The organism is Terriglobales bacterium, from assembly GCA_035651655.1.
Classification (GTDB): domain Bacteria; phylum Acidobacteriota; class Terriglobia; order Terriglobales; family Acidobacteriaceae; genus DASRFG01.
Genome location: DASRFG010000023.1, coordinates 346,030 through 403,700, shown reverse-complemented (window position 1 = coordinate 403,700; position 57,671 = coordinate 346,030). Strand labels below are relative to the sequence as shown.

53 protein-coding genes, 1 tRNA gene and 1 other RNA gene (2 of these 55 only partly in view) are annotated in these 57,671 nt (G+C 56.2%); 32 read left to right on the top strand and 23 right to left on the bottom strand.

Annotation, left to right across the window (positions count from 1 at the left end):
- From lon to lysS, 5 genes are all read right to left on the bottom strand, one after another.
- Positions 1 to 71: the beginning of an endopeptidase La gene (gene lon / locus VFA76_10210; protein ID HZR32208.1), read on the bottom strand. It extends 2,356 nt beyond the left edge of the window; only the first 71 of its 2,427 coding nucleotides appear in the window; the start codon lies at positions 69 to 71; the stop codon falls past the left edge of the window.
- Between the two features lie 24 nt (positions 72 to 95).
- A complete protein-coding gene (gene clpX, locus VFA76_10205; GenBank protein HZR32207.1) occupies positions 96 to 1,367 on the bottom strand; it encodes an ATP-dependent Clp protease ATP-binding subunit ClpX in 1,272 nt (423 codons plus the stop codon).
- Positions 1,368 to 1,481: 114 nt separating this feature from the next.
- Positions 1,482 to 2,069 (bottom strand): ATP-dependent Clp endopeptidase proteolytic subunit ClpP, encoded by a 588-nt coding sequence (clpP, locus tag VFA76_10200; protein HZR32206.1) that lies wholly within the window; start codon positions 2,067 to 2,069, stop codon positions 1,482 to 1,484.
- An 85-nt stretch (positions 2,070 to 2,154) separates the two neighbouring features.
- Positions 2,155 to 3,426, bottom strand: coding sequence for a trigger factor (gene tig / locus VFA76_10195; protein HZR32205.1), 1,272 nt, complete (start codon positions 3,424 to 3,426; stop codon positions 2,155 to 2,157).
- A gap of 288 nt (positions 3,427 to 3,714) precedes the next feature.
- Positions 3,715 to 5,280: a lysine--tRNA ligase gene (gene lysS, locus VFA76_10190; protein ID HZR32204.1), complete on the bottom strand. Its 1,566-nt coding sequence runs from the start codon at positions 5,278 to 5,280 to the stop codon at positions 3,715 to 3,717.
- 168 nt (positions 5,281 to 5,448) lie between these two features.
- Here lysS and ndhC point away from each other — a divergent pair, with 168 nt between their 5' ends.
- The 13 genes from ndhC to VFA76_10125 all read left to right on the top strand — a co-directional run bounded on the left by ndhC (position 5,449) and on the right by VFA76_10125 (position 17,496).
- The gene (ndhC, locus tag VFA76_10185; protein HZR32203.1) at positions 5,449 to 5,805 is read left to right on the top strand and encodes an NADH-quinone oxidoreductase subunit A; all 357 of its coding nucleotides are present in this window, start codon (positions 5,449 to 5,451) and stop codon (positions 5,803 to 5,805) included.
- Between the two features lie 204 nt (positions 5,806 to 6,009).
- Positions 6,010 to 6,486, top strand: coding sequence for an NADH-quinone oxidoreductase subunit C (locus VFA76_10180; protein ID HZR32202.1), 477 nt, complete (start codon positions 6,010 to 6,012; stop codon positions 6,484 to 6,486).
- On the top strand, positions 6,483 to 7,646 hold the full coding sequence (locus tag VFA76_10175; protein HZR32201.1) for an NADH-quinone oxidoreductase subunit D: 1,164 nt from the start codon (positions 6,483 to 6,485) through the stop codon (positions 7,644 to 7,646). The genes VFA76_10180 and VFA76_10175 overlap by 4 nt, the downstream gene beginning before the upstream one ends.
- On the top strand, positions 7,646 to 8,971 hold the full coding sequence (locus VFA76_10170; protein HZR32200.1) for a complex I subunit 1 family protein: 1,326 nt from the start codon (positions 7,646 to 7,648) through the stop codon (positions 8,969 to 8,971). Before VFA76_10175 ends, VFA76_10170 begins: the two co-directional genes overlap by 1 nt.
- Positions 8,968 to 9,477 carry an NADH-quinone oxidoreductase subunit J gene (locus tag VFA76_10165; protein HZR32199.1) on the top strand — a complete coding sequence of 170 codons (510 nt, stop codon included), beginning with the start codon at positions 8,968 to 8,970 and terminating at the stop codon, positions 9,475 to 9,477. Before VFA76_10170 ends, VFA76_10165 begins: the two co-directional genes overlap by 4 nt.
- 26 nt (positions 9,478 to 9,503) lie before the next feature.
- Positions 9,504 to 9,809, top strand: coding sequence for an NADH-quinone oxidoreductase subunit NuoK (nuoK, locus tag VFA76_10160; protein HZR32198.1), 306 nt, complete (start codon positions 9,504 to 9,506; stop codon positions 9,807 to 9,809).
- A 150-nt stretch (positions 9,810 to 9,959) separates the two neighbouring features.
- Positions 9,960 to 12,089, top strand: coding sequence for an NADH-quinone oxidoreductase subunit L (gene nuoL / locus VFA76_10155; protein ID HZR32197.1), 2,130 nt, complete (start codon positions 9,960 to 9,962; stop codon positions 12,087 to 12,089).
- Positions 12,090 to 12,188: 99 nt separating this feature from the next.
- Positions 12,189 to 13,904: an NADH-quinone oxidoreductase subunit M gene (locus tag VFA76_10150; GenBank protein ID HZR32196.1), complete on the top strand. Its 1,716-nt coding sequence runs from the start codon at positions 12,189 to 12,191 to the stop codon at positions 13,902 to 13,904.
- Complete coding sequence (locus VFA76_10145) at positions 13,904 to 15,436, top strand: NADH-quinone oxidoreductase subunit N (protein HZR32195.1); 1,533 nt, start codon at positions 13,904 to 13,906, stop codon at positions 15,434 to 15,436. Before VFA76_10150 ends, VFA76_10145 begins: the two co-directional genes overlap by 1 nt.
- Before the next feature lie 25 nt (positions 15,437 to 15,461).
- Entirely contained in the window at positions 15,462 to 15,710 is a 249-nt protein-coding gene (locus tag VFA76_10140) for an AtpZ/AtpI family protein (GenBank protein HZR32194.1), read from the top strand.
- 110 nt (positions 15,711 to 15,820) lie between these two features.
- Positions 15,821 to 16,243 (top strand): ATP synthase subunit I, encoded by a 423-nt coding sequence (locus VFA76_10135; protein ID HZR32193.1) that lies wholly within the window; start codon positions 15,821 to 15,823, stop codon positions 16,241 to 16,243.
- A gap of 45 nt (positions 16,244 to 16,288) precedes the next feature.
- Positions 16,289 to 17,020, top strand: coding sequence for a F0F1 ATP synthase subunit A (gene atpB, locus VFA76_10130; protein ID HZR32192.1), 732 nt, complete (start codon positions 16,289 to 16,291; stop codon positions 17,018 to 17,020).
- Positions 17,021 to 17,193: 173 nt separating this feature from the next.
- Positions 17,194 to 17,496: an ATP synthase F0 subunit C gene (locus VFA76_10125; protein ID HZR32191.1), complete on the top strand. Its 303-nt coding sequence runs from the start codon at positions 17,194 to 17,196 to the stop codon at positions 17,494 to 17,496.
- A 44-nt stretch (positions 17,497 to 17,540) separates the two neighbouring features.
- On the opposite strand, the gene VFA76_10120 is transcribed toward VFA76_10125, so the two are convergent.
- Positions 17,541 to 20,120, bottom strand: coding sequence for a HEAT repeat domain-containing protein (locus tag VFA76_10120; GenBank protein HZR32190.1), 2,580 nt, complete (start codon positions 20,118 to 20,120; stop codon positions 17,541 to 17,543).
- 251 nt (positions 20,121 to 20,371) lie between these two features.
- Here VFA76_10120 and VFA76_10115 point away from each other — a divergent pair, with 251 nt between their 5' ends.
- Entirely contained in the window at positions 20,372 to 20,746 is a 375-nt protein-coding gene (locus tag VFA76_10115; protein ID HZR32189.1) for a response regulator, read from the top strand.
- Positions 20,747 to 21,017: 271 nt separating this feature from the next.
- Here the strand turns inward: VFA76_10115 and recR are convergent, their stop codons facing one another.
- The 3 genes from recR to dnaX all read right to left on the bottom strand — a co-directional run bounded on the left by recR (position 21,018) and on the right by dnaX (position 23,875).
- Positions 21,018 to 21,617: a recombination mediator RecR gene (gene recR / locus VFA76_10110; protein HZR32188.1), complete on the bottom strand. Its 600-nt coding sequence runs from the start codon at positions 21,615 to 21,617 to the stop codon at positions 21,018 to 21,020.
- A 61-nt stretch (positions 21,618 to 21,678) separates the two neighbouring features.
- On the bottom strand, positions 21,679 to 21,990 hold the full coding sequence (locus VFA76_10105) for a YbaB/EbfC family nucleoid-associated protein (protein ID HZR32187.1): 312 nt from the start codon (positions 21,988 to 21,990) through the stop codon (positions 21,679 to 21,681).
- Between the two features lie 55 nt (positions 21,991 to 22,045).
- A complete protein-coding gene (dnaX, locus tag VFA76_10100; protein ID HZR32186.1) occupies positions 22,046 to 23,875 on the bottom strand; it encodes a DNA polymerase III subunit gamma/tau in 1,830 nt (609 codons plus the stop codon).
- Between the two features lie 194 nt (positions 23,876 to 24,069).
- Here dnaX and VFA76_10095 point away from each other — a divergent pair, with 194 nt between their 5' ends.
- The 3 genes from VFA76_10095 (at position 24,070) to VFA76_10085 (ending at position 25,366) form a co-directional block, all read left to right on the top strand.
- Positions 24,070 to 24,414, top strand: coding sequence for an STAS domain-containing protein (locus tag VFA76_10095; GenBank protein HZR32185.1), 345 nt, complete (start codon positions 24,070 to 24,072; stop codon positions 24,412 to 24,414).
- 171 nt (positions 24,415 to 24,585) lie between these two features.
- The gene (locus VFA76_10090; GenBank protein HZR32184.1) at positions 24,586 to 25,014 is read left to right on the top strand and encodes a hypothetical protein; all 429 of its coding nucleotides are present in this window, start codon (positions 24,586 to 24,588) and stop codon (positions 25,012 to 25,014) included.
- A gap of 16 nt (positions 25,015 to 25,030) precedes the next feature.
- The gene (locus VFA76_10085) at positions 25,031 to 25,366 is read left to right on the top strand and encodes an MGMT family protein (protein ID HZR32183.1); all 336 of its coding nucleotides are present in this window, start codon (positions 25,031 to 25,033) and stop codon (positions 25,364 to 25,366) included.
- A gap of 36 nt (positions 25,367 to 25,402) precedes the next feature.
- Here the strand turns inward: VFA76_10085 and hemQ are convergent, their stop codons facing one another.
- The gene (gene hemQ, locus VFA76_10080) at positions 25,403 to 26,296 is read right to left on the bottom strand and encodes a hydrogen peroxide-dependent heme synthase (GenBank protein ID HZR32182.1); all 894 of its coding nucleotides are present in this window, start codon (positions 26,294 to 26,296) and stop codon (positions 25,403 to 25,405) included.
- Positions 26,297 to 26,825: 529 nt separating this feature from the next.
- Here hemQ and VFA76_10075 point away from each other — a divergent pair.
- Both VFA76_10075 and VFA76_10070 read left to right on the top strand, forming a co-directional pair.
- Positions 26,826 to 27,422: a cytochrome c gene (locus VFA76_10075; protein HZR32181.1), complete on the top strand. Its 597-nt coding sequence runs from the start codon at positions 26,826 to 26,828 to the stop codon at positions 27,420 to 27,422.
- Between the two features lie 125 nt (positions 27,423 to 27,547).
- Positions 27,548 to 28,054, top strand: coding sequence for a nuclear transport factor 2 family protein (locus VFA76_10070; protein HZR32180.1), 507 nt, complete (start codon positions 27,548 to 27,550; stop codon positions 28,052 to 28,054).
- Between the two features lie 10 nt (positions 28,055 to 28,064).
- On the opposite strand, the gene VFA76_10065 is transcribed toward VFA76_10070, so the two are convergent.
- The 5 genes from VFA76_10065 to VFA76_10045 form a co-directional block, all read right to left on the bottom strand.
- A complete protein-coding gene (locus VFA76_10065) occupies positions 28,065 to 29,321 on the bottom strand; it encodes a DUF711 family protein (GenBank protein HZR32179.1) in 1,257 nt (418 codons plus the stop codon).
- 415 nt (positions 29,322 to 29,736) lie between these two features.
- Positions 29,737 to 30,723 (bottom strand): glycoside hydrolase family 130 protein, encoded by a 987-nt coding sequence (locus VFA76_10060; protein ID HZR32178.1) that lies wholly within the window; start codon positions 30,721 to 30,723, stop codon positions 29,737 to 29,739.
- A 91-nt stretch (positions 30,724 to 30,814) separates the two neighbouring features.
- Positions 30,815 to 31,168, bottom strand: a complete 354-nt coding sequence (locus VFA76_10055) for a hypothetical protein (GenBank protein HZR32177.1) — start codon at positions 31,166 to 31,168, stop codon at positions 30,815 to 30,817.
- A 744-nt stretch (positions 31,169 to 31,912) separates the two neighbouring features.
- Positions 31,913 to 32,938 carry a hypothetical protein gene (locus VFA76_10050; protein ID HZR32176.1) on the bottom strand — a complete coding sequence of 342 codons (1,026 nt, stop codon included), beginning with the start codon at positions 32,936 to 32,938 and terminating at the stop codon, positions 31,913 to 31,915.
- 287 nt (positions 32,939 to 33,225) lie between these two features.
- The gene (locus tag VFA76_10045) at positions 33,226 to 35,376 is read right to left on the bottom strand and encodes a hypothetical protein (protein ID HZR32175.1); all 2,151 of its coding nucleotides are present in this window, start codon (positions 35,374 to 35,376) and stop codon (positions 33,226 to 33,228) included.
- Positions 35,377 to 35,750: 374 nt separating this feature from the next.
- Here VFA76_10045 and VFA76_10040 point away from each other — a divergent pair, with 374 nt between their 5' ends.
- A complete protein-coding gene (locus VFA76_10040; protein ID HZR32174.1) occupies positions 35,751 to 36,764 on the top strand; it encodes an alcohol dehydrogenase in 1,014 nt (337 codons plus the stop codon).
- Positions 36,765 to 36,974: 210 nt separating this feature from the next.
- Entirely contained in the window at positions 36,975 to 38,672 is a 1,698-nt protein-coding gene (locus VFA76_10035; protein HZR32173.1) for a VWA domain-containing protein, read from the top strand.
- A 166-nt stretch (positions 38,673 to 38,838) separates the two neighbouring features.
- Here VFA76_10035 and VFA76_10030 read toward each other — a convergent pair whose 3' ends face one another.
- Positions 38,839 to 39,399 (bottom strand): DUF308 domain-containing protein, encoded by a 561-nt coding sequence (locus VFA76_10030; protein ID HZR32172.1) that lies wholly within the window; start codon positions 39,397 to 39,399, stop codon positions 38,839 to 38,841.
- A gap of 210 nt (positions 39,400 to 39,609) precedes the next feature.
- On the opposite strand from VFA76_10030, the gene VFA76_10025 reads away from it, so the two are divergent.
- From VFA76_10025 to VFA76_10010, 4 genes are all read left to right on the top strand, one after another.
- Complete coding sequence (locus VFA76_10025; GenBank protein ID HZR32171.1) at positions 39,610 to 40,263, top strand: MarC family protein; 654 nt, start codon at positions 39,610 to 39,612, stop codon at positions 40,261 to 40,263.
- 151 nt (positions 40,264 to 40,414) lie between these two features.
- Positions 40,415 to 42,133 carry a hypothetical protein gene (locus VFA76_10020; GenBank protein ID HZR32170.1) on the top strand — a complete coding sequence of 573 codons (1,719 nt, stop codon included), beginning with the start codon at positions 40,415 to 40,417 and terminating at the stop codon, positions 42,131 to 42,133.
- A 205-nt stretch (positions 42,134 to 42,338) separates the two neighbouring features.
- Positions 42,339 to 44,594: a DUF5916 domain-containing protein gene (locus VFA76_10015; GenBank protein HZR32169.1), complete on the top strand. Its 2,256-nt coding sequence runs from the start codon at positions 42,339 to 42,341 to the stop codon at positions 44,592 to 44,594.
- A 1,079-nt stretch (positions 44,595 to 45,673) separates the two neighbouring features.
- Positions 45,674 to 45,934 carry a hypothetical protein gene (locus tag VFA76_10010; protein HZR32168.1) on the top strand — a complete coding sequence of 87 codons (261 nt, stop codon included), beginning with the start codon at positions 45,674 to 45,676 and terminating at the stop codon, positions 45,932 to 45,934.
- A gap of 971 nt (positions 45,935 to 46,905) precedes the next feature.
- On the opposite strand, the gene ssrA is transcribed toward VFA76_10010, so the two are convergent.
- Positions 46,906 to 47,274, bottom strand: a transfer-messenger RNA (tmRNA) gene (gene ssrA, locus VFA76_10005).
- Positions 47,275 to 47,564: 290 nt separating this feature from the next.
- Positions 47,565 to 48,290, bottom strand: a complete 726-nt coding sequence (locus tag VFA76_10000) for a TonB family protein (GenBank protein HZR32167.1) — start codon at positions 48,288 to 48,290, stop codon at positions 47,565 to 47,567.
- Between the two features lie 387 nt (positions 48,291 to 48,677).
- On the opposite strand from VFA76_10000, the gene VFA76_09995 reads away from it, so the two are divergent.
- The gene (locus tag VFA76_09995) at positions 48,678 to 49,274 is read left to right on the top strand and encodes a hydrolase (GenBank protein ID HZR32166.1); all 597 of its coding nucleotides are present in this window, start codon (positions 48,678 to 48,680) and stop codon (positions 49,272 to 49,274) included.
- 4 nt (positions 49,275 to 49,278) lie between these two features.
- On the opposite strand, the gene VFA76_09990 is transcribed toward VFA76_09995, so the two are convergent.
- Positions 49,279 to 50,229, bottom strand: coding sequence for an AAA family ATPase (locus VFA76_09990; protein ID HZR32165.1), 951 nt, complete (start codon positions 50,227 to 50,229; stop codon positions 49,279 to 49,281).
- A gap of 105 nt (positions 50,230 to 50,334) precedes the next feature.
- On the bottom strand, positions 50,335 to 50,682 hold the full coding sequence (locus VFA76_09985) for a hypothetical protein (GenBank protein HZR32164.1): 348 nt from the start codon (positions 50,680 to 50,682) through the stop codon (positions 50,335 to 50,337).
- 219 nt (positions 50,683 to 50,901) lie between these two features.
- Here VFA76_09985 and gap point away from each other — a divergent pair, with 219 nt between their 5' ends.
- The 5 genes from gap (at position 50,902) to secG (ending at position 54,567) form a co-directional block, all read left to right on the top strand.
- Complete coding sequence (gene gap / locus VFA76_09980; protein ID HZR32163.1) at positions 50,902 to 51,912, top strand: type I glyceraldehyde-3-phosphate dehydrogenase; 1,011 nt, start codon at positions 50,902 to 50,904, stop codon at positions 51,910 to 51,912.
- Positions 51,913 to 51,967: 55 nt separating this feature from the next.
- Complete coding sequence (locus VFA76_09975) at positions 51,968 to 53,230, top strand: phosphoglycerate kinase (protein ID HZR32162.1); 1,263 nt, start codon at positions 51,968 to 51,970, stop codon at positions 53,228 to 53,230.
- Positions 53,230 to 53,982 carry a triose-phosphate isomerase gene (gene tpiA, locus VFA76_09970; protein ID HZR32161.1) on the top strand — a complete coding sequence of 251 codons (753 nt, stop codon included), beginning with the start codon at positions 53,230 to 53,232 and terminating at the stop codon, positions 53,980 to 53,982. Before VFA76_09975 ends, tpiA begins: the two co-directional genes overlap by 1 nt.
- A gap of 77 nt (positions 53,983 to 54,059) precedes the next feature.
- Positions 54,060 to 54,144, top strand: a tRNA-Leu gene (locus VFA76_09965).
- 78 nt (positions 54,145 to 54,222) lie between these two features.
- Positions 54,223 to 54,567 carry a preprotein translocase subunit SecG gene (gene secG, locus VFA76_09960; GenBank protein ID HZR32160.1) on the top strand — a complete coding sequence of 115 codons (345 nt, stop codon included), beginning with the start codon at positions 54,223 to 54,225 and terminating at the stop codon, positions 54,565 to 54,567.
- A gap of 102 nt (positions 54,568 to 54,669) precedes the next feature.
- Here secG and VFA76_09955 read toward each other — a convergent pair whose 3' ends face one another.
- Positions 54,670 to 55,389 (bottom strand): hypothetical protein, encoded by a 720-nt coding sequence (locus tag VFA76_09955; GenBank protein ID HZR32159.1) that lies wholly within the window; start codon positions 55,387 to 55,389, stop codon positions 54,670 to 54,672.
- A 173-nt stretch (positions 55,390 to 55,562) separates the two neighbouring features.
- Between VFA76_09955 and VFA76_09950 the strand changes: the two genes are divergently transcribed.
- Positions 55,563 to 56,195: an MBL fold metallo-hydrolase gene (locus VFA76_09950; protein ID HZR32158.1), complete on the top strand. Its 633-nt coding sequence runs from the start codon at positions 55,563 to 55,565 to the stop codon at positions 56,193 to 56,195.
- Positions 56,196 to 56,198: 3 nt separating this feature from the next.
- Here VFA76_09950 and VFA76_09945 read toward each other — a convergent pair whose 3' ends face one another.
- Entirely contained in the window at positions 56,199 to 57,377 is a 1,179-nt protein-coding gene (locus VFA76_09945; protein ID HZR32157.1) for a pyridoxal phosphate-dependent aminotransferase, read from the bottom strand.
- A gap of 169 nt (positions 57,378 to 57,546) precedes the next feature.
- Positions 57,547 to 57,671, bottom strand: the final stretch of a protein-coding gene (locus VFA76_09940) for a response regulator (GenBank protein HZR32156.1). Its footprint extends 307 nt past the window's final position; only the last 125 of its 432 coding nucleotides appear in the window; its start codon lies off the right edge, out of view — the gene reads right to left on this strand; the stop codon is at positions 57,547 to 57,549.

Sequence of the window (57,671 nt, the reverse complement as noted above, 5' to 3'; positions counted from 1 at the left end):
GGCATCATGGGTAGCTTTCTGCTCTCAAACTTCTCGCGGCTGGTCGTCACCTTGGGTTCGGATCCTTTCATTCTAGGGTCTTAGATGCTGCTCAGCTACCCTGCCTTTTCCATCATGGCAATGGAGACATCGCGTTTCTCCACCATCTCACGTGTAACTTCGAAATCCTTCACTCGTTTCTGACCGGGCAGATGGTACATCAACTCCAACATTAATTCTTCTAATATCATACGCAAGCCACGGGCCCCGACTTTGCGGTTCATGGCTTCCCGAGAGATGGCCCGCAAAGCGTCGTCACTGAACCGGAGTCGCACATTCTCGAACTCGAACAGCCGCTGATACTGCTTCACGATCGCGTTCTTGGGCTTGGTAAGAATTTCGATTAGAGCTTCCTCATCCAGGTTGTCGAGTACGCCCACAACAGGCATGCGGCCCACAAATTCGGGAATCAGGCCGAACTTGATCAGGTCCTGTGGCTGGGTCTGGGTGAGTAACTCGGTATCCCGTTTGGCTGGCGCTATCTCGGGCTCAGGCTCCTGGTCACTCTTGAATCCCATAGCCTTCTTGCCGGCCCTTCGGCCGATAATCTTTTCCAGGCCCACGAAAGCCCCGCCGCAGATAAACAGAATATTCGTGGTATCCACCGGTGTGAATTCCTGATGGGGGTGCTTGCGGCCACCCTGAGGAGGAACATTGGCTATGGTTCCTTCCAAGATCTTGAGCAGGGCCTGTTGCACACCCTCTCCAGACACATCGCGGGTTATCGAGGGGTTCTCGTCCTTGCGCCCAATCTTGTCCACCTCATCTATGTAGATGATTCCTGTCTGGGCACGGCCTACATCGCCATCTGCCGCCTGCAGCAACTTAAGGATGATGTTTTCCACATCCTCGCCCACGTACCCGGCTTCGGTCAGGGTAGTGGCGTCCACGATGGCGAACGGCACGTCCAACATCTTGGCTAATGTTTGAGCGAGCAGGGTCTTACCGGTACCGGTGGGCCCTATCAGCAGGATATTCGACTTGGCCAGCTCAACTTCACTGTTGCGCTGGCGATTCATATAGATGCGTTTGTAGTGGTTGTAAACCGCGACCGCCAGCTTCTTCTTGGTCTGTTCCTGGCCAATCACGTACTGATCCAGAAACGCCTTCACCTCTTGCGGCTTGGGCAGGTGATTGGGGCTGGCAGCAGCCGCATGGGTCTCAGTGCGGTCGTCTTCCAGGATGGAGTTGCACACCGCCACACACTCGTCGCATATATACGCCCGGGGATAGTCACTGGGCGATGAAATCAGCTTGGCCACAGCATCCTGCGACTTGTGGCAGAACGAGCAGCGCAAAATCTCGTCGGAACCCGACCTGGTTTTCACGTACTTCTTGCCTCCCTGGCAGCTCTCCGGTTAACGATATCAGCCAGTCCGGAAAGTGCTTGGTTCGCCTTGAGACCTCAACCGAGAAGCCCCTCGGAGAACCGATCTTAACTCTTATCTGGTCTTGTAAATGATATCGTCTATGATTCCATACTCTTTACCCTGCTGCGCATTCATGATGAAGTCGCGCTCAACATCCTTCTCCACCTTGTCCAGCTTCTGACCAGTGTGTTTTGCCAGCAACTGGTTGGTAATCTCACGCATACGCAGGATCTCGCGAGCGTGAATATCAATATCGGTTGCCTGCCCTGAGAGACCCCCCATCGACGGCTGATGGATCAGAATGCGTGAGTTGGGTAGTGCGAGGCGTTTCTTGGGCGATCCGGCAGAGAGCAACAGGGCTGCCATACTCGCTGCCTGCCCCACACACAAGGTCATCACGTCATTCTTGATGTACTGCATAGTGTCGTAAATAGCCATGCCCGCGGTGATCGAGCCTCCCGGGGAGTTGATGTAGAGTTGCACGTCCTTTTCCGGGTCCTCCTGCGCCAAAAACAGCATCTGCGCGATCACCAGGTTCGCGACATTGTCATCAATCGGCGTGCCAATAAAAATAATATTGTCCCGCAGCAGGCGGGAATAGATGTCATAAGCGCGCTCGCCTCGCCCGGTCTGCTCGATGACCATGGGCACTAACATCATTTGTGGGTCTTTCACTTGCACCTTCCACACTTCTGCCCAGCACATCCGGGCAAGTTGGGGGAAAATTCAAAAGCCCGCCCCTTTTTCAGGCGGACTGACGATATAGAAATTCGAGGGTCTTCTCGTTGCGGAGTCTAATTCGGATTCTATCGAGGGCCCCATCACGTGTCAAACGTGCTCGCACGCTCTCTACCGGTTGTTTTGCCTGACGTGCGATGGCCTCTAGTTCCGCGTCAACTTCCGCATCGATGACCTCTATGTGCTCGGCCTCCGCGATCCTCTCCAGCAACAAAGACGCCTTTACCTCGCTGAGCGCCCGATCCCTTTGACCGGCCCGCAGCCGGGCAAAATCCATCTTCTTCATGTCCTCGGTGCGCATCCCCTGCGCCGCCAGGGCCCGCAGCCCGCGATCGAGCCTCACGTCAATCTGCCGTTCCACTAAGGCTTCTGGAACTTGAAATTCGTGGCGGCGGACCAGCTCATCAACCAGCTTTTCCTTGGCCTCGTGCTCGGCGCTATGTTTCTTGTCGGCCTCCAGGCGCTCCCGAATCTTCTGCCTGAGCTCATCAACGCTGGCGAACTCGCCTACTTGCTTAGCGAACTCGTCGTTCAGCTCGGGAAGGTTCTTCTTCTTTATTCCTTGTACCGTGACGTTGTAGGTAAAAGTTTTGCCGGCCAGGCGCTCGTCCCCAAAATCCTGTGGATATGAGACCTCGAAGGAACGTTGTTCACCCGCAGAAGCACCGCGCAGATTCTCTGAAAACTCTTTCACCGTGCTACCGCCACCGATTTCCACCAGCACATCATCTACATGCATGGGTTTAGCGTCGGATTCTTTAGGCACGCCGTCGAACGACACCTGAGCAAAGTCGCCTTCCTCCAGCGGACGACCCTCAACCGGAGTAAAACTGGCCTGCTGCTCGCGAACATTGTTCAGCGCGGTTTCAACTTCTTCGTCGGAAACCGCCACATCCGGTTTTTCGACCCTCATCTCCTTGTAGCCGGAGACTTCTAGTTCGGGCAGCACTTCAAAGCTTGCTTTGAAACGCAGCGGCTCGCCCTCCTGGATATGAAGGTCCGTCACCCGAGGCTGAGATACCGGATGCAGTCCCTGCTTCTGTGTCTCCTGGCGGAAGTATTGCGGCACAAGGGCCTCAACCACTTCGCTCTTCAGGTCTTCAGCAAAACGCTGGCGGATGATGGTGGCAGGCACGTGGCCACGACGGAAACCGGGAAGGCGAGCCAATTTCTGATATTTCTGGATCAGGGTCTCAGTCTGTCGAGTGACAACATCGGCCGGAACTTCAACTTCAATTTCCCGTTTGCAGCTGTCGTTTGCTTCGGTTGAACTGGCCAAAATGTTCGCTCCACTTTGAATATTAAGAGCTTGAGGATGGCGGGGTCAAACCAGCAGGCTGTGAAAACCAGCCATTGGTAATCATTCTAAGGAGTTACTCGGGGACTAGTCCTGGGGTCATTCAACCCGAAGTCACTTACGACCAATGGATTTGCCTGGATAGGCCCATTTGGGGGGCGAGATTTACGGTCGAGCTGCGCTCGCCAGCACGGGCGAGGGCGCCTGTGCCTACGCAATTTATAGACGCCAGGAGTGCGTACCACTCTTCCCAAACTTCAGTTCTGGAATCTACCCACTCTTCTCTGTCTTGGACGACACCGCCTGCTCTGCCTCTTCCTGCTGCTCCGGGCGGAGCAGAGGGAACAAAATCACATCTCGGATGGTTGGCGAGTTCGTCAGCAACATGGTCAGGCGGTCAACGCCGAGTCCAACGCCACCCGTGGGAGGAAGTCCGAAGGAGAGGGCGCGTATGTAATCCTCGTCCATGCGGTGAGCTTCCTCGTCGCCGCGCTCTCGCTCCCGCAGTTGTTGGTCAAAGCGGCGGCGCTGCTCCTCGGGATCGTTCAGCTCGCTGAAGCCATTGGCGATCTCCATGCCGCCGGCGAAAATCTCGAAACGTTCCACCCACTCCGGTTCATCGGCTTTGTTCTTGGAGAGGGGCGATATGGCGGCAGGGAATTCGTAAATCGTGGTCGGCTGGACGAGGTGCTCCTCTGCCACCGCTTCAAAAAGGTCGGCAATAGTTCTGCCGAGTGGCGCAGCGGGATCATAGGCCATGTGAGTGTGGACTGAATTAAAACGCTGTACCATAGCAGCGACGTTTTCGGACTTTGCAAAATCCGCAACCTGAGGCTTGGCCCCGGCCGCTTCCGGCCAATACTTGATAATCGCCTCGCGCATGGTAAGCCGCTGCCAGCGCGAGCGGTCGAAATCCAGTTCCGAATCGCCGAAATTGACCTTGGTCCCGCCGGTCACATCGCGCGCCGCTTGCTCGATCAACTCTTCGGTGAACTGCATCACCACACGGTAGTCGGCGTAAGCTTCATAGAATTCCAGCATGGTGAACTCGGGATTCCAGCGCCAGCCCAGGCCCTCATTGCGAAAATTGCGGTTGATCTCGTAGACCCGATCCAGGCCGCCGACAGTCAGCCGCTTCAGGTAGAGCTCGGGCGCGATGCGCAGGTACAGGTCCAGATCGAGCGTGTTGTGATGAGTGACGAAGGGCTTGGCCACCGCGCCGCCCGCAATGGGCTGCATCATCGGTGTTTCCACTTCTACGTAGCCGCGCGACTCAAGCGTTCGTCGCAAAGATTGCACCAGCTTGCTACGCTTCAGGAATACCTCACGCACCTCCGAGTTCATGATCAGATCGAGGTAGCGCTGGCGATAGCGCAACTCGACATCCGTGAGTCCGTGCCATTTCTCCGGCAGGGGCAACAGGTCCTTCGCCAAGAATGTAATTTCGTCCACATGGATGCTGAGCTCGCCCGTACGGGTTCGGAACAGGTATCCCCGCACCCCGATGTGGTCGCCGAGATCGAGCAGCTTGTATAGCTCGAAACCCTTCTCGCCTACCGCATCTTTCTTGACGTAGATCTGCAGCCGCTCTCCGCCTTGCTGCAAGTGGGCGAAGCCTGCCTTGCCCATCAGACGTATCGCCATGATGCGGCCAGCAACACTTGCATCCACGCGTTGTTTTTCAAGTTCCTCTGCGGTGGTTGTCCCGTATTGCTTCAGGATTTGTGGAATGGTCTGCGTGAACTCGAACTTGCGCGGATAAGCTTCCTGCCCCAGGGCTTCGATCTGTTGCAGCTTCTGCCTGCGCAGTTCGTAGATTTTTTCGTCGAGTGCCACGGGAGGGGATTATAAATGGATTGCATTTGTAGGGCGGACACTCTTGTCTGCCAGATGTTCGCGGGCAGGAGTGCGCGCGCTACACCATTTTGGCGCGCACGTTGAATCTCGCGCCCGATAGGCGGTATAGTGGGCTGCTCTGAATTAAGCGGCAGAGACCCGTAACCTATGCCCTCGAATTACGTTCCGATCTTCATATTTATTGTGGTTGCCTTCGCCATACCCGCGGTGACTCTGGTCATCGCCAAGCTTGTCCGGCCGGAGAATCCGGAGAAAGCCAAGCTCATGCCTTACGAGTGTGGCATTGATCCGGTGGACAACGCCCGTGGCCGTTATACCGTTCGTTTTTATATTGTGGCCATCCTGTTCGTGATCTTCGACGTGGAAACCATCTTCTTGCTGCCTTGGGCAGTGCTGAACAAAGCTCTAGGCAAGTTCGGCCTCCTGGAGATGGGCATCTTCATCGGCATCCTGGTGGTCGGTTATATCTGGATTTGGAAGAAGGGCGCGCTCGAGTGGGTGTAAGCCGATCAGTCTGTCCGTTGACACTTGGCCACTTACGCTGCTAAAAGTTAGGGTACTTTTCGTCGAGTCTCAGCCGCTTGAACCCAGCAAATCGGCACCGGTATGCCTGACGAACCTAAGGGCAATGTCCCTTCCCCGCCGCCTGCGGCTGCTGCGCCTCCCAAGCCCACTGGGCCAGTCCCAGTGCCGTGGAATTCAGAACTTGTGACGAGGCTGAAGCAGCGCCACGTGTCGGGTATTCACGAGGCAAGCACCTACCTCGGACAAGATTACATAGTCGTCGAGCGGACTATCGCTTATGACGTCCTGCTCGCCCTGCGAGACGAAGATGAGTTTGATTATCTGGTGGACGTCACTGCAGTTCACTACCCGCAGCGCGAGCAGCAATTCGACGTGGTATGGATTCTTTATTCTTTCGCGCGCAACCAGCGCATTCGGGTAAAAACCCAAATCACCGAAAGCGAGAGCGCGCCCAGTGTGGTCACCATCTGGAGTGCGGCCAACTGGCTGGAGAGGGAAGTGTTCGACATGTTCGGAATCACCTTCGATGGCCACCCCGATCTGCGTCGCATTCTGCTGCCGGAGGGCTGGAAAGGATATCCGCTCCGCAAAGATTACGGAATCATCCAGCAGGACCAGGAATGGGTAAAGATCAACTTGGGTATCGAGAGCGGGCAATGAGCGACTCCCCCTCCACCACACCTCCTTCCCACCTGGAACTCGGCGAAGCCGCCGAGCATACTTTTCTCGACGCCAACGAGCTTATTTTGAACATGGGGCCGCAGCACCCTTCCACCCATGGTGTGCTGCGCGTCATCCTCAAGCTGGATGGTGAAAAAGTTCGCGGTACCGAGTGCGTGATTGGCTACCTGCATCGCGGGGTGGAGAAGATTGCCGAGCACCGCACCTACACCATGTTCAACCCCTACGTGGACCGGATGGACTACGTGGCCGCGGTCTCGAACGGGCTGGGATATTGCGAAGCCGTCGAAAAGCTGCTGAACGTAGAAGCGCCGCCGCGGGCGCGGTACATTCGCGTCATCCTCACCGAGCTCAACCGGCTTGCGAGCCACATGCTCTGGCTGGGAACCCATGCCCTTGATATCGGTGCCATCACGCCATTGTTTTACACATTTCGTGACCGCGAAGAGATCCTGAAGATTTTTGAGAAATACTGTGGCGCCAGGCTGACGACGCACGCCTTCCGCATCGGCGGCTGCCTCTACGAAACATACGAGGGTTTTGAGCGCGAGGTGAAAAAGTTTGTTGATTTCGTAACTCCAAAGATTGACGAGTACGAGGAACTGCTTACTACGAATCGTATTTGGCTGGAGCGCACTCGCGGCGTGGGTGTAATTTCGGGCAAAGATTGCATTGACTTGGGCGTCACCGGGCCGGTGCTGCGTGCCAGCGGCATTCAGTGGGACATCCGCAAAGCCATGCCTTACGCCGCCTACAGTGAGCTTGAGTTCGATATTCCCATTGGCACGAATGGCGATACCTACGACCGGTACCTGGTGCGGATCGCCGAGATGCGACAGTCATTGCGCATAGTCAGCCAAGCTGTGGACAGGATTCCAGAAGGGCCGATCATGGCCAAGATTCCCAAGGTGATGAAGCCCCCGGTGGGAGAGATTTACCACTCTATTGAGTCACCCAAAGGCGAGCTCGGCTACTTTATCGTGAGTGACGGTTCCACGCAGCCTTATCGGGTGCGGGTTCGGCCGCCTTCATTTGTGAACCTGCAGGCGCTGGAGAAGATGGTACAAGGACAGATGGTCGCCGACGTCGTCGCTGTGATCGGCACCATCGACATTGTCCTGGGCGAGGTGGATCGCTGATGCTGGAGTACATCACCAGCTACCTCAACTCGAATGTCACACCTGGGCAAGCAGGGAACTACATTTGGGCCCTGATCTACATCCTGCTCATCTTTCTCGGGATCTCTGTTGCCGTCATCGCCATGAACTGGCTGGAGCGCAAGGTGCTGGCGCACATGCAAGTGCGCCTCGGTCCCATGCGGGTGGGCCCCCATGGATTGTTGCAGCCGATCGCTGACGCGTTGAAGCTCCTTATTAAAGAAGACATCATGCCCGACCAGGCCGACAAGATTGTGTTCTGGCTGGCGCCGGTGACGGTGGTGATCACCGCGTTCACCGTCTTTATTGTGATCCCCTTCGGGCCGACGCACGCCGTCACGGACATGAACATCGGCGTGCTGTTCATGCTGGGAGTGTCATCTCTCGGCGTGCTCGGGATCATCATGGCGGGCTGGGCGTCCAACTCGCATTACCCGCTGATGGGTTCGCTGCGTTCCAGTGCGCAAATGGTTTCCTACGAAATTGCCATGGGACTAGCCGTGGTATCGGCGATCCTGATGACCTCGTTCAACGGCTGGGGACTGTATAACGCTGGCACCAGTGCGAATGGCGTAGGCACGTTGAGCATGATCGGAATTGTGCAGGCGCAGCAGGCCCAAGGCGCATGGTTCGTCTTTAAGTTTTTTCCCTTGGGGCTGATCGCCCTCTTCGTCTTTGCGGTGGCGATGGTTGCGGAGACGAACCGTGCTCCGTTTGACCTGCCCGAGGCCGAGTCTGAGCTGGTCGCCGGATTCCACACCGAGTACAGTGGTTTCCGCTGGTCGCTCTTCTTTCTTGCGGAGTACGCGGCCATGATTGCGGTCTCATCAATTGCGGTCACACTATGGCTGGGAGGATGGTTGAGGCCGTTCTCTAGTTGGCACGGGCCGCAGGTGACGATCCCGGGATTTTGGGAGCAGCCCAAACCGCTCGGCGGCGCATTGGATCTCGCATTTTCGCTAGTGCCGGCGCTTACATTTTTTGCCCTTGCTCTGTTCGCATTTATCGGTACCAAGCGCATGCCCAAACACCCGCTGTTCAAAATCCAGACAGCAGGCCTGGCTGCCTTTGGCGCGCTGCTGGGCGCGATCGGACTGTTGCTGCTGGCCCCGCCGGTGCGCGATCGCGTTCAGGATATTTACTGGTTTGTCGCCAAGGTGTCCGTCTTCATGTACCTCTATATCTGGTATCGCGGCACTTTTCCTCGCTATCGCTTTGACCAGCTCATGAAGCTGGGGTGGAAGGTCATGCTGCCTCTCGGGTTGGGCGTGCTGGTCCTGACCGCCATTGTGGGGGTGCTGGCATGACGCCGGTGGCCACTACTTTCTTTTTTTATTTTCTTTCCGGCCTGGCGATCATCAGCGGGATTCTGGTGATTACGCGCAAGAATCCGGTGCACTCCGCCCTGGCGCTGATTTTTACCTTGCTGGCGCTGGCGGGACTCTACCTGATGCTTTATGCCCCCTTTGTTGCTGGCGTGCAGGTGATCCTTTATGCCGGCGGCATTATGGTGCTGTTCCTGTTCGTGATCATGCTGGTCAGCATCGAGAAATCGCAACGAGAGGCGCAATTTAATAAGCAGTGGCTGGTGGGAATTGTGGCGACTACCGCGCTGGGGGTGTTGTTTGTGTTTGCCTTCACTCGTAGCCAGTCGGTTTTTCCGGACCGCATGATGGAGCTGCCGGAACAATTGAATACACAGCAAGTTGCGGTATGGCTGTACGGCAATTACATGCTGCCGTTTGAGATTGCATCGCTGCTGCTGCTGGTGGCAATTATCGGCGCGGTGGTGATGGCCAAAAAGAGAATCTGAGAGCACCGGCCACTGGCAACTGATTTATGGTACCGATCACAACATTGCACTACTTGATCACCGCTGCAGCGCTCTTCGTGCTGGGCACGATTGGTGTGCTCACGCGGCGCAACGTGGTGATCGTGTTGATGTCCATTGAGCTGATCTTGAATGCGGTAAACCTGAACCTGGTGGCATTCTCCCGGTTGTATGGTCTGCACGGGCAGGTGTTTGCAATTTTCGTAATTACTGACGCCGCGGCAGAGGCGGCGGTCGGCCTGGGCATTTTGATTGCTTTCTTCCGCAACAAAGAAACGGTAAATGTGGACCAGGTGAATTTGCTCAAGTGGTAGAAGGCAGGTTCAAGTTTCCGGTTCAGGGTTTTAGTTGCAAGTTTCGAGCAGGCTCTGAATGGCCGTTTGCAGCTCAGAACTAGAAACTAAGAACTTGAAGCTGGCGGCTAAGAACTAACAATCGAACTAGAAACTGAAAACTGGGTCTAAATGTTCTTTCTGGAACACATCTGGATCATTCCGCTGGTGCCGGCGCTCGGCGCCGCGCTGATGTTTTTCTTCGGCTGGAAACTGCCCAAGCCAGTGGTCAGCACTATCTGCGTGGGCGCGGTAGTGATCGCGTTCCTTCTGGCTTGCGGTGCCGTCTGGCAATACACCAGCTTTGCGCAGAACCACAACGGTGCTCCCTTCGAAAAAGTGATGTACACCTGGCTGGGCAGCGACACCGGCCACCTCACGTACGCGATGCGCGACGGCCGCCCGGCCGAGTTTAAGGCCGAAGCTGGATTCCTGCTCGACCAGCTCTCTTCTATTTGGCTGCTGTTTGTGACCGGCGTTGGAATGCTGATCCATATTTATTCGGTCGGCTACATGACGCATGAAGGCGGCTATTATCGCTTCTTCGGCTACCTGAATCTATTCATGTTCTCCATGCTCACTCTCATTCTGGGGAACAACTACGCCGTCCTGTTCGTTGGCTGGGAAGGTGTGGGTCTCTGCTCTTACTTGCTGATTGGATTTTTCTTTCACCGCCATTCCGCCAGCACAGCCGCCAACAAAGCCTTTATCGTTAACCGCATCGGCGACGCCGGCTTCCTTCTCGGCATGTTCACCATCGCCTGGTATTTCGGCTCGGTGCGATTCACCACCGTGACAGCCCTTGCCCGCAGCGGCCAGTTTGCGATCGGCGATGGCGTGATCACCGCCGCTACGCTTTTGCTTTTCGTGGGCGCCTGCGGCAAGTCGGCACAGCTGCCGCTTTATGTCTGGTTGCCGGATGCCATGGAAGGGCCAACGCCGGTCTCCGCGCTGATCCACGCCGCCACCATGGTGACCGCAGGCGTGTACATGGTGGCGCGCTCGAATGCGCTATTTGTTCTGGCGCCGGAGTCGATGAAAGTCGTGGCCATCGTCGGCGCGCTGACCGCGGTTTTCGCCGCCTCCATAGGCTTGGTGCAGAACGACATCAAGCGCGTGCTGGCTTATTCCACGGTGTCGCAGCTGGGATACATGTTCCTGGCGCTCGGCGTGGGCGCATTCGCGGCCGGCGTGTTCCACGTATTTACCCACGCCTTCTTCAAGGCGTTGTTATTCCTGGGCGCCGGCTCGGTGATACACGCCATGAGTGGCGAGCAGGACATGCGCAACATGGGCGATCTGCATAAGCGCATTCCGGTCACACACTGGACAATGTTCATTGCCACGCTGGCAATTGCCGGCATCTTCCCGTTTGCCGGCTTCTTCTCGAAAGACGAGATCCTGTGGCAGGCGTGGACGCGTGATAAGAACGCTTACCACCTCTTGTGGGTCATTGGCTGGTTTACCGCGGCTATGACAGCGTTCTACATGTTCCGGCTGATGTTCCTGACCTTCCATGGCCGTCCGCGCATGGAGCACGAGGTCGAGCACCACATCCACGAGTCGCCGCGATCAATGACTGTGCCGCTGATGATCCTGGCGTTCTTCTCGCTATTTGCGGGATTCCTGGGATGGCCGCACAGCTTGGGCGGCTCAGACCGGTTTGCCGAGTTTCTGAAGCCGGTGTTTTCGCCGACAGCGCGAGTCATGACCGCCGAAGGCGAAAGCGCTCAGGTGACCGCCGGATTAAAAGAAGAAGAGCACACCAGCGGCGCTGAGTATCTTCTGATGTTTTTGTCGTTGGGAGTGGCCGCTGGTGGCTGGGCTCTGGCGTGGAAGGCTTATCGCCAGGCGGACCGCGGTTACGGCGAGCCGATTGCGAATGCCGCGCCGCCGATATATCAGGTCCTCTACAACAAGTATTTCGTGGATGAGGGCTACGACTATCTATTTACCGGCCGCCGCAAACTTGGGGGCGTGCGGTTAGGCGTCATGGGTTTGGGCGAGGCTTCGTCAGAATTCGACAAATACGTGATTGACGGCACGGTGAATGGCGCGGGATGGACGACACGCGCTTTCGCAATTCTCTCGACCCTTTGGGATAAGTATGTCATCGATGGTGTTTTGGTAAACGGCCCGGCGATTCTCTCGCGCATGCTTTCGTATCCCGCGCGCCTCGTGCAGTGGGGCTTGGTGCAGTGGTACGCGTTCGTGATGGTAATTGGACTGGTGGGATTTATCGCGTGGTACACGGTCAGATAGGCTCAGTACTCAGTATTCAGTACTTATGGAGAGCGGCACGCCCGCGAGGTTACTGGGTACAGGGTACTGAGTACTAGGTACTGAGAACTGATTCTAAACATGCAAAATCACATTCTTTCGATCATCTTGTTTACCCCGCTGGTGGGCGCGTTTCTCCTGTTACTGGTTCCCAGCGCGAACAAGACCGCCATTCGCTGGATCGCAAACCTCTTTGCTCTGGCTGGATTCCTGGTTTCGCTGCCGCTGGTGCCCTGGTTCTGGGCACAGCGATTCGAGCCGGGATGGAAGTTCGTAGAGGGCGCGCCCAACAACTGGATACCATCCATCGGTGCCGGATTTTACCTGGGTATTGACGGCATTTCCTTCCTGCTGATCATGCTCACGACATTATTGGGATGGATATCAATTTTCTCTTCGTGGACGGCGATCGAGGAGCGCGTCAAAGAATATTACGTCTGGTTTCTAATATTGCAGACCGGCATGCTGGGTGTCTTTATGGCGCTCGACTTCTTCCTGTTCTTCGTCTTCTGGGAAGCCATGCTGGTACCGATGTACCTGCTGATTGGTATCTGGGGCGGGCCGCGCAAACTCTACGCCGCCATCAAGTTCTTCTTGTACACGCTGCTCGGTTCGGTCCTGATGCTGCTGGCAATTCTGTTCCTATATTTTAACCACCACACCATCACCGGCGTGTACACCTTCAGCATTCCCGAGCTCTATAAAACCGCGCCGCAGATTCCGTTCCATTTCGCAATCTGGCTTTTCCTGGCATTCTTTGTGGGCTTTGCCATCAAGGTGCCGATGTTCCCCTTCCACACATGGCTTCCAGATGCGCACGTGGAGGCGCCTACAGCAGGCTCGGTGATCCTGGCGGGAGTACTGCTGAAAATGGGGACGTACGGCTTTATCCGGTTTTCACTACCGTTCTTTCCCAGTGTTGTGACTCATCCTAAGGTGCGCGCCTGGATGATCGGGCTCTCGATCGTCGGCATCATCTATGGCGCGCTGGTTTCGCTGATGCAGAAGGACATGAAGAAACTGGTGGCATATTCGTCAGTCAGCCACCTGGGATTTTGCACTTTGGGAATTTTCGCGCTGAATCCGCTGGGTCTGAGCGGCTCAGTGCTGCAGCAGATCAACCACGGCATTTCGACGGGAGCGCTCTTCTTGATCGTTGGCATTCTGTACGAGCGGCGTCATACCCGAGAGATTTCCGAGTACGGTGGGATTTCAAACGTAATGCCGGTCTACGCTGCCATCACTATGATCATGTTTCTCTCCTCCATGGGCCTGCCGCTGCTGAACGGGTTTATCGGCGAGTTCACAATTCTGCAGGGTGCGTTTACGGAAAATCGTGCCTGGGCAGCATGGTCGGTTCTGGGAGTGATTCTGGCCGCGGCGTATTTACTGTGGCTTTACCAGCGAGTCTTCTTTGGACAGGTCACCAACCCAAAAAATGAAAAGCTGCGCGACCTGACTCCACGTGAGCTCTTCTATTTCGCGCCGCTGGTACTGGCCGCGTTCTGGATTGGCCTTTATCCCAAGCCGTTCTTTCAGATTCTTGAACAACCAGTGAATCAACTGGTGCAGACAGTGCGGCCAGGATATCCGGGGACCGCTCCGGTGCAGGCGAAGGCGGCGGAATCTCGCAATACTCCCATGCCTCCGGCTCTAAACGCTCCTGCCGTGACTGCTCCCGCTGTGCCGCCGGCTGTCCCGGCCGCAGCGCGGCGAGGAAAGCCAACCCAGGCGCGGATGAGTTCTCCGGCGACGGATGACACCCAAACTGCAGCTGAAGTAGAAGGGAATCGCTAGTGCCGATCGCGCAGTGGTTTTCGACGGGCGACTATCTGTTGGCGCTGCCGATGATCCTGCTCGCCCTTTTTGCGCTGAGCATTCTCCTGATTGATCTGATGTTGCCCAAAGAATGGAAGTCGGCGAATGCCTGGACCGCTATGATTGGTTTGGGTTTCTCCACTGCAGCAGTCCTCCGCATTCACCTGGCCTACATGCGGGCCGGTCAAGGCGTGTTGAGTTATACCGGCTTCATCGGGTCATTGATGGTAGACCGTTTCGCTATCTACTTTTTCTATTTGTTCCTGGGCGGGGCGGCAATCGCCATCCTCATGTCGGCCCACTATCTAGAGGTAGAACGCGAGAACCACGGCGAGTTCTATGCTCTGATCCTGTTTTCCGTGATCGGCATGATGTGCATGGCAGCGGGATATGACATCGTGCTGATCTTTATCGGCCTGGAGCTGATGGCCATTTCCACTTACGTGCTGGTGGGATTCCTACGCGGCGATCGGCGCTCCAATGAGGCGGCGCTGAAGTATCTGCTGTTAGGGGCCTTCTCATCCGGAATTTTTGCCTACGGCCTATCTCTTTTCTATGGCCTCACGGGAAGCACCAACCTGCAGCAGATCGGCGAGCGGTTACAGACGCACATGCGGGAGAATCCGCACGATCCTATCGCCATCATAGCGCTCGTCACCACCATAACGGGACTTCTGTTCAAGATTGCCGCCATTCCCTTCCATCAGTGGGCGCCGGACGCTTATGAAGGCGCGCCCACCAGCGTTACCGGATTCATGTCCGTGGCCGTGAAGTCGGCAGGCTGGGCGATGCTGCTGAGGATCCTCTTGAGCGGCCTCTATGCTATGCGGCCGATTTACGTGCCGCTGCTGATGTTCGTTGCCATTGCAACCATGACCGGCGCCAACCTGGCCGCGCTTACCCAGAATAATCTCAAGCGCCTGCTGGCTTACTCATCGATTGCTCATGTTGGCTACATGCTCCTGGGGCTTCTCGCCGGCTCGCCCACAACGCCGAGCGCGACCGGAATCAAGGGCATCCTGGTGTACCTGCTGGTGTATACCTTCATGAACCTGGGCGCGTTTGCGGTGATCACCTCATTACGACGTCGCGATGTAATCGGCGACGAAATTGATGACATCGCGGGCCTGATGACACGCGCTCCTGCGGAAGCCATCCTGATGCTGATCTTCCTGCTCTCGCTGGCCGGAATTCCGCCACTGGCAGGCTTTTACGGGAAGTACTTCATCTTTCTCAGCCTGATTGAGACCGGCCACTACAAGCTGGCCGCATTGGCTGTGCTGTACGCGGTATTCGGGCTGTACTACTACATGCGCATTGCCAATGCCATGCTGATGCGCAAGCCGGTAGACTCGCGGCCGCTCTCGCTCAGCCCGGCGATGAGCACAGCGATCTGGGTCACGGCTTTTGCTACAGTCGGAATTGGCCTGTTTCCGGACTTCTTCATTCGGGTGGCGGAGTGGTCGCTCAATATAGCTCAGCCAACGCCGCTTGCGGCGCTGTTTCGCTGAGGTGGGCCGTCGCGAACCTCGCTCCATGCCGGAAAATCCAAAACTCGAAGAGCGGGATAACAAACAGGGAGACCGAAATTTTTGGCTGCAGCTTGCACGCTATAGCCAGTTGGCGTTCGTCCTGCCGGCGGCCACATTCGTGGGATGGCTGATAGGCGTAGCGCTCGACCACTGGCTCCACACCGGCTGGCTATACCTCGCTGGGCTGCTGCTGGGTATTGCCGCTGGATTTGTTGAGTTGATCCGCACGGTCATCTCGTCAGAGAAGCAGTAACCCGTGGGCACCGTCGCCCTCGCCTCTGCTGGCGAGCAAAGGTCGCCCGGGCAGCCGGGGGCGGCGACGCAGCCATTCACGACCGGCGCTCTTCCCCTATCATGTACTTAATGACGTCTACTGCTACCGATGCTGCCGAGACCTTCTACGACGGGGCGCTTGAACGCATTCGACGTTTCATGCTTCTTCTCGGAACTGTGCTTAGCCTGGCGTGTTGGCTTCGATTTGGCGGCCGGGTGGCGCTCGGGTTTGCCGGCGGGTGCCTGATTGCCTACGTTAATTTCTATTGGCTCAAGCGCGTGGTCAGCGGGCTGGCCGACCGGGCCACTGCCTCCGGCGAGCGGGTTTCAGGCAGCGGAGTGGTGACGCGTTTCCTGCTGCGTTACTTTTTTATGGGGCTCGGGGGCTATGTTATATTCCAAATATCCCGCGCGAGTCTTTATGGGCTGCTCGCGGGTTTATTTTTGCCTGTTTTGGCGATTGGATGCGAGGCAGGGTACGAGCTCTATGTGACTCTGCGTAGCGGCTTGTGATCAAATTAGCTGTGCGAGTTCAGCCACAGCTCAGATTTTTTCCTCATGCCAGAGCAACTTTGGTTTACTGAAATTCTCAATCGGCTATTCGCGGGGCCGGTGGACGCCCTGCTAAATGCCATCGGCATACATCCTGAGTACCCTCAGGCGCCCATCAGCAACGCGGTCGCCATGCAGCTCCTGGTAGTGCTGTTCCTTTTAGCATTTTTTTTGCTGGTACGGAGCCGACTTTCCGTTGATCAACCCCGCGCGCTTCAGCACATCGTTGAAGGCACCGAGGATTTCGTCACTAATCAGAGCAGCGAGATCATCGGCCACCATAGCGAAGGTTTCACCGGCTTTCTGGTTGCGCTGGGACTCTTCATTCTGATTTCCAACCTCCTCGGTCTTATACCTGGATTCGAGTCCCCAACCGCGGTACCCACAGTCCCTCTGGGATGTGCCCTTGTCGCTTTTTTCTACTATCACGTCCAGGGTGTGAAGCGGCAAGGACTTGCCTACTTCAAACATTTTGCCGGGCCAATGCTGGCGCTTGCGCCGCTGATGATACCCATCGAGATCATCAGTCACCTCGCGCGCGTGCTCTCACTCACCATTCGTCTTTATGCAAACATGTTTGCCGGCGATATGGTGACGCTCGTGTTCTTTTCACTGGTTCCGGTCCTGGTTCCGGCGCTCTTTCTCGGGTTGCACATTGGAGTTTCGTTGCTCCAGGCTTATATCTTTGTGCTGCTGACCACGGTGTATCTGGCGGGAGCGGTGGCGGAGGAGCATTAGAACAATTCTCAGTTGCCAGTTCTCAGTTCTCGGCACTGACAACCGACCGGTGGGAACTGGCAATTGAGCACTGGCAACTGATCACTGTTGTTCAAGCCATCAGCGTGAGGGCGTCTGTACGAGGATGACGTCAACCACCCACTGACGGCAATTCATACGAAGGGAAAACCACCATGCGTACTTTGAGTTACTTATTCCTGGCGCTTTCCGCGTTGTTTCTGGTTGCGCCAGCTTATGCCCAGGGTGGGGCGTCTTCTCCCACCAATTGGGTCGCGATCACCGCAGGCTTTTCCATGGCCATTGCTTCTGGCTTGTGCGGATTAGGCCAGGCGAAGGCCACGGCGGCATCTGCGGAAGCGCTGGGGCGTAATCCTGCGGCACGACCCGGCATACAGCTCGCCTTAATTTTGGGATTGGCGCTGATCGAATCGCTCGCCCTTTACACCCTGGTTATCATTTTTGCGAAAGTGAAATAGCGACAAGCTGGTTGCCTCTGCTCCGGTGCGGGGCAGAGGCTTTCCTAATTGAGGATCGCTGGTATTGCCGGAACCATGCGGTGCAGTTGGTCTGAGAGCAGGCGGCGCAGCTTCGAACGTTCGTCCAGTTCCATGTCCACAATTTCGAAGCTGATTTCGCCTTGACGAGCACGTCGCAACATCACTTGGCTGCGAACATGGCGAAGGCCGAGTTGCAGGTCCAGGCTGGCCTCGGATCCCAGGCGTAAGCTATCGTCTTTATCAGCCAGTCCACCGCCCATGCTTAATTGCCGGATCACCAGGTCCGAACGTCCCCATGAACTGCTGGCCACGCCCGCCACGGTGCGCTCGGGCACAATTCGCTCATAACGCCGCTGCCGCGCCCAGCTTGATTCTTGGGCATCCAGCGGCAAGAGTTCAAGATCGTCGGCAGTAAAACCACATTCTTTAAGCAGGTCCGGGCCACAGCTGGGTTCGATCTTCAATAAAGCCTGGGCTGCGGCGACTCGTAATTCGCGGGGATGGATCCATTTCCACATCTTCTTGGCTTCGATCAAGTTGCACAGCAGGGGAAGCGCGCTATGGTCGCGCAAGCGTCCTAAAGCTTCGATCGCTTTAAGCCGGATAAAAGGTGAGCGCGATTCCGTGGTGCCCTCGCCAGCCAGCACGATGAGCGCAGGGGCTAATGAGCGGTCCCCGCTAAAACCGATTTCATCCAACGCCTGGGGCAGGACTAGCGGTTCCAGCACGTCCAGCAACTCCATCAGAATTTGGCCGCGCTGGGGCGCGTTGCTCAGCGAGATCTGACGCACGATGATGTCGTGATACAGCCGATTCCACTCGCGCATGCGGGCGGGGAGCAATTCCAGAACTGCAGAGTGGTTGATGCGGCTCAGTATGCCAACGCTCGCGGCTGCTTGTCGGACCGGTCCCATGCGCAAGAGCTGGCGCAGATGTGTGCTCGCCTGCTCGCCCACCTGTTCGATCAGCTCCACCATGCGGTCGCATTCTTGCCGGTGATTGCAACGCGAGAAGCGCTCGGCAATCTGTTCCGCGGCTGAACTGGGCGCGTGCCGTAGAACTTCCAGCAAGTCTGCCGGTATTTGCGGCAGGCGAAGCGCTTCTTCGATGAATTCGGCCAGGCGATTTTCCACACCTACGCGTGGGCGCAGGTCCTGGGCCAGAACCGGCCGTTTTTGTTCGACCTCTTGCATGGAGGAGAGAACTTGGCGCACGGCAGTAAAATTGCGTCGTGTGCTCGCCTCCTGGCTCAGGCGAACGAAAGCAGCACTCAGCAAGCTCTGAGCTTCCAGTTCGTTTTCTTCCCGCAGCTGGTCGGAAACCCGGCGAATGGCATAAGCCAGCACATCCCCGCCAACGGCGTTGTAGACATCGGCCAACTGGCTAAGGCCGGTCGCTGTCTTGCAGCGAGATTCCAAATCGCGGCTGGCCACGCACTCGCAATAATTTCTCAAAACCTGGATCGCAGTCTCCTGGTCCGGGCGCTGCATCAGGTCCTCTACGTAGGAACGCACGTTTCGCGCGGGAACACAGGGCGCGTCGGGAGACATCAACACGCTGCGTTTGCCCGACTCCGGAACTTCTGCCCAGAATTGCCGGTCCAGGATATCGGCATGCGATTCCACCAGCATGCCGGCGCGGCTCATTTTCTCTTCGTGGACGCGCAAAACCTTGCGCAAAGCCTCCATCTGCTTGCTCATCCGCTCGAGCATCTCGTGCACGGCATTCACCCGCACGTCGCCGCGCTGGAAGCGCTCGAGCGCAAAGCGTATGGCAAGGTGCTCGGCAGCCTTCATCAGCAGTACCGAATCCGGGGCCGTGCCTCCGGGGGTTTGAGCGGCTGCTTTGTCAAGCATGTCACGCAGTGCAGCTTTAAGTTGCGGGTCCGCTGCGCCCGAAGTTTCTGACTTACCATCCTGCCCTTCCTGCGAAAGCTCTCCAAACTTAGTTAGGAGGCGGATGCCCTGAACCACTTCGTGCTCTTGTAAAGGAGCGACTGCCGGGGCGAAGGCTTGTCCGCTTTGTCCCGCGCCTACGCCTTCGGGCCCCTTGGCGCCTTCCGCGGCGGTAATTAACTGAATCAACTTCTGTGGATCGCTCAGCCACTCCTTGAATTCCGGTCCCAGATTTTGAGCGGCGATCTGCGCGGCAAGCGGGATCTCTCCCGCTGCTGGGTCGTGGGCTACGAACCGTACCTCGTTGACCTTGATCGTGCTCTCGCTTTCGTCTCCGAGCGCCGCCTTGATCTGCTCCGCGACAGCTTCCGCCTTGGAGCCACCGGTAGCAAACGCGCGTACTAACCGTGAGAAATCGTTAACTTTGACGCCTGAGGAGAAATGCAGGCTGGCAAGACCCGCTGCAGAGAGCAGTCGCGCAAAGCTCTGCTCCGCCTGGCCGCTCTCCAGTGGAATTCCGTCCAGCAATAGCTTGTCTCCGGAGACTCCTAGCAGAAATCCAGATTTTCCATTCGTGGGTAATGAGGATTGCAGTTCCTGCCAAGCAATGCGGAACTGGCTGTTCGTGCGCTTATGGTCAAAGCCATACAGCCGAACATACTTAACCAAGATGTTAAGGCTGTGGACGAAGACCCGCGCTGCCGCCATTCGGCTATCCGCATTAGTATCAGTAATGATGGGACACCCCTCGCTGCCTTAAGCCTAAGGCCATATGCCGGTAAGTGCATCATTACGAAGGTAATTGCGAGGTGCCACGGTTGGACACGCTTGACATAACACCCTCGGGGGGAGAGCGCGCTTCAATCCGCCCAGAATTCTCAATTCCAACAGCTAAGCCCACCCTCAAAATCTGCCGCTCCCGATATAATGTTCGTTCGCCTAGGAAAGGGATCGTAAGCATGAACAACCGGGTCAAACCCAAGGTCCTGGTGGTTGACGACGAACGGGTGATTGCGGATACCCTTGCCATCATCCTGAACCAGAATGGCTTCGAGGCTTTGCCCCTTTATAGCGGGCAGGATGCCATTGACCGCGCGCGAAAGCTTCGTCCCAATCTTCTGATCAGCGATGTGATCTTCAAAAATGAGCCGATAACAGGCATTGATGTAGCCATCGAGGTACGTCATTCCGTTCCTGGCTGCAAAATACTTCTCTTTTCCGGGCAGGCGGCTACCGCAGATTTGCTGGAGACAGCCCGCGCTCAAGGCCACGAGTTTGAGATACTCGCCAAACCGGTACACCCTCAGGATCTGCTCGCGAAGCTGGGACAATAAGAAAAAAAACCGGGCTGGTTGGCCCGGTTCTGGGATTGTCGTGTGAGGATGCGGTTACATCGCCGCGCGACGCCCAAATCAGAGAGCGAGGAAACGGACGCGTAGACAGTTGCACGTAACGGGCCACGGGTGGCCCTTACAGCTGTCTTAGGTACTGCCTTCGTAAGTTGTTGATGAGCCGATCAGGTAAGAACGGCCTGGGATTTTGTCGCAGTTGGGTGTGCTAAATCTTTTGCACAAATTAGGAAATGAGTGATGCCTGCCGCACGGGCTACACTTCCCGTCGCCCTTCCATGGCCTTGAGCATAGTGACCTCGTCGGTGTACTCGATGTCGCTGCCCACAGGAATGCCCATTGCGATGCGGGTCACCTTTACGCCGGGCCGCCTTAACAACTGCGCAATATAAACCGCGGTGGCTTCGCCTTCGACCGTGGGATTGGTGGCGATGATCACCTCATCCACTTGGCCGGCTTCGACTCGGCGGGTCAGATTGGCAAGGCGGAGTTGGTCAGGCCCGACGCCATGCAGCGGCGAGATCGACCCATGCAGCACGTGGTAACCGCCATTGAAATGGCGGGTCTTCTCGATCGCAGCGATATTGGTGGGTTCCTCCACCACGCAAACCTGGCGCTGGTTGCGGGTTGCGCTGGCACAGTAGGCGCAGGGATCAACATCAGTGATGTTGTTGCAGACGGAGCACAGGCGCAACCTGGCCTTAACATCGCGAACCGCCGCCGCCAGAGCTTCGGCGTCATCGTCGCTTGAGCGCAGCACGTAGAACGCAAGCCGTTGCGCGGTTTTACTGCCAATTCCTGGCAGCTTCTTGAATTCGTCAATCAGCCGCGACATCGGCTCGGCAAATTTGGACATAGGAAAAAGTGAAATCGGGAAATGTGTTATCGGATGATGTACCAGACTAAAAATTATTCAGTTACAAATTCATTCCAGGGATCCCCATTCCGCCTAGCATGCCACCAACCGTGGATTGCATAGTTTCATCCACCTTCCGGCCGGCTTCGTTGACCGCGGCAGTCACCAGGTCCTGAAGCATTTCCACGTCCCCGGACTTCACCGCCTCTGGATCAATGGTCAGGTTCAGCACCTGCTTGCGTCCGTTCATCCTTACACTGACGGTGCCGCCGCCAGCCGAGGCCTCTACGACCGTCTCTTCCATCTTTTTTTGCAGCTGGTCGTAATGCCGTTTGGCCGCTGACATTACTTCTTGCAGATTGAATCCCGCCATAATTCCTCGTGTTATGAAAAGGAGACGCCCGCCCGCAGGCGCCTCCATAAAAACATCAGCGCTTGTCGCGGTGATCAATAATGGTGCGGATTTCGGCGCCGAATTTTTCCTGCATGCGACGCACTACTGGATCATTCACCGCCCGGCTGCGGCCCTCACCGCCACTAGACTGCGTATTATTGGAACGCGCACGAGCGTTGCCGTTGCCCGCACCGCCGCCAACCACTCGCACTCTCATTGGGCGTCCGGCGGCGTTGCTGGCGGCTGCGACCGCAATCTTTTTCGGCGCAGCCCCAAAAGCCATCTCCACCACCACCTCGGAAGCTGCAGCCTTGATGGTGAGCTCATTGCCTTGAATTTGCCAGTCACCATCATCCAGCATGGATGCCAGCATGCGATGGCCGCCCTTTTCCAGATCGGTCAATACCGCCTGGCGCAACTTGTCATCGGCGCCTGCCGCCGCTGGCTCTGGAACTGCCTGTGGGCCAATGCGTTCTTGCGGCTCTTTCTCCGTGGCAATGGCCGGAGCTGCCGCCCCCATCACAACTGCTGCTCCAGAGCCGCTAGCTGAAAAGGGGCTGTAGGCCGCTTCCGTGGCAGAATCGCTCTCCATCCTTGATCTCGGACCTTCACCTTTGCGAGCACTATCAGCCGCAAATGGCGAAACTCTGCCAGGCCTTTCCGCGGCTGGCACTGTACTTTGTGACGGCAAAGAAGCTGTAATCGATGAGCGGACGGGAGTCGCCGCGGCCGAACCCGCTTCGCTCAGCACTTGTTCGATGGGCAGCAGCCGCTGCGCGTGCGCCATTTTCAGCAGTCCCAACTCAAGATGCAGCCGCTGTTCCTGCTTGTATCCCAGCTCGCCGTGAGTACGCAGCATAATTTGCAGGAAACGGGCGAGGTCTTCCTCGCCAAACATTTCTGCCACACGCGATACCCGCGCTCGCTCATCACTTGAAATCTGCAACAGTTCAGAATCCTTACCGGCCACCTTGGCCACAATCGCGTTGCGTAAAAACTTAACCAGCTGGCGGGCAAAGTGAGTGGGATTCTGCCCCTCGGTGATCAGCTTGTCAGCAAGGCGCAGCACTTCTTCGCTCGATCCCCGTTCCACCGCTTGCATTACTTGTTCCAAGCTCGCGGAGGGAACGCTGCCGACAAGTTGACGTACAGTGTCTGCAGTTAAAGTATCGCCACAACAGGCAATAGCCTGGTCGAGGATTGAAAGAGCATCGCGCATCGAACCGTCGCCGGCTTCTGCCAGCAGCGCCAGAGCATCCGGCTCATACTGGATTTTTTCCCGCCCGGTAATTTCCCGAAGTTGGCTCAGAATGTCGTCAAATCGAACTGCATGAAAGCTGAAGTGCTGGCAGCGCGAGCGGATGGTCTGCGGTATGTCCTCAGGTTCGGTGGTCGCCAGCATGAAAACCACATGCCCCGGCGGCTCTTCCAACGTTTTCAGAAGCGCATTGAAAGCGGCATCCGTAATCTGGTGGGCTTCATCCAGGATCCAGATCTTGTAGCGGTCCCGCGCCGGGCGATAGCGTGCTGCATCGCGCAGCTCCCTGATCTCGTCAATACCGCGGTTGGTGGCGGCGTCAATTTCGATGACGTCAACCGAATTCCCGGCACGAATTTCCGTGCAGGATTCGCAAACTCCGCAAGGCTCAGAGACCGGTTTGTCGGCCGAGCGGCAATTCAGGGCCATGGCCAGGATGCGCGCCACGGTAGTTTTGCCGATCCCGCGATGGCCGCTGAAGATGTAGCCGTGGGCGATCCGCTCCTGGGAAATGGCATTCTTCAGAGTACGCGTAACGTGCTCCTGCCCAATGACATCCGAAAAACGTTGTGGACGGTACTTACGCGCGAGGACCTGGTAACTCATAGCGGAGAATCTGATTATACGTGAGGCCGGAGCGGCCTGAGCGCTGCTTCGGGTAGCGAAAACCTTGTCGAAATTGGCTGTTGAAACTAGGGTCAGAGCTGCGGTAAGCCTAATTTCCCCCTTGCCGGATGCCCGTCTCTGGCGTTAACCTTGCGGGCTGCGCTTGTTGGGAGGGATTTCCTATGCAGCTCAAAATGAGTACCCGGGTGTTGGATGGCGTCACGGTAGTGGATTGCGTCGGCCGCATCGTGTTTGGCGACGAAGCCGCTGCCCTGCGGGAAACCGTGAAACGATTACTGACTGATACCAAGCAGATCGTCCTTAACCTGAATGACGTCAACTACATTGATAGCGGTGGACTGGGCACCCTGGTTGCCCTTTACACCACCGCCCGCAACGCCGGCGGGGATGTAAAACTGGCTAGCTTAACCAAGAGGGTAGGCGACCTGCTGCAGGTCACGAAATTACTAACGGTCTTTGAGGTTTTTGACAGCGTAGAAAAGGCTGTGCAGTCGTTTCGTAAAGTCGCCGTCGCCTAGGTCATTTTCCTTTGGGGACTGCAGCTTGGCGAAGGAAATTGCCGTCCGCAGTCCTCAACCTCACCTTCTTATGGCCGTTTCCTTTGACCACGAGATCGCACCTTGCAAGGTGCGTGCATCATCCATATTCTCGACGTAAGCTCCTCACCGATTAGTCAAAGGCTAAAACGAATGTTAAGGTTCTACGCCCCCATCATCATCGTGGTGGTAGCCACCACTCTCTATCACATTGCGCAGAAGTCCATTCCGGCACAAGTGAATCCCATGCTGTCGCTGATGGTGAATTACGCCACCGCGCTGGTGGTCTCGTTGTTGATTGTTCCTTTTTATCCCGGCGATTCACCAATGACTTCTTCGTTCAAGTATCTGAATTGGGGAAGCTTTGCCGTGGGCATCGCCATCATCGGAATCGAGCTCGGCGTATTGCTGGCGTATCGCGTGGGATGGAAGATCAGTCTGGTGGCGACGATTGCAAATGCCATGGCTGCGCTTCTGCTGGTTGGCGTGGGGCTGTTGTTCTTCCGCGAGCACCTGAGCGGCAAAAACGTTTTGGGAATTGGGCTGTGCATCGCCGGCCTGATGCTGATAATGCAGCGCTAATCTTACTTGGTGAATTATGCATAAGCGCATATTGGCAGCCATTGCAAAGGTCCCGCGGGGAATGGTTTGCACCTACGGCGGAATCGCCCGCGCAGCCGGTTTTCCGGGAGCGGCGCGGCAGGTGGTGTGGGCTTTGCATTCGGCGCACGGTCTGCCCTGGCATCGAGTAGTAGGTGCGGGAGGCGAGATCAAGTTGCGCGGAGAATCCGGGCTGGAACAGCGACTGCGCTTGCAATCAGAAGGTGTGGCCTTCCGCGGAAGGCGCGTGGACATGGGCCAGCACGAGTTTCGGTTTGCGGCTAAACGTGGAACGAAAAAGAAGAACGCGTCGCTTAGGGGTCGCTCTGCATAGCAAGCGCACACGCTCAAAGACGATACCTTTGCGCAGCTATGCCATGGGTTGTTTTTGGCTGTGTTCGGGTAGGTCGCCGGAGAGCAATTTCCCCAGGTCCGCGGCCGCACAGCGCAGTCCTACGTAGAACTGGCCAAACAGAGCGTACACTGCGCTGACCTCATCGAAGCGCATTTCGTAGATCAGCTTTTTGAAGACGAGTGGATTATCGGCGAATAAGTCAACGCCCCACTCCCAATCGTCGAATCCAATTGATCCGGTGATGATCTGCTTCACCTCGCCGGCGTAGCGGCGGCCCACCATGCCGTGTTCGTGCATCTGTCGCTGCCGTTCCTCGATGGGCAGGGTGTACCAGTTCTTGTCTTCTCCCCGGCGACGATCCATGGGATAGAAGCACAGGTAGCGGTTCGGCGGCATCTCGGGATAAAGCCGCGGCCGCATGGACTCGCGCTGCCGGGCCAGCATTTGGTCTACTTCTTTATTCCATTCCTCGGAGTGAGGCGCGAGACCTTGATCCGCGAGCTGCTGGTAGAGCTTCACCGACGAGTCGTACAAGCCTAATTCGACGACTGACAGATACGAGCTCGTGGCCTCCAGATAATCGCTGAGCCGCAACCGCGCCAGCTCCAATTCCGCCTGTTTGAGCTCGTCAAATGAGTTGCGAAAATGTACGAAGATCAGGTCGCCCTTGTGGCCGAGCAGGGAATAGAGGGCGCTTTGCCTGGGCTCCATCTGCTCCAGCGCAAGACGGGCCTCGCGCTCGATCTCCGACTTTTCTTTTGGCGCGAGCTGCCGCCACCCCGTCCAGCGGAAACGAAACATCTGATGCAGCACGCTGGAACCTTCAATGGTGAGAGGGACCGGTGGCACTTCGCTGCGTACGACAGTTGCGCGCGCAGCCGTGGGCTGAATTTTGCTGCTTGCCGACATAGAATTCCTGGCGCCTATTCTATCGTGGAAAGCCTTAGATATCGGTCTTTAAGCCGTTACACGAATTACAACCTGAGCAAGTTGTCCACGGCGCAGGCGCTCATGATTTGCCGGCAACGCTGTCACGTTCGTTGACAACTTGTGAGGTGCTCGCAGCATCCAACCAACCGTTTATGGCTGTTCCGACCCTTAGCGACGAGCAAATGGCCGAAATGGAGCGGCACCTGGGCAGACCGCTGACGCCTGAAGAAAGGCGCATACTGTCGCTCACTGTTCATACCTCGCCCATTAAATTTAGCCGCTGCTCAGACGCGCAACGCAGCAAACAAGCTGCCGCAGCCTAGAGCTTCACCGACGCGCCTTCCAAGTAAAGACACCCGCTCTGACCCGCAATGGTTTCTATGCCAGCGCCGCACAATAGTATTTTGCTTGATGCGCGGTTAGGGGCAATCTCACGCAAACCAGAGTTCCCTGGTGTAGCATCAACCCAAGCTTCTAAGACAAACATGGAGTGCATCGGGAGGCTATCGTGCGACCTTTCATGGTTGGTTTGATTATCGGCTTGCTCGCCATACCTGTGGGTATATATGTGTATTTCGCGACGGGTATGGTGCCGGTAGAGACCTCGGCTCAAGCCCCGGCTTTTGAAACAATGCTGGCAAAAAAGGCGCTGCATGCACGGGTGGACAAAGAGATGCCCAGGGATGTTCCGATTGAGGCCAACGAATCAAACTACCTTGCCGGGGCGCAGATTTATCGCAAGCATTGCGCCATGTGCCATGGCCTACCTTATGAAATGTCTCCCCCGCCCATCGCCAAAGGCGAATATCCCAAGCCTCCTGAACTGTTGCGGGGCAAAGGTGTGACCGACGATCCTCCGGGCGAGAGCTATTGGAAGGTCGCTAACGGCATTCGCCTCACCGGCATGCCAGCATACAAACCCACCTTATCAACCGCCCAGATGTGGGAGGTCAGCATACTGTTGGCAAATGCAGACAAGCTACCGCCCTCGGTGCAGGCAGTGCTCATGCAACCCGAGACGGCGAGTGCGCCTGCAGCGGTGCCACCCGCTCCCGCACGCGTTCCTGTGCGGCCACGGACACGCGTGGTCCCCGCTCCGCATTGAGAAGCTCAGGGACTTACACCTTACACTGCGGTTCATTTGACAATCTGTGATGCTGAGACCTAAGCTGGCTCCCCTTAGGCCCCTCGGAACTTGTCAATTCAATGCGAAAGAAAGAGGAGCATTTCATGAAACGTATCAGTGCTTTCCTGCTGGCCGCATTTTTTTCCATGGCGACGTTGATGGGTCCGGCGTTTGCTCAGGACGAGCCCAAAGGCGACACGGACAAAGACAAATCGAGCAAGAAGAGCGCATCCCGTAAGGGTAGCGTGGAAGATCAAATCAAGAAGCTAGAAATGGACCGCGTGGAGGCGGTCAAAAAGGCCGACGTTGCAACGCTTGATAAATTGACCGCTGACGACTACACCCTGATCAATGCATTTGGCCAAGAGATGGATAAGTCGCAAACCATGAATGCTATAAAATCCGGCGACATAAAAATCACTTCCAACGAACTCTCTGACTTGAAAGTGCGAGTCTATGGGAACACCGCGGTGGTGACCGGCAAGTCCGACGTGAAAGGCACCATGGGCGGAAAAGACATAAGCGGCCAGCTAGTGTTTAGCCGTGTTTATGTGAAGAAGAATGGTCGCTGGCAGGCTGTACTCTTCCAGCAGACCCGGGTTGCGTCTTAGCCATTCTCGTCTAGGGCAGTTTCTGCAAAACCGCATTGGCAAGGCGGGGGTCATCGAATTCAGTCTTGTCTCCCGCCTTCTTTCCCGCCACCGGTTGTAGCCGCGCAGAGAGCGGCTTCTTCCACTTGTACGCGAGCGAAGCCATATCGCCGAAAATGCGTGCTAACTGCTCTTCGGTTACATCGCCTGGCAGCGGCACCGTGTCCAGGCCGGTTCCGCAAACCGCGGAGTATGCCAACAGGGAATCAATGCTGTAGGTGCTTTCGGTCCAACGCTGTGCCAGGACTGTGTCTTCAAGCACCGGAACCATTAATCCCGCGTATCCTACCTGCTTAACCGGCACGGCCTTTACCGCACGCGTAATCGTAGCGGCTGCTGTCATCGTCCCGCTGGAGCCGAACTTCGCGCCGGTTAATTTTTCGATGGCTTCGCCCATTGAGACCGTCCCCAGAGGAGCGGGTGTAGGGTCAAGTCCCATGTAGGTCCAGCCGGAGCGGGTTTCAACTTGGCGTGCGATCTGCTCGCATTCCACATCGTAGCGGGTCAGTTCGGCGGTAAGAGCTTGGGCGGCGGCTTCAAAATTCCCGGGATGGGCCGCAAAGACATCCTGCACCACATTGGCGGCCTCAAGACCCACTGCGAACTGATGTCCGGCGCCGGTGTGATACGAACCGGGAAAGAACGGACCATAGGGCGCCAACATGGCAGTTGTGGCAAAACGAAAGGTCGCCTGGCTGTGCGGACTGTGCTCAGAAAGATATTTCAACGCGCGCGCTGCCGCGCGAACTGCATTCCAGTGGATCCCGTCCTCTCCCGCGACCACCAGGCTGGCATTGAGCTGCTCAGTTTGCGCAAGAACCCGAGCCATCAGGTCGGCATTGGCTTGTGGATCAGAGTCGCTCAACATCGCCGGGCCGATGTTCGGCAAAAATGATTCTCGCTTGGCGAGCTGATCGAATCCCCTGAAGAAGGCCATTGCCTGCTCCTCACTGAGCCCACGAATAATTTGCGGAAATGGCTGTGTGATGATGCGAACAGTCTCTACTTGGTAACCGTGTTGCTCGTACGCACGTTGAGCGTTGCGCAGCATGGCGAGCGCATCGCGTACCTGGCCTTCGTAGTTCGCAGCATCTACTTTTACAAATGCAGCGATGGTGCGGACCTTAGGTTTCGAAGCGCCCTGCGGGCCAGCAGTTTGTGAATGAGCGGCCAAAACGCAAAGTGTGCTTAGGCAGGCCAGCAGGATTAAGCGGCGAAGAAGCATCATGCGATCCTCCGCCAGCATTATGGCCTAAATGAATAACGTTTGACTCAGCTGACCGCCATCTGGAAGCAGCGCTGCCAACGCTGCGAAATGAGCAATCTTCAGCCGGTCTCGCCGCATTTTGGACACCGGCACCACCGATTATGGGCGCCAGACCAGCTGTTGCAAAATGCACAACGGCACTGTTGGATGTGCGTTCCCCCAACTTCGCCACAGGAAGGGCACACACATCCCAAGGTGTGCTTTCCCCCATCCTCACCACACATCGGGCATTTGCAATTGAGGTTGTGTTTTCCGCCGTATTTGTAGGCAGTGGAGGGACACATAACGAGAGTGCAGGCTTTTCGAGGCGGACACAAGATACTCCGAAATCAGAAAAGATCACAAGCCTAGTTTGCGAATAACAGAACGGCGGGAATTATGGGCGATAGGTAGCGGTCGCCACGCCGACATACTGATCGGCAGCACCGTAGTAAAACAGCCAGCGATCCTTTTCCCGGACAAGTCCTTCGACAAACACGACGTTCGGCACTTGGCCAATCTTCTCCCATTGCAGCTCGGGTTGAAAGAGGGGCTGGTCAGACCGCGCCAGTACTATTCGTGGGTCTCGTTTATCGAACACGACCCACCCAGTGCGGTAAACCAGGTGGTCGTCAGCGCCGTTATAGATAAGAAAAATGCCGTCGTCAGTCACGATGGGGGGAGGCCCCGGTTCTACTACTCGCGAATCGAACCGGCCGGGACGGCGCGGCAAGACCGGACGATCGAGAGCATCCGTCCAATGCACGAGGTCAGATGAATAGGCGACGCCCATCTGGTCGGTTTTGTCGCGAGCGGTTCCCAGGTAATACATCCAATATTTGCCGCGGATTTTCTCCCGGAGAATCGCGCCCGACTTGGTCCACCCGATATTCCAGCGGCCCTTGTAGGCGGGTAAGAGAATTCCACGGCGACGCCAATGAATCAGGTCCGTCGAAGTAGCCAGGCAAAGGTGAGCATCGTGTTTGTTATATCCGGTATAGGTTAAGTAGTAAGTGTCGCCAATTTTGATCAGCCTCGGGTCTTCCACGCCACCGCCTCTCTCGTACGCGCTTTCAGGTACGAGCACAGGACGCGAACGGCGCGAGAAATGAACGCCGTCGAAGCTGCTGGCATAGCCCAGACTTGAGCTCCCGTTCTTGTCCTGCGCGCGGTAGAGCATCAGGAATCGCCCACCTTCTTCAAGTACGGCAGGATTGAACACGCCCGCTGCTTCGAAACCGCTGCCTTGCGGCGCCAGAATCGGTCCCTGGACCAGCCGCTTCCACTCTCCAAATGGAGCTGTCGAGCGAAAAGCCGCCTGCTCCCCTGAGAAGAGAAACGTGCAAACCAAAAGTAGCGCAACTTTACTTAAGCGGAAGGTCATCGGCCCGTGCTCAATCGTACATGCGAACACACTTCTTTACTTCCGCGCTGTCCGCATGACGACCAGGAATTGGGCAGGAGTGTGGCCGTGGTCAGGCGGTTGCGACCAATTCGCCCACGCGTGCCAAAAAATGCTCGGGCCCATCCACCCGGGAGATAGCAGCATCCGGGCAACTGTCTTTGGGCAGATAGGTATACCAGCCGGTAAGCAAAGCAACCGATTGCGGTGGGTAGGCGAGCTTAAGCTCTTCGCAAAACTCCAGCGCCTCAGCGGATTCCGGATTGGCCGTGATGATCACCAAGGCGTAGTTGCCCGGCTTCCAGACTCTCCTGGCCTCAGAAACACTGCTTGCGCTCGCAACTTCATAGCCGGCCGACTCGAGAATGCGGCTGTGCAAGAGGTCTGGGTTCGGAGCGACCAGCAGAATACGTTTACGAACGGACATCAAGGGGCTTTCCCTGAGGTGAATTGGCCAGCAGTGACCCCGATTATAGATGCAATCGGACGGAACTGAGTCATGCGCTCGGCCAGATTAATCCAGCTTCTCTGAATCCGATCACCTGATAGCGTCTTCCGCCTTCTTAACGCAGGCCGCCTGGACCACCAAGCCGTCGCAGTCAAACCATCCATCAACACGGGGGCGACAAACGGATTTCTTTGCGAAACGCATCTCGGTGACGCAATTTCTGGGTAGGACAAAATGGGCCGCCCGCGAGGTATACCGGCTGGCACAGCTTGTGAGCAGCGACAGGGTCACGATCAAGATGCTCGCCCGAGACTTCATTGTTCGACAGTAATCCGTTTTCCGCGAGGGTCAACATTACGGAGGTCGGAGTAACGATTCTTGTGCAATGGGTGGGCACCATGGAATCTGCAAAGAGCAATGGGAATTAGATTCTCGCAATGGACGTGGATAGCTGACTCCTCCCGCTGTGGAATCAAAGATTTGCAGTGGCCGCACTGGAAATCTTTGTGTTCACAGCAATTACGCTCCGAGCCTTGCGGCCCCGATCTCTATCAGAAGCAACGACGAATGCTCGTCGCAGCGTTCCGAAATCGGAGCACAGTCGGAGTGTGGAGAAAATCAGGGATATTTGTCAAGCACTGAATTGGGAAAGAGCAAGGATGGGGCAAGCGGCCTCGAACCAGCGCCTTTTTATAAGGCGTGAAGGCCGCCTGCCGAGACTTTCTACCAGATTGAGACCTTGAGTTTGTCCACCCACATGTACCAGGGGTCGCCGTACAGGTCGGTGTTCTGCTCCCATTGGAATTTGAAGTTGTGGCCGGCTGCTACCGGCGCGGCCGGCATGGGCGTGTTCAGCTTGAAATCTTTGCCATCCACGCGCAGGGCCACGAAGTGAACATATTTCGTATTGCGGTCCCGCGTGCCATAGAAGGACACGGTGTGCCAGGAATCGGGTGGCCACCTCTGGCAAGGGATAGAAGTGTGCTGCCAGTGCCGTGCCTTAATGTTCCAGACGTCCCACCATCCGCTTCCGTAGGAACACTGTGTGCCAAACCAATACTTGAAGCTGTCATCCAGAAATAGCGTGTCAAATTCCATGCCTTGAACCACGTAGCGTCCGTTGGGCTGTTTGGTTTTGGGTGCAGTCCAACGAAAGGTGATATCAAACCGAACGTGGTCGGCCCAGCGCTGGTCTCCAAATTCCTTGACAAAAAGATCGTCTGCCCAACGTTGATAACCACCTTTTATGTATCCCAGCATGGAACTGCCGTCCAGTGAGGGGCTGCTGACTCCCTGCTTAAACCAGAAGGTCGCAGTTACTCCGTTGGCGCACTTATCACACCCATGCCAGCCGCCCACCTGATCAACATTAGTCCACGTTTTTGCGCTTGATGGCGGGGTAGGAATGAGCCCGACAGTGCCGGTGCCGCCACCCGACCCGGAGCCTGTAACGTTTACGGTCAGCTTTGAGCTGCCGCTGGCGCCAGTCGAGTCCCATGCCTTCACGGTGACGCTGTGCGTGCCCTTGCTCATGCTGACATACTGCGCCATGTTTGAGCTCGAAGTGTTCTTCCTAAAAGCTAGAGCCGAATCCACATAAATGGCCCAGCCCGTGATGGGGTGGCTGGAGCTCGCCACCCCGGCCACACTGACCGGCGAGGTTGTTCCCGATGACTTTGCGGAGACGCTAACCGCCAAACTTGGAGAGGTCGCGAGCAGGATCCATGCAGCCACTTTTGCCAGGTTCATTTAACAACTCCTCAAGAAGTGGTGACAACGTAGGGCTGACGGTCTTAAGCGCAAGGCTCAAGCTGACATACAAAGGAGTAACAGTTCGGGGGAGAAGCGCCCATCCGTTAAATGCCTCAGAATTGGTGAAATCCAGAGACAAACAATTTAGAGAGATCTTCTAAGGTATGTAGCCGGGGGTGTACTAAGGGAATACTGGGGCCTGTGGGAAACTCCGCCCCGAATTTGCGGAGGATTGAACAAAGTGCTGGCGGCAATAGAGGAATTCGCGCACAACCAGCCGAATTTTATTGCCACTCGGTTCCCATATTGTCGTCGGTAATAACTCGCCGATCTCGGAACAGCTTTGAGTATGTCCGTGCATCCTCGATGGCTAGGCGCGTGCGGAACGGGTTAGCCTCGGAGCCATGATCCGGCAGCGAAAGGACGGCAGTTAAGATGTTTTGGTCCTCGGTGCGGCTTAAATCGAGCACCGGTCTTCCATCGATCCGATAATCCAGCAAGATATTCCGCCACCGTTCTTTGTTAGTTTGAATAGGAGAGTCGCTTACTGCTAAGAAGTTGACGACCCTGAGCGAGTACGGAAAAACGGTGCTTCCGGTGAGGTAAACCTCCTCGCTGTCGGTCGTATTGTAAAAGTGCACGCCGCCCGGCTTTAGGTGCCCCCGAATCAATCTAAGGAACTCCGCTGAAAGCAGGTTGCTGGAGTGAGCACGCCAATGAAAGGTCGTGTTCAGGACGATAGCGTCGAATGTTTCCTCAGGATGCCGCAGCAACCATCTGCGTCCGTCATCAATGATGATTTCCACTTTAGGATTCCGGAGAAGACTGGCCACCTGGGGGAAGTTGGGAATAAGTCGCAAGTAACCCGGATTGATTTCTACAATTGTGAGTTTCTCCAGTTGAGGGTGATTTGCGATCACCTGTGCCCACGAACCTGAAGCAAGGCCGATCATCAATACTTGCCTCGGATTGGGGTGAAAATAACTGAGGGCGAAGGGACGCACGATCAGGTTGGAATCGTGAACAAGATCAATGTTGAAGCGTCCGTCGTAAACTCCACCACCAAAAACCACGCCATCGGGGGTTACAGTGACTACACCGCTCTTGGTTTCGACCACATACTTAAATTGGAGTTGGTTGTGCCATATCTGTTTCAGCAATAGACGCTCATAGATGCTGCCGAAGAGCGCCGGCGCAGATAGAAAGAGAACGATTACGAGTAAAGCACAACCAGCGACAGAGACAAGTGTTCGGGACAACGGCGTTTGCACGGCCACCAACACCGAAACGCCGATAGCAAGTCCCACAACCGCCAAAAATACCGCTATCTTCTGGATTCCCCAACGATCCATCAAAATAAAACCTACCAGGAAGCTTCCCGCAGCCGAGCCCACGATATTGCTGAAATACAAATAGCTGAGCCGGGCACCCGCTTTTTCCCCTGGGGGAATGGAGACGTGAGCGAGAAGCGGGAAGGTCATTCCCATGAACGCTGCCGCAAAACCAATGAGCGGCAAGGCGGCATACAAGCTAAACCAGCGAACTACGAAGGCCATAAATGGCCCTACAAAAAATCCAAACAGGTTTGCCAGGATAATGAAGAAGCCTACGAGCACGAGGAAACGTTGCTTATGGCCCGTGTAGGAGCGGCAGATGTCTTCGCTGATGCGTGATCCAAATGCAATGCCGGCAAGGTACGTGCCCAACATGACCGCAAAACTGGCGGCCTTGCCGCCGGTGGTATAGGAAAATAAGCGGTACCAAAAGATTTCGTAACCGAGGGCGATAAATCCCGCCAGGGCTGCGAGCAGCACGGCCAGTACCAGTGCGATGCCGGCGTCAGTTGAGGATGAGTTGTTTATATATCCACCGACGGCAGGCGCGAGCTCGCTTGTTGCCTTTTCTCTCCGCCGATAAAAGAAGAGTGCGCCCAGACCAACACAGGCATTGATGGCGGCCGCGATCTTGATTGAGCCTGACTGACCAAGCACTCGCATCAGGAATGCGGCGGCGGCGAAGCAGGCGACCGCTGAGCCCATAGTGTTCGCAAAGTAGAGTCCGGCAACCGAGCCTCCGACACTGCCGGAGAGGCGCACGCTGTGGGTCACCAGCAGAGGCAAGGTGCAGCCCATTAATAGCGTTGGGAGCAGCACCAACAGCAACGAGATCAATCCGGTTTGCAGTTGGCTGGCGCCGGCGGTGTACAGCGCAGCCAGATGAAAAATTCGCAACGATGCCAGACCGAGAAAGGAGATGGCCAGCTCTGCCACACCGAACAGAGCGACCAAAGGCAGATGACGCTTGGAAAGTTCGCCGCCCAGCAAACTCCCCAAGCCAAGCCCCAGCATGAAGCCGGTCACCACCATGGTGACGGACTCAATGTTTACGCCATAGATGGTAAATAGAGCACGTTGCCAGACGATCTGATAGATCAACGCTGGAAATCCGGAAAGAAAAAACAGCAGACAAAGAAGCCACAGACGGCCGTGCCGGCGTGAAACCCTCGCTGTGTTCAAGGATTCAATTCCCAAATTCTCTGGACTGAGAGTCTGAGTCATCAGGGTCGAGAGCAGAATGACCCAAATCCGTGAAGTCGGCAAGAGCGACGCAGGCACACGCCAATCCGGGAATCGAACTGCGCAGGCTCATTCCACCTGCCAATCACACCTGATCCCCTTCGCTCTCGATCAATGATTCGTGCCGGCATTCCTTAACAAGAGCTGCTTTGGAAGTAATGAATATTTAAAATGCTGCTCCGCATCCAAACCGCTGACGTGAATTCTCGAGGAAATAGAGCGGAGATAAAGCAATGCCCAAAATGAAAGTCGCGCAGGTACCGAAGGCGGGAGCCGATTTTGAGCTTGTCGAGCGGGAGGTCCCCCAGCCAGGGCCACGCCAAGTGAGAATTCGGGTCGAGGCTTGCGGAGTCTGTCACAGTGATGTCTTAACAAAGGAAGGCGTCTGGCCGGGCATTGTCTATCCGCGTGTGCCCGGACATGAGGTAGCCGGCAGAATTGACCAGGCTGGCGCAAACGTAACCGAGTGGAAGAAGGGCGAACGCGTGGGCGTGGGGTGGCATGGCGGGCAGGACGGAACCTGCCTGGCTTGCCGGCGGGGCGATTTTGGAAACTGCGCCAATCTTAAGATTGCCGGAATCAGCTATGACGGTGGCTATCAGGAATACATGCTGGCGCCAGTTGAGGCGCTGGCGCGAATGCCGGAGTCACTTGATGCCGCGGAAGCCGCACCACTGCTGTGTGCGGGCGTCACCACTTTTAACGCGCTACGCCACAGCGGCGCGCTGCCGAGCGACTTGGTGGCGGTGCAAGGAATCGGTGGGCTCGGGCACCTCGGCATTCAATTCGCGCAGAAGTTCGGCTACCGGGTCGCGGCCATTGGACGCGGCCCGGAGAATGGCATCTTGGCAAAGAAGCTGGGAGCCAGCGTTTACATCGATAGCGTCGCAAAAAATCCAGCCGCAGAGCTGCAGAAGCTCGGCGGCGCCCGCGTGATCCTCGCGACTGCGCCCAACTCGAAGTCAATGTCTGCGCTGATTGATGGCCTTGGCAACAATGGCACTCTGATGGTTGTAGGCGCCAGCTTCGATCCGATCGAGGTCACCCCCATCCAGCTAATTCAAGGCAAGAAGAACATCCAGGGCTGGGCGTCCGGGATCCCCACCGATTCCGAAGATACACTCCGCTTCGCCGAGTTGACCGGAGTGCGCCCCATGATCGAAAAGTATCCGCTCGCGAAAGCCGGCGAAGCCTATGCGCGCATGATGAGCGGCCAGGCTCAATTCCGTGTCGTGATCACGATGTGAGTGATGATCCACTACGCGCGGTGTTTCAGGGAGGGAAGGGCCAGGCCACCTGCATTCAAGGTGATCTAGTTCCACGATTAGGAAGCCTCTCCCATTGTGAATAGCCCAGTGTAGATGTACTCTCTCTATACATCGTGGAGAGAACTGGCCGCTCCCAACCTCACCAGTGAACTCCCAGCGAAGGCCCCGCCTTCCATTATCCGAGGATATATGACCAGTCGAATTGGCACGATGGTTGCTGCAGCTCTCCTTATCACGCAAGGGACTCCTCCGCTTGTGCTCGGTCAATCCACAGTTCCGAAGGATTCGGGGACACCACGTTTTGTGTCGCACACGTCACTGGTGCTAATTCCAACCGTGGTTACGGAACATGGCGGCGTCCATGTAACGGGATTGACGAGGGACGATTTCAAACTGCTGGAGAACAAACAATCGCAGAAAATCTCAATCTTCGAAGAAATCAAGACGGAACCAGGCAGAATTCGGCGTGTTGATCAAAATGATATGGGATTCACCAACGCGGTAACGCCTGATGCGAAGACTCAACGTCTCACCATGATCGTGCTAGATACGTTAAATACTCGCTTCCAAGACCAGGTACACGCGCGTCGTGAAATCTTAAAATTTATAGACGAGAGTCTCCAGCCAGGTGAAGCGGTAGCCCTGATGACGATCGGCTCTAACGGCCTCAATGTAATCAACGATTTCACAACTGATCCCAAAGTGCTCTCCGCAGCGGTCAAGAAAGTGCGCGGTCAGCAATCGAGCTTGGAGAAGAGCGCGGCAGACATGGCCGATTTGCAATCGGAATTGCAAGTCCAGCGCCAACTTGGACGTGCCCCGTCGAATGAAGAAATGATTACCCAGCAGCTGCAAGGGTTTCAGAGTGGCATATTCGACCAATTTGAACAGCAACAGCAGGTGCGCGGTGTAGAGATTACACTTCGCGCGCTGCGGCAGATTGCGGAATCGTTCTCGGGAGTACCGGGAAGGAAGTCGCTGATTTGGGCCACCGGCGGTTTGCCTTTTGTGGCTGACGATCCGGTCTCATTCCGCTTTGGAACGGGTGATCTGTTGCCCCTGTATGAATCCACCTGGAATGCTATGAACGAATCGCAAATATCGGTTTACCCCCTGGATATGGGAGGACTATTCAACCCCGGGTTTGTATCGCCTAGATTCGGGAGATTTGCCCGCTCTCGTCGCATGATCGACTCGGTCTCGAACCTGGAGACGTTCGCCAAGATGACCGGTGGCAAACTATGCGTTTACAGAATGAACCTGGCCGGGTGTTATAACGACACGCAGAAGGACGGAACTCAGTACTACCTGCTCGGCTACTACACTGATGTGAAAAAAGGTAAGAATGGGTGGCGAAAGGTGGAAGTTACAGTGCGGCGGCCGCAAGTTGAGGTTCGGGCCCGCACGGGCTATTACGTGAGCTCAAAACCACCCGATCCGAGGAAGTCTGAACGAGAGGATATGGACACTGCCGTCATATCGCCAACCGACTTCACCGCCGTTCCTATGCTGGTGCGTTGGACAGGCAAGACATCCGACGGTCCGAAGGTGCAGCTCAAGTTCCGATTCAATGTCCCGGGTGCGGGTATCTCGATTGATGAGAGCAATGACAATCTAGTCAGCGTCACCTTTGCGGCTTTCGCAAAAACCCCGGGCGGCATTGCCGGAGATTTTGTAAAGGAACTAGAGGGTAAGCTCCCGGTAGCGACAGCCGAAGAGGTGGTGGCGCACGGGGTTGTTTACGACGGCATGATTACCGTACCGCCGGGAAAGTACACGGTTCGGTTCATTGTGCGCGATAACCTCAGCGGTCGAATGGGAACTGTTAGTGTTCCGGTGGAAGCCGACCAAACTGCAGAATCCAAGACTACCCCGGCGCAGCCGTAGTCTTGCACTTCACCCGCTACCCCACTGACCGATCCATTGCACGAGCCGCGGCCGATGACACAACTGCGCGAGGGTGCAACCAAGAATCTTTGTCATTACACCATAGGTTCGGCGCGCGCGGCGGGGCGTAGTGCTTTGGACGCTGATGACAACGTAGGCCCTGCGACTATGCTATCGCCGCGGCCGTAACCTTGCGCACCGCTAACGACAGCATTACCCGAGTAATCCCGCTGATGATCATGCTCACGCCCACCAGGGTGCCGATTGCCCAGGCGGCGCTCGACGGCCATTGCAAGTAAATCAGCAGCCCCAGCAGGAGGGTGATAATCCCATCCACCAGGACCCAGCTCGAACCCCGCGTGGATCGCATCTTGAAAAACAGAACAATGTTCAGGATGCCCTCAATCAAGAAGAGCGACGCCAGGATTAACGTCAGAGCTGTAACTCCCAGAACGGGATGGGTGATCAGGTACACACCGAAGACGAGATACGCGACGCCGACCAGCAGCTTCCAGATCATGCTGCCAGCACCATGGGCGTGAAACGCCAGCACCAGGTGAACCACGCCTGCCAAAACGATGAGCCAGGCGATCACTACATTGACCGCCACGGCCGCCAGAAATGGCGAACTGATGGCCAACATCCCAAAGATGATCAACAAAACGCCCCACGCAATTGACCAGTTCGAAGCTTGCCGCACAATGCCGGCTGGAGTTTGGGGTGCCATAGTGGACCTCCTCAAAAGGCGGCCCAAGCCTACTCCTAAATAAAGATTTATTGAAGGCACAAGATAGGCTTTCTCAGTCTGAGACGACGAACCTGCCTGTAGAATTCAGCCCTGATTGCTGATCGCGGCTGCTGCTGCGTTTCGGAATATTACGGGAGACAGCACGGCCACGAACGACAACTTCGGCCAACCTGCGGGAGAGGTGCTCCAATGATTCAAGCTGCGAAGAGTATCTTCCTCGTCGTGAGTGCGCTCTTTCCGATTGTGGACCCGATCGGCGGAAGTCCCGTGTTTCTGGCGCTCACCAGAGATCACACAACTCACACACGGAAATTGCTAGCCCGCCGCATCGCGCTGAACAGCTTTGTACTGCTGATCGCGTCGTTCACCATTGGATCGCGCGTGCTCTCATTTTTTGGGATTTCGCTACCCGTAGTGCAGGTGGGTGGCGGGCTGATCGTTATTTCCACCGGTTGGGTGATGCTGAAGCAAAAAGACGACGATGACCGAAGAGCAATGGGGCGAACCGTCAAGCGCACCAATGTCCTGCGGGATGCGTTTTACCCGCTGACGCTGCCCTTGACAGTCGGCCCAGGCTCTATCTCAGTTGCCATCACGCTAGGCGCCAATGAACCGCAGCACTTGGGCACGAGCCTGCTGACCATTATCGCGGCGGCCATTGGCTGCGCGGTGGTGGCGGTAACGATTTATCTCTGCTACGGGTTTGCAGACCGGCTGGCGGTGGTCATCGGCCCGACCGGAATGAACGTAGTTCTAAAGCTGTCGTCGTTTCTACTGGTGTGTATCGGCGTGCAGATCTTTTGGAACGGCGCCAGCCAGTTGCTCGGTTCCTTGCTGCGTTGAGAGAAATTGAAGTGAGAGCCTCACCAGCGCAGAATAATTTGTTAGCTTCTCATTCCGCTTTTCCGAATCGTTGCGCCAGTCGAGTTTATAAAAGGCAGGCAGGCGGGGTTCGATCCGTCGTACACTCTGGTCTTCACTTCCGCATTACAAAATGAGCAAAGACACCACCTCACCTCCACGTCGCAAAATGGTCAGGTGGTATGACCCGGTTCAGCTACTCCATACCGGCGTGGAAGTGATCGTCTCGGCTGTGCTGGGTACCAGATCCGATTACAGGGTAATGGAAAGCTTTAGTGGCCCACAGGATGTGTTTGATTACAGTGGCGAACGAGAAATCTGGATTGACTATGTTGCGGACCTAGGGGATGGCTGGAATTCGACCCATACCATTGCCACACTGCTGGCTAAGGATTTGCTCGATGTTCCTGCTCCACAACAGGAAAGTTCAAAACCAGGAAGTCCAAGGCAGGAAAGTCCCCCTGTTCGGACCTCTCGTGGCCGGATACTTATTATGGGCGGCGATGAGGTATATCCGGTAGCTAGCCGGGACGGATACCAGGAACGTACGGTCGCGCCTTACAAAAGCGCGCTGCCACGCACTGAACCACCACATCCGGTGATCTTCGCCATCCCAGGCAATCATGACTGGTACGATGGGCTGGTCAGTTTCACGCGCCTGTTTTGCCAACATCGTTGGATCGCCGGGTGGCAAACTCGACAAAAGAGAAGCTACTTCGCCCTGAAGCTCCCGGCGGGCTGGTGGCTCTGGGGTGTGGACCTCCAGCTTGAGTCGGATATAGACCAGCCGCAGCTCGAATATTTCTGTGAAGTGGCCAAGAAGATGTCGCCAGGGGACCAGGTTATTTTGGCTACCGCAGAACCGGACTGGATTTACGGAAACATTTACGACCCTAAGCTCGGTAAGAACATCGCCTTCCTTGAAAAGAACGTCATCCGCGAGCTCGCCAGCGCGAGGCTGATGGTCGCCCTGGCCGGCGACCTTCACCATTACCGCCGACACGAGTCCCTCGACGGAGCACGCACTCAGTTGATCACTTCCGGAGGTGGTGGGGCATTTCTCCACCCAACGTACGGTTCTGATGTGAGCGAACTGAAAGTGGGTAAAGAGCCAGTCACTCGCTACGCACTCAAATCCGAGTATCCCGACCAAAAGACGTCGAAACGTCTCCTGTGGCGTGATTGGCTGTTTCCTTTTTACAACCCCACTTTCGGATTGCTTACGGGAGCAGTTTATTTGGCGATTGCCTGGATTTATCGAGAGCCTGTCCTGCGGGAGCTTGGCTGGCTAGCGCCCAATCCGCCAAAATTGGCTATGGCGGAAGCATTTGTCCGCGCGTTGGTCGGTTCTCCCGCTGGCTTCTTCTGGATGTTCGCTGTGATTGTTGTGTTCTGGGCGTTCACCGATACGCACAAACCTGCCTACCGGTATGTTGCCGGAACAGTCCACGCGCTGTCCCATCTGGCGGGAATTATTGTTGCCAGTTGGGTGGCAATCCGCATCACCACGGACTTCGCGGGTTTCGCTGCGGGTTCATTAAAGGGAATCCTGCTGGATGCGATTTTGATATTCGCTGTTGGCTATGTCTGGGGGGCCATGCTGATGGGCATTTATCTTTTTGTGTCCTTGCGTTTCTTCCGGCGCCATGCAAATGAGGCATTTTCGGCTTTGCATATAGCCGATTACAAGAACTTCCTCCGCATGCACATAGATCCTTCGGGCACGCTGACTATATTCCCTATCGGCGTCGACAAAATTCCAACTCGCTGGGATGGACAGGCGAGGTCCTCGTCGTTACCGCCGCACATTGATCCCAAGCTGATTGAATCTCCAATTAGAGTGACAAGATAGGCGCCAAGCAAGCAGGACCGAGGTGCCGCCGGGTACAAAACCACGGTACACTGACCTTCGCAACCAAAAAGCAGCGTGCGATTGCCGCGCTTTCTCTTTATCCACCGACGCGCGCAGCGGCTTTAATTAATGCGGGTAGAATATTTTTGCCTTGCCAAAGCAACACAAAACCTGGAGTTACCTCTGGTGTGTCGCCGCAGCGCTTGTGCTAGCGCCCCTACCTGCGTTCGGCACGCTGCCGTCGGTTCGTATCCCGCGTCTCTCCGGGCCGCCATCGCTGGCTGACTTTGAAGAGATGCAGCCTTCGTCGTCCCGCGCCGCTGAGATGTCGAAGGTAACCGGTTTCATCGTCCGCGAGCCTGCCGATGGGACTGAACCAAGCCAGGCCACGGACGTGTACCTCGGCTATGACCAACACAATCTATATGCGGTATTTGTCTGCTGGGACAAGGAGCCGAACAAAATTCGTGCGCGGATGACCCGGCGCGAGGACATCCTCTCCGACGACTCGGCGGAGCTCATGATTGACACGTTTCACGACGCTCGCCGTGGGTATGCCTTCGCCACGAACCCTCTCGGTATCCAGTGGGATGCGCTTTGGACCGAAGGCGCCATCCAGAACGGTTCACCGGGAGATTTCGCAGGCTTCGATCCGTCTTTCGACACGGTATGGCATTCCGAGGGTCGGATTACCGGGAAAGGCTATGTGGTCCTCATGGCAATACCGTTCAAGAGCCTGCGCTTTCCCAAAACCGATACCCAAGAATGGGGACTCATTCTGAACCGCAGTATCCCCCGCACGAACGAAAACTTGTTCTGGCCGCGGATTTCGGTTCGTATTCAAGGACGGTTCAATCAAGCGGCAACGGCGGCGGGCCTGGAGCGAATTTCTCCGAGCCGCAATATGCAGTTCATACCCTATGTATTGGCGCGTGGATACCGGGAGCTTGACCAGCGCGATCCTAACAGTCCTGTCTTCGCAAGCCGCAGACTGCAGGCAAACGTTGGCCTGGATTCGAAGTTCATTCTGCACAACAGCTTCGTGCTGGATGGAACGATTAACCCGGACTTCAGCCAGGTGGAATCCGACCAGCCGCAGATTACAGTAAACCAGAGGTTCGAAGTATTCTTTCCGGAAAAACGTCCCTTCTTCTTGGAGAACAGCAACTACTTCACAGCGCCGATCAAGCTGGTGTTCACGAGACGGATTGCACACCCGGAGTTTGGACTTCGCCTTACCGGCAAATCGGGACCTTGGGCCGTGGGCGTGCTGGCCAGCGACGACCGGTCCCCGGGGGAGAGAGTGCCGCCATCCGACCCTCACAGTGGCGACCGCGCCGCGTTCACGATCGCGCGCGTAAGCCGTGACATTTTGCAGCAGTCCACCATTGGCGCCCTGTACACCGACCGTGAATTCGCCGGCTCCTACAATCGGGTTGGCGGAGTGGACGCGAACATCAGGCTGAATCAGAACTGGCGGGTGCAGGGAGCGGCAGTGACCAGTTCGACTCTGAATCTAGACGGGTCGCATTCCGCAGGACCGGGGTACCAGCTCGACCTTGAGCGCGCAGGGCGCAAGTTCAATCTGCAATCTCTGTATGTTGATTACAGTCCCGGCTTTGATACGGAAACTGGTTTCGTGAACCGGACCGATATACGCCAGGAGAACCTCAACGCGACTTATTTCTTTCGGCCAGAGGGAAAGACGCTAATCTCCTGGGGACCCACACTACGACACTTCAGTATCTGGGACCATCGCGGCACCGCACTTGATTATTTCGTGCTCCCCGGAATGCGTGTGGACCTGACGCGCGCGACGTGGGTCAACTTGCATCCCTTCGGATACGACGGAGTATTTCTTCGTCCGCAGGACTACGCCGGACTGACGCACGTCACGTCATATCCACAGCCATTTTGGGGTATTGAAGGAGGTACTAGTTGGTTCAAGCAGTTCGACGTGAGCTGGTCCTTTCTCTCCGGAGCCGGAGTGAACTATAACCCGGCTGCGGGTCGGATTCCTCTAATCGGCCACGAGGACATCGGGGACCTGAAGGTGACCATCCACGCTTCAGGCCGGCTACGCGTAGACAATAGTTACTTGTTGGAACATGTGCGGGAGCGCGATACGCGGCTCACGGCGGTGACCAATCACATCGTAAGGAGCAAGTGGAATTGGCAGTTCACCCGCGAACTCTCGGCGCGGGTGATCGTCCAGTACATGTCGGTTCTGTCGAACCCGCTGATCAGTTCGCTTTCGCCAACCAAGAATGTGAATACTGACTTCCTCATCACTTACCTGGTCAATCCCGGGACAGCAATCTATTTAGGCTATAACAGCAATCTCCAGAACCTCGACCGGCGCCTGATCCCGACGTCCACGGGCCTGCTCACCAGGCCGAACGCGTTTATAAACGATGGGCGGCAGTTCTTCGTCAAAGTGTCGTATTTATTTCGACCCTGAGGGGGCCGAGGTACACGCCGGGTACGCGAAGCCAGGGTAAATGGATGGTGGAGGCGGCGGGAGTCGAAACATTTCGGTTTACTCATTCTACGGAAGTTATTAAAAACACGGTAACGCGAGAAACGCTCAATCTGCCAAAATGGGCGTTCGATTACACATGAATTACACACGAAACTTGTTACAGGTGGCTTTTCCGAACGCACATGATCTATTTACAACATGAACCTCAATGATACAAAACGCCTATACGATCTTGGAGGTACCCCGGCTAGCTCGCGAGCATACAAACGCAGCTTTTGTCCCAGGGATTGCCGGTCGTCGGCGAGGCACTCGTAAAGGTCGGTGTGCCTGTAGCCACTTCTAAGGGCTATTCGGGGTTGCTACCGACGCGCTTTTAGCGGGAACTCCATTAGGTTTGGGCAAGCTCGGATTCGATGCGCTTGTCTATGCCGGTTCAGCCGCTTACTGCTACGCGCACCAGTGAGGGACTAGGACGATGACGCATCTGATCGACGACATCCAGATCTTCCTAGTACTTGGGGTTGGTGGCTCTCTCACCGCTCTGGCCGTGTGTCGGGTGAAGTATGGTGCAGACTGGTTGGAACCCTGGCTCACGTTGACTAAATATCTTTGTTTTCTCGCTCTCACAGTTGTTGCAGTAGGCGAGCATGAGACACTCTTTGCTTGGTGGGCAGCAGCCCCATTTCTTGTGTCGATCAGCGTGGTGTCCGGGTTAGCATGGCTGATGACTGGATGGATTCTCCGTCGAAAATCCCAGGACGTAGTCTTGGACTTTGAGTCGATAAGCTCTGCTAAGGAAACTACGAATCGCGGAAGGTCCTCTGCGTGGATGCTCTACTGGGGTTTCGCTAGCTTGATCCTGTTGCTGGCCTCTTTCCTAGTCGCGATGACACGTACTCGATGATTGGTGACCTGTAGGATCTGAGGCCGCAAACAACAGTAGTTGGGCGTGGAACTTCACAAAATCATTCTTCACGGACTTTTCAGTATTCGGTCCAGAGAGCGACTCGAGGCCTTCATGCTTTGGCCAGTTCTTAGCAGACGCCGAAAGCGGTTTTGTGAATAGTTCTGCGCCGCCGAGCCCCTCTCTAGGCGAGGTCATCGGTGTAGGGACTGTAATGGCCGACTATTCCAATGAGGTGGGCATTGTGGCTGCGCAGCAAGTGGCCAAACATGGATCTAGAATCTCGAAATACACGATTGGCGAACAGGCGGGAGCTCGGGCCGGTTTGGCAGGACTTCTTGCAAATGCTGATTACCAAGGAGCAGTCGCATTGGTTAACGAATATGGATCTGCGTCTTCGGGGCAGTGCAAGTAGTCCGTAAAGGTGAGGATCATGCTCTTGCATTTGTTGAATCTACCGTGGTTCACATGGACGGCGGCTGCGCTGCTTCCGCTTGGGACGATTGCATATGTCCTTAAGTTATATCGCAAGCATTGCAGGTCCTTAGCCGTGTGGCGGAGGGCCGCTTTGTTGGCTTTCGTTCAGATCGCATTCCTCCTGCTTTCTTTTGCGTTCATCCCCATGCTCGCTTTCATCGCAAATATCGTTGCATTGCCATTCGGATACTACCTACTCGATAGCAGTCTCAAGAAACTTCAGGTTACGAGCAACATCGATAGCGCCGGGCTTCCAAGAACGTGACTACTTCCGTGATTCTCGCAATTCGCGTGTCAGGGGGCCGCTCAGTGGGAGTTCTTGTCGCCTTGGCACTAAGTTTGTGGGCAGCGTTCGTCTTTCTTCGTAGCAGCATTACTGGTGCCCCGCCGCTGTATTCGAAAGGCCCCTTGCGGCGGACGTTGCACTTCACAGCCGGACTGATTTTTGCGGCCCTTGCGGTGTGTGCTGTCGCGATGCTCGTTAGGAAATAATGTGCATTGATGTGGAAGGGATAGCGATGCCCACGCCGATCCTTGCCAATCTCCACGCTCGTCGTTCGCATCAATACGTTTTTGGAGAACAAAGGCTTTGCGGTCCACCGGACGGGTTTGGCCGAAGACGCTGTACAGAGAGAAATCGAGCGGAAACGTAATTTTGGTTTCAGAGGTCTCTTCACGCCCGCGTTCATCGCGCCACAAGGATTTCCGCTGGGTGACTGACGGGCTATGCGGAAGTTATTTGCAACCCAACCTAGTTCTGGTTATTCGGAGGGTGTGATGTTTCTGATGGAACGCCGATGTGTGGCTCATCACAAAGTACCCGGCTGGCCATCTTGAAGAGCGCACCCGGCTTGTGTTTCGGACTGGGAACTCGCGGTGGAGATCAGCGTAAGTTGCTGAATGAAAAGAGTGTGGAGGCGGCGGGAGTCGAACCCGCGTCCGAAGATGTTACTGGTCAAGAGACTACATGCGTAGTCGAGTCCATGCTCCCGGAATTACCCGGGAACGTTCGCGACGCGCGCTCAGGACCGACAAGAAACGCGAGTCGCTAGCCTGTGGATCTCGCCCGCGCGGCCCAGACGTAGCCGCGCAAGCCAGCCCGCTGTGCGACGCCCTTCCGCAGCCCACGGGCAAAGCGGCGGAGAGCGGCTACTTAACTAATTAAGCAGCGTATGCCATCTGTTGATTGGCATTTCTAGTTTTGCACGCGATTACGGGTGTGTGCCCCCCGGCATGCCTCTTGGCCGCAAGCATCCCCGTCGAAGCCGTGACGCCCCCATTCGGGCGGCCGCGTTGGATGGTACTGAATGTAACCTGCGGCCGATTTGCGGACCTTCAAAGAACTACTTCCAATTTAGGTAGTAAGCACTTGGAAGTCAATTGATTAGATGCTGTTGAAAGCAGGCAAGATACAAGAGATCAGTGGGCAATTGTCAGTCGCCAGTTTTCAGTTTCTGGTTTCGATCGTCGCAAGCCAATATCAGGGGACACAAAGTAATGAGATCTTCGTATCGAGCTTTACCTCCCTGTACTCTGTGTCCCTCTGTGGTTTAGTCCTCCGGATGCGATCAGCTGTTCAGTGTGAAGTTCACCGTGACCTCGGTTTCAATTTCGGTCGGCTGTCCGTTCAGGGAGTAGGGCTTATATTTCCATTGCCGAACCGCATCCAAGGCTGCCTTGGCTAGCATGGGATGGCCGCTCACCAACTGCAGATTTTTCACCTGGCCATCTTTTCCAATGAGGGCGTGCAGAATCACGGTGCCCTGAACGCGAGCTGAGCGGGCGAGGGCCGGATATTGTGGCTCAACCTTATGCTGTAACAGACCCTGGGTCACGCCCTGCGAGACGCGAACGCGCTGTGGCGCCGCTATTTTGGGCACGGCCACCGGAGTCGAGGCAAGCACGCCGCCCAAAACGCCGCCGATTTGTCCGCCGGCGACTCCGCCCGGAACACCGCCGGTTACCGCGCCCGGAGGAGGCGCAGCCGAAGCTTGCTCCACGTCCTCCACCCTCATGACCTTCTTCGGAATGCGGGTAGGAGTGTGAAGCTCGCCGGTATCGGCCACGGTTTTAACCGCCCGCGGTCTCACTGCGGCGGCTGCCGCTGGAGGCGGCGGAGGTGGAGGTGGTGGCGGAGGGGCCACCAGTTCCGTAAGCAGCGTGTGCGTCGGCAAAGCTTGCACGAACAATAACGGCAGCAGCACGAGGATGGCGATAATCGCGCCCTGGATCGCAAAATGATAGGACTGTAGCCGCTCCGCGGCGGGTGCCAGGTTTCTTATTGCTGGATTCAATGAGGCTCTGTTCAAACATCTTAGGTGCCTCCTTCGATGTAACTGGGCAGGGAACCGGAGTTTCAGCAGCGCCTCTGCTTCCTAAAAAAGCATCGGCAGGAGCAAACGCTCCCGCCGTAAATGCAACTCGTTATCAGAGAGGCTGGCGCCGACCGGTCCTGCCTACCTCAGCCTTGTCATAAATTGCTAGTTATTAGATCTGTTTGTGCTAAAGAAAGATGCCATTGTTGTGGGCCGGAAGCCTTCAGTGGCGCGTATTTCAGCAGACCTGAGCAGCCGGCGAGCGCTGCACTCCCGAGTGACTACTGCGAGCTGCTGGTCGAGACAGCACTGCACCATCATAAGCAGGGCAAGCGTTAGAATCTCGGGAAGTGATGAGGAGCTTTCATGGGCACAGTCGTCGGGAGCATCACCTCTATTAGCGAAGTAGCTCGCCGGCCGCTCGAAGCAGAAAAGTGCGCTTTGCTAGTTGTGGATGTTCAGGAGAAGCTCCTGCCGCCCATCTACGAAAAAGACCGGCTGGTGCGGAATACGCAACTGCTGATCCGCCTGGCCAGGCTGTTGAAGCTGCCAGTGCTCGCTACTACGCAATATGCCAAGGGCCTGGGCAATATTGTTCCGGAAATCAGCGAGTTGTTAACCGACGTAGCAGTCACTGATAAGCAGCAATTCTCCTGTTTCGGCAGCGCGGAATTCTGCAACACGCTCCAGCGGCTGCCTGGCCGCCGAAATACGATACTGCTTTGCGGTATGGAGGCACACATCTGCGTAATGCAGACTGCGCTGGGCGCGCTCAACAACGGCTATTTAGTGCATGTCGCTTCTGACGCTGTGAGTTCGCGCTCAGAGTGGAATTGGAAAATCGGGCTGGAGCGAATGCGCGATGCCGGGGCAGTGATTTCTTCCACTGAAATGATGATGTATGAGTTGCTGCGCTCGTCAGGCGTTCCGGCGTTTAAAGAATTGCTGCCGTATTTGAAATAGCCGGCTAGGCTTTCTCTTTGACCCGCACCACAGTCACCTTCGAAAAGCCCTCCTCAAATTCAGGCGGCCGCAGTTTCGCGGCCATGCGCTGCATCACATCTTCCGGCACCACCCGTTCGCGGCGGCGATTGCGTTCCATGCAGACCTCCACCGGGACGTCGAAGAACACCGCCTGCACCTCGTAACCGAAGTCGTGTGCCATCTTGATCCAGCTGCGCCGTTCGTGGGGTGACAGGTTCGTAGCATCAACGTAATTCGTGGGCATGCCCGCGATCATCCGGGCGCGCAACAGCGAACGCAGGGTGGAAAAAACCAGGTCCTGGAAGCGCTGCTGGGTTACGTCATCAAAGAGCATGGCCCGCAGCATGTCGCTGGAGAGCGGAACCACATTCTTGCGCTTAAACCATGTACTTTTCCCTGAACCCGGCAGGCCAATGGCCAGCACTACCACTCCCTTCGACGGCCTGAGCTGTTGACCTGGCGCCGGTTGTGGCGCACGCGGTTGGCGCTGGGGCTGGTGGCGTTGCGGCCGGTGCGCAGGATGCGCGGCCGAGTGCGAAGGCCGAGCTTCTGACGACTCTGCACTTGCACCGCTCAAGTCTCCTGGACCGCTGCCTTCGGGATAAGCCGGCTGCAGAGGCTGTGCGCCACGCTGCTGTGTGCCCGATGCTCTCCCTTGCGATTTACCACGCCCGCGGCGGCCACGACGCCGTTTACGCTTGGGCGCTTCACCGGAGGAAGTGGCAGCGCGCGCCTCGGCGGGCAGCTTCTCCGCCGGCGTCGGCTGCTCCTCGATGATCCTAGGTCGGTTTGCTGTAGGCTTCTCGGTTTCTACAAGGGAGTCCCGGTCCATAAGGTAAGGTTGCAACGGTGGCAATTCTGGAGAGGGACTTTGTGCAGGCTCTGGGGTGCCAGATTCGGGCTTTTTCTTGCCGCGACGCAGGCGGTCGCGCATCCACTTCCTCATGTTTGGCTTGTAACACAGAGAGCTGTGAGTGGGCAATCTGCTGATGCGCTAATAAGGAAGGTGAAAAAGCTGTGAAAGCAATCAAAGAGGAGGCTATTGCAGGTTGCGTTTTCGCGCAGATTCCTCTTCCACAAAATCTCTGGCGTGCTCCACCTCCGCTTTTTGCAGGATCAGCCTGGAAAGGTTCACCGCCTCGTGAATCAGCTTGCGAATTCCCATGGTGTCGCGGAATTCCAGAGCTTGCAACCTGGGCGCGAGGATGACGGCTGCTGCCAGAGTGAGCACGTGCACATCGCTTTCTGCAAACTGGTCTACCGAGCGGCGTCCCGAAGCTCCCGCCCGGCGTTCAGACGCGCTGCCCCGGCGATCGGCGCCGCGCCGGCGCTCCGCCCGGCGTCTTTCATCGGCGGGTTGTTTCGCTCCACTTTCGCCGTTTCCCATTTTGGAGATTGGAGCATGGGCCCTAAGCTGAGTACAAGTTACGAAAGGTATTCAGCCCCGAGCGCATTACTGGGACGAGACCAATTCGCAGCCCCATTCGGTATCCCTCACCCATTTGCGCCTACTGCTGCCCGATGTTACGATTTTTGCTTGTTCAATCGCTGATTACAAATTTTGGCCGCAACTCACCGTAACCTTTCTTACTGACCCGGAGGCAATATGGCAATCAAAGTAGGCATAAATGGGTTTGGGCGTATCGGCCGCAACATCCTGCGGACAGCCCTCCAGGATTCGAATCTGGAATTTGTAGCGGTCAACGATCTTACCGATCCGGGCACGCTGGCGCACTTACTTAAGTACGATTCCATCCTCGGCAACCTGCACCAGAACATCAATGCCGGCGCCGACTGCATCCGAATCGACGGCCGTAGTATTCGCGTTTTTGCTGAAAAGGATCCTGCTAAGTTGGATTGGTCATCCGTAGGTGCCCAGGTTGTGATCGAGTCCACTGGCCGATTTACCGACGCCAACGATGCTAAGAAACACCTGCGCGGGCCGGTGAAGAAGGTCATTATTACTGCTCCGGCCAAGAATGAAGATGTCACTGTTGTGCTTGGCGTTAACCAGAATGTCTACGACCCCGCCAAGCACCACATTATTTCGAATGCATCTTGTACCACCAACTGCCTCGCGCCGATCGCGAAAGTAATCAACGATGAGTTCAAGATCGTGAGCGGGACCATGACGACCATCCACTCCTATACTAATGACCAGGTAATTCTGGATTTCCCCCACAAGGATTTACGTCGAGCCCGGGCCGCCGCAATCAACATGATTCCCACCAGCACCGGCGCCGCCAAGGCACTGCACTTGGTAATTCCTGAGCTGAAGGGCAAGCTCGACGGCTTCGCGATGCGCGTGCCCACGCCCAACGTTTCCGTAGTTGATCTGGTGGCATTCGTAGAAAAGAAGACCAGCGCCGAGGATGTTAACGGAGCCATGAAGAGGGCTTCAGGGACTGCGCCTCTGAAGGGCTATTTGGGATTCGAAGAAGGCGAACTGGTTTCCACGGATTTCCGCGGCGATTCGCGTTCGTCCATTGTGGACGCGCCCATGACCCGCGTGGTGGCGGGGAACTGCGTGAAAGTGATCTCCTGGTATGACAACGAATGGGGATATTCCTGCCGGGTGCGGGATTTAGTCAACTTCATCGGCGCTAAAGGACTCTGATCACATCGAAGTAATCAACTGAGCGCCAGCCGCCCGCGGCGCGAATGAGGTCTAGATGCTGACGAACCATGCACCTTCCGCAACGCTTCGTGGCACGAGCGTCTTCCACAAGCTCTCAATCCGCGATATTCCCTTAAGCGGGCATCGCATCCTGATGCGCGTTGATTTCAACGTTCCACTAGGGGAAGACGGCGGCGTCCTCGATGACACTCGCATTCGCCTGACGTTGCCAACCATCGAATATGCGTTGCGTCATGGTTCGCGGCTGATACTGACGTCTCACCTGGGGCGGCCCAAAGGCAAGCCGGATCCACGCTATAGCCTAAAGCCCGTAGCGGAACGGTTGCGCATCCTGCTCGACCAGCAGCTCAGCCGGAGTGAAAACGTTGGATTTGCCACCGACTGCGTTGGACTGCAGGCGGAGGAGATGGCTAACAAGCTGGAAAAAGGACAGACATTGCTGCTCGAGAATCTGCGCTTCCATCCCGAAGAAGAGGCGAATGATGCAAAGTTCGCGCAGCAATTGGCTCGCTTGGGCGACTACTACGTGAATGACGCATTCGGCGCCGCACATCGCGCTCATGCATCAACGGTCGGGGTAACCAAATTTGTGCCCAAGGCTGCCGCAGGTTTCCTAATGGAGAAAGAGATCGAGTATCTGGGCAAGGTTCTGCACCATCCTGAACGTCCATTTATCACCCTCCTGGGCGGCGCTAAAGTGAGTGACAAGATCGGCGTCATACGCAATTTGATCGGCAAGGTGAACTCGCTGTTAATCGGAGGTGGGATGGCGTACACCTTTTTGAAGGCCATGGGGCAGCAGGTGGGGAAGTCCCTGGTGGAGGAAGACAAGCTGGACATGGCGCGGCAAACCATGCAGGAGGCGAAGGCGAAAGGCGTGCGCTTTCTGTTGCCGGTGGACCATGTAGTTGCGGACAAGATTTCCGCCACCGCAAGAATTAAGAAAATTGGAGAAAACGAAGCAATTCCTCCCGACATGATGGCGCTGGACATTGGTCCTCAGAGTGTCGAATTGTTCTCTGAAGAGATCTCTCGCGCCCGCACTATTCTGTGGAACGGACCCATGGGAGTCTTTGAGGTTGAACCCTTCTCCCACGGCACTATGAAGATCGCGCACGCGGTGGCAGAGAACGTTGGCGCTACGTCTATTGTGGGCGGCGGCGACACCATCTCTGCGGTTCGCGAAGCCGATGTCGCGGACCGAATTACTCACATCTCAACCGGAGGCGGAGCTTCCTTGGAGTTTCTGGAAGGCAAGAAGTTGCCGGGAGTAGAAGCTCTCACCGACGCCGCCTGATGCCCCGCAAAAAACTGATTGCTGCCAACTGGAAGATGTATAAGACGCCGGATGAGACCCGCGTCTTCATGAAAGCATTTCTTCCCCTGGTGGCCAACCACACTCGCGACGAAATAGTGGTCTGTCCACCGTTCGTGTGCATTCCCGCCGCGGTGGAGGAAACACGGGGCTCGCGCGTCGTCATCGGAGGTCAGAACCTTTTCTGGGAGAAAGAGGGAGCCTACACAGGGGAGATTTCGGCGGGCATGTTGCTGGCGACGGGCTGCACCCATGTGATCATCGGACACTCTGAGCGGCGGCAATATTTTGGGGAAACCGACGACACTGTGAATCGCAAGCTGACTCGCGCACTCGAGGCGGGTTTGACTCCGATTGTGTGTGTCGGCGAAGTGCTCAAGGAGCGCGAGGCTGGGCTCACCGAAGATGTCCTGCGCCGGCAATGTGTGGGCGCATTTCGCGGGATCTCGGGTGAAAAAGCTGCCAAGTTGACCGTCGCCTATGAACCAGTGTGGGCGATTGGCACCGGCAAGACCGCAACCCCCCAGATTGCTGCCGAGGCTCATCGGGTGATCCGGGCAGAGACGGCCGAAGCCCTCGGCGACCAGCTGGCCAAGAACTTGCGAATCCTTTATGGCGGCAGCGTGAAGCCGGAGAATGCTAAATCCCTGATGGCAGAAGATGAGATTGACGGCGCCCTGGTTGGCGGCGCCAGCCTCGATCCGCAATCGTTCGCTGCTATCGTGAAGTATTGAGGCACCTGTCCGCGACTCCATAGTGAGGTATTTGGCTTTGCTATAATTAATTGACCTCACGTACTTTTCGGACCAGTGCGGAAGTGGTGGAACTGGCAGACACACCATCTTGAGGGGGTGGCGCCGAAAGGCGTGGGGGTTCAAATCCCCCCTTCCGCACCATAGCTGCGGCTTCCGAATAGCCAAAAGATTTTGAGAACAGAGTTTCGCGGGCCACTGTGCCCGGATAGTTAGGAATCCATGCTTATAACACTCATTACCCTCGTACACATCTTCGTTTGCTTCTTCATTATTGTGGTGGTTCTGCTGCAGAGCGGGAAAAGCGGCGACATCGCTGCCGCATTCGGCGGAATGGGCAGCCAGACTGCTTTTGGTCCGCGCGGCGCTACTACATTGCTCGGAAAGGCAACAACCTGGTCAGCTGTCCTCTTTATGCTGACCTCAATAACGCTCTCAGTTGCCGCAGCGCGTCATCGCGGTTCAGGGTCCGTGCTTGAAGGCATCAAACCAGCGCAGACCAAGAGCCAGCCGGCAACGCCCGCGCAGGCCCCTAAACCCGAGCCGCAGCCGGTCACGCCGAAGTAGATCCCTGACTGCGTTCTTCTGAAAGTTCTGCAAACATCACCAGCAGATAAAAAAAAGACAGCCAGGTGGCACCCGGCTGTCTTAGAACAACTGGCTGAGCATTTACCGCTGAGGAGGCGTGGTGCTTCCACCAGTGTTGCCGCTTGGAGCGGGGTTGTTGGTGTTTGAGCTGCCAGTGCCCGCCGCAGGATTAGTTTGGGTCGCGCTCGTACCTTGGCTGGAACTCGAACTTCCCATGCTGGAGTTACTGGAGTCGGAGTTGCTGGAGCTAGATTGACTGCCGCTGCTCGCTCCTTTGGTCTTGCAAGTGTCGGAGACCTTATCTACCTTGTCGACCATAAAGACCCCACCGTTATGGTCGCTGCCCGTGCTTGACATCCCTGAATTAGGGGCAGACTGACCAGAGGAAGAAGAAGAGGAACTCGACATCCCGCTGCTTCCACTCTGCCAGCTTCCGCGAACCTTTACTTCTTTCCCTGCATACGAAGAGAGATCCTGGCCGCTCAGCATTGCAGTTTTGCCGTGCTTTTCCTGCAGAACGTACTGACCACCCTGCGATTCTATGCAGCCCTTCAGGGTCTTTTCGTCTTTTTTCCCGGAATTACTCATGCCGGAATTCTGGCCGGAGTCAGCAGTGCCGCTGGCCTGCCCACTCGACGTTTGTCCTTGATCGCTGCTGCTGCTCTGTCCGGTGGTGGTGCTGTCCTGTGTGCCGGATGAACCGCTGCCCGCATGGTCCCCTGCTCCGCCCCCACCGGTTTGTCCCCACACCGGAATTGTCAACATTAACGCGAATACCACTACAAGCGAATAGCTCTTCATGTCTGTCCTCCCTAAATGTTTACATCGATGCGAGCAATCTCACGGTGGTTGTGAACCTGTGAAGTGGTCGCTTGGTGTTCGAAGCTGCAGACTAGTAGCCGGTTAACTCACATGGCGATGAAGCGGAACTGCACGCCGTGTCGGCTCGTGCTCCTCACTGCTAACATAAGAGAATGATTCACGAGATCTTTCCCGTGGGCCCGTTGCAGTGCAATTGTTCGGTGATCGGGGACGAGCACACGCGAGAGGCAATGGTGATTGATCCGGGCGACAACATTGACCAGGTGGTCGCCATCGCACGCAAACAGGGGTTGACGGTAAAGCAGATCGTGATCACGCACGCTCACATCGATCATGTAGGTGGGGCGATGAAACTGCGGCGGCTTACCGGCGCTCCCATCCTGCTGAACCAGAACGATTATGCTTTGCTCAAGTTGCTCAATGTACAGGCCACCTGGGTGGGTATGGCTACGCCTGAAAGAGTCGAAGTTGACCAGAGTATCGGCGAGGGAGACAAGTTACATGTGGGAGGACTGGAAGCAGGCGTCCTGCATACCCCGGGACACACCGAAGGCAGTGTCTGTCTTTATTTTCCGGCCGAGCACAAGCTGATCGCTGGCGACACGCTATTCGCCGGCAGCATCGGTCGCACCGATCTTCCCGGCGGATCGTACGAAAAGATCATCCGCTCTTTGCACCAACGCGTTTTGGCATTGCCGGATGAGACCATCGTTGTTCCCGGTCACGGGCCGCTGACTACGATTGGCGCGGAGCGGGAGAGCAATCCGTTTCTGGTGCGTGGGTGACTTTTACGCCGACAGAAATTCAGTGGTCCTTCTTATGCCCTCGTCGAACTTCTCTGTGGGAGTAATCAGGCTTACGACTAGGTAGCCCTCGGCAGGGAAATCGTAAAAATGTCCGGGATGCACCAGCACCCGTTTTTTCTGTAGTAACTCTACGGCAAGGTCTTCGTCAGACCGAGTTGCGGGCAAGCGCAACACCGCGTACCAACCCCCTTCAATGTCCAAGCGATTAGTCATTTTTTGGCGAGCCAGCTGCCGGTCAAGTTTCGCCAGATTCGTGCGAATACGTTCCTGCAGTTGCTGGCGCATGCGATGACGTTGTTCAAGCATGGCCGGCGTTGCCAGTTGTAGCGGCGTGTTCATGGTGAGAAATGTATCCGCAATCACTTCCAGGCGTCCCAGGGCGGGCTCCACCAGGGAACTAGGACCGCTGGTCACGAACCACGACACTTTCATTTGCGGAAGGGCCGAGATTTTGGATAGCCCGCTGAGGGTAAAGGTCAGAGCAGATTGATTGTGCGCAAAACTGAAGCGCGATTCATCGTTATGTGGGAAATCCAGGAACACTTCGTCGGCTATGATCGCCAGCTCACGTTGTGCGCACAGGCGATTCAAAGCCTCTGCTTCGTTGGGCTTCACATACGAACCAGTTGGATTGTTAGGATGCACCACAATTACTGCTCGGCTCCGCGGCGAGAGAGCCTGTTCGACCGAGTGCAGATCAATTTGCCAGCCGTGGTCGTAAAAGAGCGAGTAAGGCGCCAGCTTCACATCATTCAAGCCGGCCAGATAGTCAAACAACGGATAGCTAGGCGCAGGGACCAGCACTTCATCTCCAGGATTGCATAGCAGCCGAAGGAGAAACGAATATCCTTCGCTGGTGCTGGCGGTAACTATGATGTTTTCCGGATTGACTTCGACTGCGCCGCGACTTCCGCTACGGTCGCGATAATAGCTTGCAATTGCCTCGCGCGTGGAAGGCAAGCCTTTCGGCTCGGGACAGTATTCCAAAGCACGCCGATCGGCCAGCGCGGAAAGAATTTTGTCGGCGTCGTGTTGCAACCCGCAGCGCGTTGGATTCGATTCAGTGAGGTCGAGGACCTCAGTCCCGTTGGCTCGCAACCTTTCTAAAGTTGAGGCCAGTCGGTTGGGCGTCAATTTCCAGTTGGAACGTTGCGCGAACACCTGTTCTTTTTACTATTTAGCGCGCCGAATTGCCATTTGGTGACAGACGCGGAAGATCACTGGTTTGGGTCCCAGCGGCAACATGAAGCATTTCTGCTGGGTTTTTGTGGGCACTTATTGTTTTGATTCTCGCCCAAGTTTTAGGCAGTCTGGCACGATCACTCACGCATCACTTAGGCCACGATCCGACACCGGCTCCGATGAGTTGCTCGACCCTTTCCAGCAACACACTTGGGTGTACCGGCTTTGCCAGCAACTCAAATCGATGGCCGCGTGCTTCCGCATCTTGCAGCA

Coding starts and splice junctions, on each gene's coding strand:
- VFA76_10020 (HZR32170.1), top strand. CDS start 40,415: ATGAGCAAAGACACCACCTCACCTCCACGTCGCAAAATGGTCAGGTGG.
- VFA76_10115 (HZR32189.1), top strand. CDS start 20,372: ATGAACAACCGGGTCAAACCCAAGGTCCTGGTGGTTGACGACGAACGG.
- VFA76_10135 (HZR32193.1), top strand. CDS start 15,821: ATGACGTCTACTGCTACCGATGCTGCCGAGACCTTCTACGACGGGGCG.
- VFA76_10105 (HZR32187.1), bottom strand. CDS start 21,990: ATGGCGGGATTCAATCTGCAAGAAGTAATGTCAGCGGCCAAACGGCAT.
- VFA76_10085 (HZR32183.1), top strand. CDS start 25,031: ATGCATAAGCGCATATTGGCAGCCATTGCAAAGGTCCCGCGGGGAATG.
- VFA76_10055 (HZR32177.1), bottom strand. CDS start 31,168: ATGTCCGTTCGTAAACGTATTCTGCTGGTCGCTCCGAACCCAGACCTC.
- nuoL (HZR32197.1), top strand. CDS start 9,960: ATGTTCTTTCTGGAACACATCTGGATCATTCCGCTGGTGCCGGCGCTC.
- VFA76_10035 (HZR32173.1), top strand. CDS start 36,975: ATGACCAGTCGAATTGGCACGATGGTTGCTGCAGCTCTCCTTATCACG.
- secG (HZR32160.1), top strand. CDS start 54,223: ATGCTTATAACACTCATTACCCTCGTACACATCTTCGTTTGCTTCTTC.
- VFA76_10090 (HZR32184.1), top strand. CDS start 24,586: ATGTTAAGGTTCTACGCCCCCATCATCATCGTGGTGGTAGCCACCACT.
- VFA76_09990 (HZR32165.1), bottom strand. CDS start 50,229: ATGCGCGACCGCCTGCGTCGCGGCAAGAAAAAGCCCGAATCTGGCACC.
- VFA76_10030 (HZR32172.1), bottom strand. CDS start 39,399: ATGGCACCCCAAACTCCAGCCGGCATTGTGCGGCAAGCTTCGAACTGG.
- VFA76_10170 (HZR32200.1), top strand. CDS start 7,646: ATGCTGGAGTACATCACCAGCTACCTCAACTCGAATGTCACACCTGGG.
- VFA76_10095 (HZR32185.1), top strand. CDS start 24,070: ATGAGTACCCGGGTGTTGGATGGCGTCACGGTAGTGGATTGCGTCGGC.
- VFA76_10050 (HZR32176.1), bottom strand. CDS start 32,938: ATGAACCTGGCAAAAGTGGCTGCATGGATCCTGCTCGCGACCTCTCCA.
- tpiA (HZR32161.1), top strand. CDS start 53,230: ATGCCCCGCAAAAAACTGATTGCTGCCAACTGGAAGATGTATAAGACG.
- dnaX (HZR32186.1), bottom strand. CDS start 23,875: ATGAGTTACCAGGTCCTCGCGCGTAAGTACCGTCCACAACGTTTTTCG.
- VFA76_10040 (HZR32174.1), top strand. CDS start 35,751: ATGCCCAAAATGAAAGTCGCGCAGGTACCGAAGGCGGGAGCCGATTTT.
- recR (HZR32188.1), bottom strand. CDS start 21,617: ATGTCCAAATTTGCCGAGCCGATGTCGCGGCTGATTGACGAATTCAAG.
- VFA76_09975 (HZR32162.1), top strand. CDS start 51,968: ATGCTGACGAACCATGCACCTTCCGCAACGCTTCGTGGCACGAGCGTC.
- VFA76_10025 (HZR32171.1), top strand. CDS start 39,610: ATGATTCAAGCTGCGAAGAGTATCTTCCTCGTCGTGAGTGCGCTCTTT.
- VFA76_10120 (HZR32190.1), bottom strand. CDS start 20,120: ATGGCGGCAGCGCGGGTCTTCGTCCACAGCCTTAACATCTTGGTTAAG.
- atpB (HZR32192.1), top strand. CDS start 16,289: ATGCCAGAGCAACTTTGGTTTACTGAAATTCTCAATCGGCTATTCGCG.
- VFA76_09995 (HZR32166.1), top strand. CDS start 48,678: ATGGGCACAGTCGTCGGGAGCATCACCTCTATTAGCGAAGTAGCTCGC.
- nuoK (HZR32198.1), top strand. CDS start 9,504: ATGGTACCGATCACAACATTGCACTACTTGATCACCGCTGCAGCGCTC.
- VFA76_10175 (HZR32201.1), top strand. CDS start 6,483: ATGAGCGACTCCCCCTCCACCACACCTCCTTCCCACCTGGAACTCGGC.
- VFA76_10150 (HZR32196.1), top strand. CDS start 12,189: ATGCAAAATCACATTCTTTCGATCATCTTGTTTACCCCGCTGGTGGGC.
- VFA76_10060 (HZR32178.1), bottom strand. CDS start 30,723: ATGACCTTCCGCTTAAGTAAAGTTGCGCTACTTTTGGTTTGCACGTTT.
- VFA76_10140 (HZR32194.1), top strand. CDS start 15,462: ATGCCGGAAAATCCAAAACTCGAAGAGCGGGATAACAAACAGGGAGAC.
- VFA76_09955 (HZR32159.1), bottom strand. CDS start 55,389: ATGAAGAGCTATTCGCTTGTAGTGGTATTCGCGTTAATGTTGACAATT.
- VFA76_09985 (HZR32164.1), bottom strand. CDS start 50,682: ATGGGAAACGGCGAAAGTGGAGCGAAACAACCCGCCGATGAAAGACGC.
- VFA76_10165 (HZR32199.1), top strand. CDS start 8,968: ATGACGCCGGTGGCCACTACTTTCTTTTTTTATTTTCTTTCCGGCCTG.
- hemQ (HZR32182.1), bottom strand. CDS start 26,296: ATGTCGGCAAGCAGCAAAATTCAGCCCACGGCTGCGCGCGCAACTGTC.
- VFA76_10125 (HZR32191.1), top strand. CDS start 17,194: ATGCGTACTTTGAGTTACTTATTCCTGGCGCTTTCCGCGTTGTTTCTG.
- VFA76_10065 (HZR32179.1), bottom strand. CDS start 29,321: ATGATGCTTCTTCGCCGCTTAATCCTGCTGGCCTGCCTAAGCACACTT.
- clpP (HZR32206.1), bottom strand. CDS start 2,069: ATGATGTTAGTGCCCATGGTCATCGAGCAGACCGGGCGAGGCGAGCGC.
- VFA76_10070 (HZR32180.1), top strand. CDS start 27,548: ATGAAACGTATCAGTGCTTTCCTGCTGGCCGCATTTTTTTCCATGGCG.
- VFA76_09950 (HZR32158.1), top strand. CDS start 55,563: ATGATTCACGAGATCTTTCCCGTGGGCCCGTTGCAGTGCAATTGTTCG.
- ndhC (HZR32203.1), top strand. CDS start 5,449: ATGCCCTCGAATTACGTTCCGATCTTCATATTTATTGTGGTTGCCTTC.
- gap (HZR32163.1), top strand. CDS start 50,902: ATGGCAATCAAAGTAGGCATAAATGGGTTTGGGCGTATCGGCCGCAAC.